General features: G+C 72.4%; 52 protein-coding genes and 1 pseudogene (2 of these 53 cut by a window edge). 23 read left to right on the forward strand and 30 right to left on the reverse strand.

Annotation, left to right across the window (positions count from 1 at the left end):
* The 6 genes from RKD23_RS07065 to RKD23_RS07090 all read right to left on the reverse strand — a co-directional run.
* A protein-coding gene (locus RKD23_RS07065) for an ABC transporter permease (RefSeq protein WP_424852860.1) crosses the window boundary here: on the reverse strand, nucleotides 1-301 show its 5' end (the start). It extends 629 nt beyond the left edge of the window; the window shows 301 of its 930 coding nt (coding positions 1-301); the start codon lies at nucleotides 299-301; its stop codon lies beyond the left edge, outside the window.
* Nucleotides 302-412: 111 nt separating this feature from the next.
* Nucleotides 413-1285 (reverse strand): glycosyltransferase family 2 protein, encoded by an 873-nt coding sequence (locus RKD23_RS07070; RefSeq protein ID WP_424858187.1) that lies wholly within the window; start codon nucleotides 1283-1285, stop codon nucleotides 413-415.
* A gap of 5 nt (nucleotides 1286-1290) precedes the next feature.
* Nucleotides 1291-2070: a CDP-alcohol phosphatidyltransferase family protein gene (locus tag RKD23_RS07075; RefSeq protein ID WP_424852861.1), complete on the reverse strand. Its 780-nt coding sequence runs from the start codon at nucleotides 2068-2070 to the stop codon at nucleotides 1291-1293.
* Entirely contained in the window at nucleotides 2048-3109 is a 1062-nt protein-coding gene (locus tag RKD23_RS07080) for an iron-containing alcohol dehydrogenase family protein (protein ID WP_404031899.1), read from the reverse strand. Before RKD23_RS07080 ends, RKD23_RS07075 begins: the two co-directional genes overlap by 23 nt.
* On the reverse strand, nucleotides 3097-3849 hold the full coding sequence (locus tag RKD23_RS07085; RefSeq protein ID WP_404031902.1) for a sugar phosphate nucleotidyltransferase: 753 nt from the start codon (nucleotides 3847-3849) through the stop codon (nucleotides 3097-3099). The genes RKD23_RS07080 and RKD23_RS07085 overlap by 13 nt, the downstream gene beginning before the upstream one ends.
* A complete protein-coding gene (locus RKD23_RS07090) occupies nucleotides 3846-5633 on the reverse strand; it encodes a DUF5941 domain-containing protein (RefSeq protein ID WP_424852862.1) in 1788 nt (595 codons plus the stop codon). Before RKD23_RS07090 ends, RKD23_RS07085 begins: the two co-directional genes overlap by 4 nt.
* 306 nt (nucleotides 5634-5939) lie before the next feature.
* On the opposite strand from RKD23_RS07090, the gene galE reads away from it, so the two are divergent.
* From galE to idi, 3 genes are all read left to right on the forward strand, one after another.
* Nucleotides 5940-6911 carry a UDP-glucose 4-epimerase GalE gene (galE, locus tag RKD23_RS07095; RefSeq protein WP_424852863.1) on the forward strand — a complete coding sequence of 324 codons (972 nt, stop codon included), beginning with the start codon at nucleotides 5940-5942 and terminating at the stop codon, nucleotides 6909-6911.
* 127 nt (nucleotides 6912-7038) lie between these two features.
* Nucleotides 7039-7980, forward strand: coding sequence for a cation diffusion facilitator family transporter (locus tag RKD23_RS07100; RefSeq protein ID WP_424852864.1), 942 nt, complete (start codon nucleotides 7039-7041; stop codon nucleotides 7978-7980).
* A 162-nt stretch (nucleotides 7981-8142) separates the two neighbouring features.
* The gene (gene idi, locus RKD23_RS07105; RefSeq protein ID WP_424852865.1) at nucleotides 8143-8736 is read left to right on the forward strand and encodes an isopentenyl-diphosphate Delta-isomerase; all 594 of its coding nucleotides are present in this window, start codon (nucleotides 8143-8145) and stop codon (nucleotides 8734-8736) included.
* A 31-nt stretch (nucleotides 8737-8767) separates the two neighbouring features.
* Here the strand turns inward: idi and RKD23_RS07110 are convergent, their stop codons facing one another.
* The gene (locus RKD23_RS07110; RefSeq protein ID WP_424858188.1) at nucleotides 8768-9277 is read right to left on the reverse strand and encodes an ATP-binding protein; all 510 of its coding nucleotides are present in this window, start codon (nucleotides 9275-9277) and stop codon (nucleotides 8768-8770) included.
* 291 nt (nucleotides 9278-9568) lie between these two features.
* Here RKD23_RS07110 and RKD23_RS07115 point away from each other — a divergent pair, with 291 nt between their 5' ends.
* On the forward strand, nucleotides 9569-10318 hold the full coding sequence (locus RKD23_RS07115) for an enoyl-CoA hydratase/isomerase family protein (protein ID WP_424852866.1): 750 nt from the start codon (nucleotides 9569-9571) through the stop codon (nucleotides 10316-10318).
* Here the strand turns inward: RKD23_RS07115 and RKD23_RS07120 are convergent.
* A complete protein-coding gene (locus RKD23_RS07120; RefSeq protein WP_424852867.1) occupies nucleotides 10305-10940 on the reverse strand; it encodes a DJ-1/PfpI family protein in 636 nt (211 codons plus the stop codon). The genes RKD23_RS07115 and RKD23_RS07120 overlap by 14 nt on opposite strands.
* Nucleotides 10941-10963: 23 nt before the next feature.
* A complete protein-coding gene (locus tag RKD23_RS07125) occupies nucleotides 10964-11923 on the reverse strand; it encodes a GlxA family transcriptional regulator (RefSeq protein ID WP_424852868.1) in 960 nt (319 codons plus the stop codon).
* Nucleotides 11924-12041: 118 nt separating this feature from the next.
* Between RKD23_RS07125 and RKD23_RS07130 the strand changes: the two genes are divergently transcribed.
* From RKD23_RS07130 to RKD23_RS07140, 3 genes are all read left to right on the forward strand, one after another.
* Nucleotides 12042-12179, forward strand: a complete 138-nt coding sequence (locus tag RKD23_RS07130) for an LPFR motif small protein (RefSeq protein ID WP_424852869.1) — start codon at nucleotides 12042-12044, stop codon at nucleotides 12177-12179.
* Between the two features lie 100 nt (nucleotides 12180-12279).
* Nucleotides 12280-14688: a Tex family protein gene (locus RKD23_RS07135; RefSeq protein ID WP_424852870.1), complete on the forward strand. Its 2409-nt coding sequence runs from the start codon at nucleotides 12280-12282 to the stop codon at nucleotides 14686-14688.
* Nucleotides 14689-15076: 388 nt separating this feature from the next.
* The gene (locus RKD23_RS07140) at nucleotides 15077-16246 is read left to right on the forward strand and encodes a serine hydrolase domain-containing protein (RefSeq protein ID WP_424852871.1); all 1170 of its coding nucleotides are present in this window, start codon (nucleotides 15077-15079) and stop codon (nucleotides 16244-16246) included.
* Between the two features lie 11 nt (nucleotides 16247-16257).
* On the opposite strand, the gene RKD23_RS07145 is transcribed toward RKD23_RS07140, so the two are convergent.
* Nucleotides 16258-17898: an ABC-F family ATP-binding cassette domain-containing protein gene (locus RKD23_RS07145; RefSeq protein WP_424852872.1), complete on the reverse strand. Its 1641-nt coding sequence runs from the start codon at nucleotides 17896-17898 to the stop codon at nucleotides 16258-16260.
* Between the two features lie 1109 nt (nucleotides 17899-19007).
* On the opposite strand from RKD23_RS07145, the gene RKD23_RS07150 reads away from it, so the two are divergent.
* Nucleotides 19008-20516 (forward strand): M1 family metallopeptidase, encoded by a 1509-nt coding sequence (locus RKD23_RS07150; protein WP_424852873.1) that lies wholly within the window; start codon nucleotides 19008-19010, stop codon nucleotides 20514-20516.
* A gap of 7 nt (nucleotides 20517-20523) precedes the next feature.
* Here RKD23_RS07150 and RKD23_RS07155 read toward each other — a convergent pair whose 3' ends face one another.
* From RKD23_RS07155 to RKD23_RS07170, 4 genes are read right to left on the reverse strand one after another with little or no spacing between them, the layout of a single operon-like run.
* Complete coding sequence (locus tag RKD23_RS07155) at nucleotides 20524-21444, reverse strand: adenosine kinase (RefSeq protein ID WP_424852874.1); 921 nt, start codon at nucleotides 21442-21444, stop codon at nucleotides 20524-20526.
* A gap of 59 nt (nucleotides 21445-21503) precedes the next feature.
* Nucleotides 21504-21992 carry a hypothetical protein gene (locus RKD23_RS07160; RefSeq protein WP_424852875.1) on the reverse strand — a complete coding sequence of 163 codons (489 nt, stop codon included), beginning with the start codon at nucleotides 21990-21992 and terminating at the stop codon, nucleotides 21504-21506.
* A gap of 18 nt (nucleotides 21993-22010) precedes the next feature.
* A complete protein-coding gene (locus tag RKD23_RS07165) occupies nucleotides 22011-22490 on the reverse strand; it encodes a macro domain-containing protein (protein ID WP_424852876.1) in 480 nt (159 codons plus the stop codon).
* A 43-nt stretch (nucleotides 22491-22533) separates the two neighbouring features.
* Nucleotides 22534-24003, reverse strand: a complete 1470-nt coding sequence (locus RKD23_RS07170) for an amino acid permease (RefSeq protein WP_404031945.1) — start codon at nucleotides 24001-24003, stop codon at nucleotides 22534-22536.
* A gap of 221 nt (nucleotides 24004-24224) precedes the next feature.
* Here RKD23_RS07170 and RKD23_RS07175 point away from each other — a divergent pair, with 221 nt between their 5' ends.
* Complete coding sequence (locus RKD23_RS07175) at nucleotides 24225-24941, forward strand: MerR family transcriptional regulator (protein WP_424852877.1); 717 nt, start codon at nucleotides 24225-24227, stop codon at nucleotides 24939-24941.
* 9 nt (nucleotides 24942-24950) lie between these two features.
* Here RKD23_RS07175 and RKD23_RS07180 read toward each other — a convergent pair whose 3' ends face one another.
* The 5 genes from RKD23_RS07180 to RKD23_RS07200 all read right to left on the reverse strand — a co-directional run bounded on the left by RKD23_RS07180 (nucleotide 24951) and on the right by RKD23_RS07200 (nucleotide 31557).
* Complete coding sequence (locus tag RKD23_RS07180) at nucleotides 24951-26264, reverse strand: glycoside hydrolase domain-containing protein (RefSeq protein WP_424852878.1); 1314 nt, start codon at nucleotides 26262-26264, stop codon at nucleotides 24951-24953.
* Between the two features lie 178 nt (nucleotides 26265-26442).
* Nucleotides 26443-28623, reverse strand: coding sequence for a 3-hydroxyacyl-CoA dehydrogenase NAD-binding domain-containing protein (locus tag RKD23_RS07185; protein WP_424852879.1), 2181 nt, complete (start codon nucleotides 28621-28623; stop codon nucleotides 26443-26445).
* A 38-nt stretch (nucleotides 28624-28661) separates the two neighbouring features.
* The gene (locus tag RKD23_RS07190; protein WP_404031956.1) at nucleotides 28662-29876 is read right to left on the reverse strand and encodes an acetyl-CoA C-acetyltransferase; all 1215 of its coding nucleotides are present in this window, start codon (nucleotides 29874-29876) and stop codon (nucleotides 28662-28664) included.
* Nucleotides 29873-31033: a CaiB/BaiF CoA transferase family protein gene (locus RKD23_RS07195; RefSeq protein ID WP_424852880.1), complete on the reverse strand. Its 1161-nt coding sequence runs from the start codon at nucleotides 31031-31033 to the stop codon at nucleotides 29873-29875. Before RKD23_RS07195 ends, RKD23_RS07190 begins: the two co-directional genes overlap by 4 nt.
* A 143-nt stretch (nucleotides 31034-31176) precedes the next feature.
* Nucleotides 31177-31557, reverse strand: coding sequence for an MmcQ/YjbR family DNA-binding protein (locus RKD23_RS07200; protein WP_424852881.1), 381 nt, complete (start codon nucleotides 31555-31557; stop codon nucleotides 31177-31179).
* A 91-nt stretch (nucleotides 31558-31648) separates the two neighbouring features.
* Between RKD23_RS07200 and RKD23_RS07205 the strand changes: the two genes are divergently transcribed.
* A complete protein-coding gene (locus tag RKD23_RS07205) occupies nucleotides 31649-32818 on the forward strand; it encodes a saccharopine dehydrogenase family protein (protein WP_424852882.1) in 1170 nt (389 codons plus the stop codon).
* 7 nt (nucleotides 32819-32825) lie between these two features.
* Here RKD23_RS07205 and mmpA read toward each other — a convergent pair whose 3' ends face one another.
* Together mmpA and RKD23_RS07215 are read right to left on the reverse strand one after the other, a co-directional pair.
* Nucleotides 32826-32972: a morphogenic membrane protein MmpA gene (gene mmpA, locus RKD23_RS07210; RefSeq protein ID WP_424852883.1), complete on the reverse strand. Its 147-nt coding sequence runs from the start codon at nucleotides 32970-32972 to the stop codon at nucleotides 32826-32828.
* Nucleotides 32973-33053: 81 nt separating this feature from the next.
* Nucleotides 33054-33767: an endonuclease V gene (locus RKD23_RS07215; RefSeq protein WP_424852884.1), complete on the reverse strand. Its 714-nt coding sequence runs from the start codon at nucleotides 33765-33767 to the stop codon at nucleotides 33054-33056.
* A gap of 42 nt (nucleotides 33768-33809) precedes the next feature.
* Here RKD23_RS07215 and RKD23_RS07220 point away from each other — a divergent pair, with 42 nt between their 5' ends.
* Complete coding sequence (locus tag RKD23_RS07220; RefSeq protein WP_424852885.1) at nucleotides 33810-34106, forward strand: YciI family protein; 297 nt, start codon at nucleotides 33810-33812, stop codon at nucleotides 34104-34106.
* A 3-nt stretch (nucleotides 34107-34109) separates the two neighbouring features.
* Here the strand turns inward: RKD23_RS07220 and RKD23_RS07225 are convergent, their stop codons facing one another.
* On the reverse strand, nucleotides 34110-34433 hold the full coding sequence (locus RKD23_RS07225) for a plasmid stabilization protein (protein WP_424852886.1): 324 nt from the start codon (nucleotides 34431-34433) through the stop codon (nucleotides 34110-34112).
* A gap of 71 nt (nucleotides 34434-34504) precedes the next feature.
* Nucleotides 34505-35605 carry a WD40/YVTN/BNR-like repeat-containing protein gene (locus tag RKD23_RS07230; RefSeq protein ID WP_424852887.1) on the reverse strand — a complete coding sequence of 367 codons (1101 nt, stop codon included), beginning with the start codon at nucleotides 35603-35605 and terminating at the stop codon, nucleotides 34505-34507.
* A 228-nt stretch (nucleotides 35606-35833) separates the two neighbouring features.
* On the opposite strand from RKD23_RS07230, the gene RKD23_RS07235 reads away from it, so the two are divergent.
* The gene (locus RKD23_RS07235) at nucleotides 35834-36250 is read left to right on the forward strand and encodes an SsgA family sporulation/cell division regulator (RefSeq protein ID WP_424852888.1); all 417 of its coding nucleotides are present in this window, start codon (nucleotides 35834-35836) and stop codon (nucleotides 36248-36250) included.
* Nucleotides 36251-36270: 20 nt separating this feature from the next.
* Here the strand turns inward: RKD23_RS07235 and RKD23_RS07240 are convergent, their stop codons facing one another.
* Nucleotides 36271-37110 carry an isocitrate lyase/PEP mutase family protein gene (locus RKD23_RS07240; protein ID WP_424852889.1) on the reverse strand — a complete coding sequence of 280 codons (840 nt, stop codon included), beginning with the start codon at nucleotides 37108-37110 and terminating at the stop codon, nucleotides 36271-36273.
* A 341-nt stretch (nucleotides 37111-37451) separates the two neighbouring features.
* Between RKD23_RS07240 and RKD23_RS07245 the strand changes: the two are divergent.
* From RKD23_RS07245 to RKD23_RS07260, 4 genes and pseudogenes are all read left to right on the forward strand, one after another.
* Nucleotides 37452-37994 (forward strand): annotated as a pseudogene (locus RKD23_RS07245) (ATP-binding cassette domain-containing protein); the annotation flags it as partial.
* 351 nt (nucleotides 37995-38345) lie between these two features.
* Complete coding sequence (locus RKD23_RS07250; protein WP_424858189.1) at nucleotides 38346-39077, forward strand: ATP-binding cassette domain-containing protein; 732 nt, start codon at nucleotides 38346-38348, stop codon at nucleotides 39075-39077.
* Between the two features lie 139 nt (nucleotides 39078-39216).
* On the forward strand, nucleotides 39217-39993 hold the full coding sequence (gene ddaH / locus RKD23_RS07255) for a dimethylargininase (RefSeq protein ID WP_424852890.1): 777 nt from the start codon (nucleotides 39217-39219) through the stop codon (nucleotides 39991-39993).
* A 217-nt stretch (nucleotides 39994-40210) separates the two neighbouring features.
* Entirely contained in the window at nucleotides 40211-41185 is a 975-nt protein-coding gene (locus RKD23_RS07260; protein ID WP_424852891.1) for an acyl-ACP desaturase, read from the forward strand.
* Between the two features lie 39 nt (nucleotides 41186-41224).
* Here the strand turns inward: RKD23_RS07260 and RKD23_RS07265 are convergent, their stop codons facing one another.
* Nucleotides 41225-41470: a WhiB family transcriptional regulator gene (locus RKD23_RS07265; protein WP_424852892.1), complete on the reverse strand. Its 246-nt coding sequence runs from the start codon at nucleotides 41468-41470 to the stop codon at nucleotides 41225-41227.
* Nucleotides 41471-41654: 184 nt separating this feature from the next.
* On the opposite strand from RKD23_RS07265, the gene RKD23_RS07270 reads away from it, so the two are divergent.
* Nucleotides 41655-42440 carry a VOC family protein gene (locus RKD23_RS07270; protein ID WP_424852893.1) on the forward strand — a complete coding sequence of 262 codons (786 nt, stop codon included), beginning with the start codon at nucleotides 41655-41657 and terminating at the stop codon, nucleotides 42438-42440.
* A gap of 40 nt (nucleotides 42441-42480) precedes the next feature.
* On the opposite strand, the gene RKD23_RS07275 is transcribed toward RKD23_RS07270, so the two are convergent.
* Together RKD23_RS07275 and ligD are read right to left on the reverse strand one after the other, a co-directional pair.
* Complete coding sequence (locus tag RKD23_RS07275) at nucleotides 42481-43515, reverse strand: LacI family DNA-binding transcriptional regulator (protein ID WP_424852894.1); 1035 nt, start codon at nucleotides 43513-43515, stop codon at nucleotides 42481-42483.
* A 45-nt stretch (nucleotides 43516-43560) separates the two neighbouring features.
* Complete coding sequence (ligD, locus tag RKD23_RS07280; protein WP_424852895.1) at nucleotides 43561-44586, reverse strand: non-homologous end-joining DNA ligase; 1026 nt, start codon at nucleotides 44584-44586, stop codon at nucleotides 43561-43563.
* Between the two features lie 104 nt (nucleotides 44587-44690).
* On the opposite strand from ligD, the gene RKD23_RS07285 reads away from it, so the two are divergent.
* A complete protein-coding gene (locus tag RKD23_RS07285; protein WP_424852896.1) occupies nucleotides 44691-44942 on the forward strand; it encodes an SCO4226 family nickel-binding protein in 252 nt (83 codons plus the stop codon).
* A 51-nt stretch (nucleotides 44943-44993) separates the two neighbouring features.
* On the forward strand, nucleotides 44994-46064 hold the full coding sequence (locus RKD23_RS07290) for an ATP-dependent DNA ligase (RefSeq protein ID WP_424852897.1): 1071 nt from the start codon (nucleotides 44994-44996) through the stop codon (nucleotides 46062-46064).
* Between the two features lies 1 nt (nucleotide 46065).
* Here RKD23_RS07290 and RKD23_RS07295 read toward each other — a convergent pair whose 3' ends face one another.
* Nucleotides 46066-47256, reverse strand: coding sequence for a zinc-dependent alcohol dehydrogenase (locus tag RKD23_RS07295; protein WP_424852898.1), 1191 nt, complete (start codon nucleotides 47254-47256; stop codon nucleotides 46066-46068).
* Between the two features lie 183 nt (nucleotides 47257-47439).
* On the opposite strand from RKD23_RS07295, the gene RKD23_RS07300 reads away from it, so the two are divergent.
* Nucleotides 47440-48444, forward strand: a complete 1005-nt coding sequence (locus RKD23_RS07300) for a DUF3048 domain-containing protein (protein WP_424852899.1) — start codon at nucleotides 47440-47442, stop codon at nucleotides 48442-48444.
* A 62-nt stretch (nucleotides 48445-48506) separates the two neighbouring features.
* Here the strand turns inward: RKD23_RS07300 and RKD23_RS07305 are convergent, their stop codons facing one another.
* A complete protein-coding gene (locus RKD23_RS07305; RefSeq protein WP_424852900.1) occupies nucleotides 48507-51176 on the reverse strand; it encodes an ATP-binding protein in 2670 nt (889 codons plus the stop codon).
* Between the two features lie 294 nt (nucleotides 51177-51470).
* On the opposite strand from RKD23_RS07305, the gene RKD23_RS07310 reads away from it, so the two are divergent.
* Nucleotides 51471-52529, forward strand: coding sequence for a DUF2510 domain-containing protein (locus RKD23_RS07310; RefSeq protein ID WP_424852901.1), 1059 nt, complete (start codon nucleotides 51471-51473; stop codon nucleotides 52527-52529).
* Between the two features lie 148 nt (nucleotides 52530-52677).
* On the opposite strand, the gene RKD23_RS07315 is transcribed toward RKD23_RS07310, so the two are convergent.
* The gene (locus tag RKD23_RS07315) at nucleotides 52678-53289 is read right to left on the reverse strand and encodes a TetR/AcrR family transcriptional regulator C-terminal ligand-binding domain-containing protein (RefSeq protein ID WP_424852902.1); all 612 of its coding nucleotides are present in this window, start codon (nucleotides 53287-53289) and stop codon (nucleotides 52678-52680) included.
* Between the two features lie 180 nt (nucleotides 53290-53469).
* Here RKD23_RS07315 and RKD23_RS07320 point away from each other — a divergent pair, with 180 nt between their 5' ends.
* On the forward strand, nucleotides 53470-54237 hold the full coding sequence (locus RKD23_RS07320; RefSeq protein ID WP_424852903.1) for a phosphatase PAP2 family protein: 768 nt from the start codon (nucleotides 53470-53472) through the stop codon (nucleotides 54235-54237).
* Nucleotides 54234-55117: the 5' portion of a hypothetical protein gene (locus RKD23_RS07325; protein ID WP_424852904.1), read on the forward strand. Its footprint extends 100 nt past the window's final position; only the first 884 of its 984 coding nucleotides appear in the window; it begins with the start codon at nucleotides 54234-54236; its stop codon lies off the right edge, out of view. The genes RKD23_RS07320 and RKD23_RS07325 overlap by 4 nt, the downstream gene beginning before the upstream one ends.

Here is a 55117-nt window from a genome sequence, read left to right on the forward strand (position 1 = left end):
GGTCGGCCTCGAGGATGACACCGAAGATGAAGAAGTAGACGGCCGCGTTCAGCAGCGGGGTGACCACCTGCCACAGCTGGCCGAGCTTGGCCTGGCTGTACTGGGCGGTCAGCTTCGCCTGGGAGAAGGCCAGGATGAAGTGCCGGCGGCCCCAGAGCCGGCGCACGTAGTCGACGAGCGAGGGCCTGGCGCCGCTGACGGTCAGGCCGTACTTCTCGGCGAGCTGGGCCGCCGTCATGGTCTCGTCGGGGGACGGGGGCGCGGTCACCGCGACTCCTCCGTCCTGGGTGGTCTCACTCACTGGTGGAAACTTTCCGTCTTCGATGTACGCAGCCGATGCGGGCGTGGCGGGACCGGCGGGCCCAGGGCCTGTCCGTGAGGCCCTGTCGCCGGTGCTCCCTGGTCGAGCTTGTCAGATCACCGGGGGCCGGCCCAGTCGGGTCAGCCGCCACACCGTACGCCACTTCATCGGCCGGCGAGGCCCGCAGGACGTGGTCCAGCCTTCCCGGAATCCGCCGAACCACGCCTTCAGCGCGGGCCGCGAGGGCCTGCGCGCCAGGGTGAGCAGCAGCCACACGCCGAGGTAGACCGGGACCAGCAGGGCGGGGAGGTTGCGGCGGGCCAGCCAGACCCGGTTGCGGGCGACCATCCGGTGGTAGACCGCGTGCCGCGAGGGCGCGGTCGTCGGGTGGTACAGGACCATGTCCGACCGGTAGTCGATCATCCAGCCCGCGTCCAGCGCCCGCCAGGCCAGGTCGGTCTCCTCATGGGCGTAGAAGAACTCGTCGGGGAGCCCGCCGACCTCGGCGAACACCTTCGTCCGGACGGCGTTGGCGCCGCCGAGGAAGGTCGTCACCCGCGAGGAGCGCATCGGGTCGGAGGCCCGCAGCCGGGGCACATGGCGGCGCTGGGTGACGCCGGTGTCCGGGTCGGCGATGCGGAAGCTGATGATGCCCAGCTTGTCGTCCGCCACGAAGGCCTGCCGGCACAGCTCGGCGGTGTCGGTGCGGGCGAGCAGGCCGTCGTCGTCGAGGAACAGCAGGATGTCGACGTCGGTGCCGCCGGGGCCGAAGGCCTCGATGCCGACGTTGCGGCCGCCCGGGATGCCGAGGTTCTCCGGCAGCTCGATCGTGCGCACGCCGTCGGGGACGTCCGGGACCGGGGAGCCGTTGCCGACCACGACGACCTCGACCGGGTCGCCGTCCTGCCCCGCGACCGAGTCGATCAGGGCCCGCAGCTCGTCGGGGCGGTTGCCCATGGTGATGATCACCGCGCCGACCTTCATGGCACTCACTTCAGCCTGCTGGAAGCGAGGATGGACACCAGGTGCAGCAGCGTCTGCAGCACCGCGACACCCGCCATCACCGCGACGCCGAGCCGCGAGAAGAACAGGTCGCCGCGCGCCTGGTCGGCGAAGGCCAGGAGCAGGATCACCAGCGAGGCCTCGATGCCGAGGATCAGGCGGTGGAACTTCAGCGCGGCAGCGGCCTTGCGGGCCAGCGCCATGCCCGAGGAGCGCATCTCGGCGGCGGCCTCCTTCACCGGGGGCAGCCCGCCCTGGTGCCGGGCGACCGCGACCAGGTCGGTCTCCGCCTTGATCAGGATCGCGCCGAGCGCGGCCAGCGTGCCGAGGAACGCCCACAGCCAGTCGATACGGCCGCTGCCCCACACGTCGGCGGCCCGCAGGCCGAACCCGACCAGGACCGCGGCGTCGGTGAGATAGGCGCCGACACGGTCGAGGTACACGCCGTTGAGGGAGTACTGCTTCTTCCAGCGCGCGACCTCGCCGTCGACGCAGTCCAGCAGCAGATACATCTGCACCGCGACCACGCCGAGGACCGCGCCCGTGACGCCCGGCACCAGCAGGGCCGGGGCGGCGAGCACGCCGAACAGGGTCATCAGGTACGTGAGCTGGTTGGGTGTGACGCGGGTGTTCACCAGGTGGCGCGTGACCCGCAGGGACACCTCACGCATGTAGAGGCGCCCCATCCAGTGCTCACCGCTGCGCCGGTCCTTGACCCCCGGGGGGTGGACGACCGGACGGAGTTCAGCTACCGATGGCCTTGACATAGTCGGCGTAGATGTCCTTGATCTGGTCGGTTTTCAGGTCGAGGTGTTCGAGGATCGTGTAGCGGCCGGGCCGGGTCTCCGGGGCGAACTCCACGACCTTGACGAACTCGTCGGTCGTGAAGCCGATCTCCTCCGGGAGCACCGGAAGCCCGTGCCGGCGCAGCACCTCGGCCATGGCGGCCGACTCCTCGTGGGCCCCGCGCAGATACATCGCGAAGGCCGCGCCCAGGCCGCACTGCTCACCGTGGGCGGCGGCGCGGCGGGGGTAGAGCAGGTCGAAGGCGTGGTTGATCTCGTGGCAGGCGCCGGAGGACGGGCGGGAGTCGCCCGACACCGACATGGCGATGCCGCTGAGCACCAGCGCCTCGGCGAGCACCTGGAGGAAGCCGGTGTCCGCGATGGTGCCGGGGTGGCGCAGCACGGCCTCGCCGGCCTGCCGGGCGATGGCGGCGGCCAGGCCGTCGATCTTCTCGCCCTTGACCCGGTGGGCCAGCTCCCAGTCGGCGATGGCCGAGATGTTGGACACCGCGTCGCCGATCCCGGCCCGCACGAAGCGCACCGGGGCCTCCCGGATGACGTCCAGGTCGATCACGACGGCGATCGGGTTCGGTACGCCGTAGGAGCCGCGGCCCGCGTCGTTGTCGAGCGTGGCGACCGGTGAGCACAGGCCGTCGTGCGCAAGGTTGGTCGGTACGGCGACCAGCGGCAGGCCGACGCGCGCGGCGGCGAACTTGGCGCAGTCGATGATCTTGCCGCCGCCGAGCCCGACGAGCGCGTCGAAGTGGCCCGCCTTGATCTCGGCGGCCAGCCGGACGGCGTCGTCGAGGGTGCCGCCGCCGACCTCGTACCAGGTGGCGCCGGGCAGGGCGGGCTGGAGCCGCTCGCGCAGCCGGGCGCCGGAGCCGCCGCTGACGGCGACGGCGAGGCGGCCGGAGTGCGAGATGCGCTCGTCGGCGAGCACACCGCCGAGGTCGTCGAGGGCGCCGGGGCGGATGTCGACGACGACGGGCGAGGGAATCAGCCGGGTCAGTAGCGGCACGCGATCTCCCGTCCCCGGGCGAGATCGTCGTGGTTGTCGATCTCGACCCAGTCGACCTCGCCGATCGGCGCGACGTCGATCCGGAAGCCGCGGTTCACGAGCTCCTGGTAGCCGTGCTCGTAGAACTGCTGCGGGTCGGTCTCCCAGACGGTCTTCAGCGCGTCGGCCAGCTCGGGGGCGGCGTCGCCCTCGATCAGGGTGACACCGATGTACTCGCCCGTCGCCTCGGCGGGGTCCATCAGCTTGGTGATCTTCTTGACACCCGTCTCCGGGTCGACGACGACCTTCATCTCCTCGTCGGCCAGGTCCTTCACCGTGTCCAGGGCGAGGATGATCCGCTTGCCCTCGCCGCGGGCGGCGAGCAGCGTCTTCTCGACGGAGACCGGGTGGACGGTGTCGCCGTTGGCGAGGATCACGCCGTCCTTGAGGGCGTCACGGCCGCACCACAGGGAGTAGGCGTTGTTCCACTCCTCGGCCTTGTCGTTGTCGATCAGGGTGAGCTTGAGGCCGTACTTGGCCTCCAGCGCCTCCTTGCGCGCGTACACGGCCTCCTTGCGGTAGCCGACGATGACCGCGACCTCGGTCAGCCCGATCTCGGCGAAGTTGCCGAGGGTGAGGTCGAGAACCGTCGGCTCGCCCTCTATGCCCGCGGGCCCCACCGGCACCAGTGCCTTGGGCAGGGTGTCGGTGTAGGGGCGCAGTCGGCGTCCGGCGCCGGCCGCCAGCACGAGGCCGATCATGCGGGTTCTCCTTCATCGTGTACGGCTGGGGCTCCCGCGGAGACCCAGAAGCGGATGCTCTCGACGAGCACCACCAGGGCGACGACCACGGCCAGCGCCGTGAGCGCGAGCGTGAACTGCGAACCGGTGAGCAGCGCGGCCAGCACGACGACGAGCAGCGTCCGCCCGTCCTGCCCCCCGATGGCGCGCACCAGCCAGGCCGGGGGCGCTCCGGCGTTCCCGCGGATGCGGTACACCGTGTCGTAGTGATGGTAGGCGACCGCCGCCACCAGGCCGAAAGCCGCAGGAAGGGCTCCGTTCACCTCGGACTTGGCGGCGAGGATCAGGACGGTGCCGTATTCGGCCGCCCGGAAGAAGGGCGGGACCAGCCAGTCGAGGGCGCCGGTGAGGGGCCGGGCGAGGGCGAGAGCGGAGAAGCAGACGTAGAAGACGGCGGCGAGGACGGACAGCCGGCTGCCGTACGGGGCGATACCGGCGGTGACCACGATCACGGCGGCACCCGTCAGAGCCGAGGCGAACGGGGTCTTCAGCGGCCACGCGACCTTGCTCAGTCCCTCGGCGAGCGGGCCGTTGTCGGCGAGGTCCGCCAGCGCCTTCGCCGCCCGCTCGGTGCGCTCGGCCCTGCGCGTCAGGGACCGCAGCACGCGGCCGGCCGTGGTGTAGGTCGCCGCGAAGGCGCAGCCGATGAGCAGGGCGTAGAAGGTGATGCGGGGCGTGGTGGCCGCGGTGAGGATCGCGATCATCGCCCAGCGCTCGCCGATCGGCAGCACGATCATCCGGCGCACCCACACCGTCCAGCCGACGCTGTCGAGCTTGTCGGAGAGGGCGGCGGTGGGGCTGGTGTTGGCGGTGGCGTCGTGGTTGGCCTCGTTGAAGGAGAAGTCGACCACGTGCCGGCAGGTCTGGAGGATCATCGCGCCCAGCGCCAGCGCCCATACGTCGTCGCCGCCCCGCGCGGCTCCCAGCGCGAGGCCCGCGTAGTAGGCGTACTCCTTGGCCCGGTCGAAGGTGGCGTCGAGCCAGGCGCCGAGCGTGGAGTACTGCAGGGAGTAGCGGGCGAGCTGGCCGTCGGTGCAGTCCAGCACGAAGGAGAAGATCAGCAGGATCCCGGCCGCGACAAAGCCGCCGCGGGTGCCGGTGGCCGCGCAGCCGGCCGCGATCAGCGCGGTGAGCAGGGAGGCGGTGGTGACCTGGTTGGGGGTCAGACCGCGGCGGGCGCACCAGCGGGCGATGTAGCGGGAGTAGGGGCTGATGAAGAAGGTGGTGAAGAAGCCGTCGCGGGCCTTCACGGCCGACTTCAGGCGTACGGCCTCGTCGTCGACGGCCGTGACGGCCTGCCGGGCCTCGTTGCGGGCCTGCGGGTCGGCCGGGACGGTGGCGACGAGGGAGCCCAGCTCGGGGCGGTGCAGGCCGGCGCCGTCGGCGTCCAGGGCGGTGATCAGCCGGTCGGCGAGGCTGTCGACGGCGACCGAGCCGGTGTCCTCGCCGCTCTCCAGGGTCAGAGCGCGCATGAGGGCCTGGCGGCCGGCCGGCTGGGCGGTGACGGCGCCGGGCACGGCGGCCATCGGGAAGCGGGGGTCGGTCAGACCGAGGCGGAGGGCGTGCACATGGCCGACGAAGCGGGGGTCCACGATCGCGACCCGCTCATCGGCCGGGGCCTGCGCCAGCAGGGCCGCGGTGTCATCGGCGCCGGAGGCCACGCGGACGTCGAAGCCGAGGGACCGCAGATCGCCCTCGATCGACGATCCGGGGACCGGCTGACCGGTGAGGATGGCGGTCGGCAACCGAACTCACTCCCTGCGTCCCGACGCGCCCGCGTCGGTCATGTACATGATGGGGACGCCCCTTGGCTGCACCAGGCGGGCGGCATGTCGGCAGAGGCTATCGGATGTTGGGAAAGCCGCGTTCACCGGCCGTTCACGGTCCGGTCGACACGGTCTGCTCGTGACCTCCGTCGCGATCATCATGGGTGATCCGGGGCCGGGCAGACAAAATTCGCGGTTCCAGAACGGACATTCGCGACGTACGGCCGTTCCGCGGGGTGCGGGCGGCCCGAGGCCCCGCCCGTGGTCCGCTTAGGGTGGCTCACCATGACATGGCTGATCACCGGCGGTGCCGGATACATCGGGGCTCATGTGGCGCGGGCCATGGCAGGGGCCGGGGAGAGCGTGGTGGCGCTGGACGACCTCTCGGCCGGCGTCCCGGCACGGCTGCCCGCGGGCGTCCCGCTGGTCCGGGGCTCCGCGCTGGACCCGGACCTGCTGCGGCGCGTGTTCGCCGAGCACCGGGTCACCGGAGTGGTGCATCTCGCGGCCCGCAAGCAGGTCGCGGAGTCGGTCGCGCGGCCGACCTGGTACTACGCGGAGAACGTGGGCGGTCTGGCCACGCTCCTGGACGCGGTCGCCGAGGCCGGGATCCGCCGCTTCGTCTTCTCCTCCTCCGCGGCCGTCTACGGCACCCCGGATGTGGACCTCATCACGGAGGACACCCCCTGTGCGCCGGTGAACCCCTACGGCGAGACCAAGCTGGCCGGCGAGTGGCTGGTGCGCGCCGCGGGCCGGGCACACGGCATCGCGACGGTGTGCCTGCGCTACTTCAACGTGGCCGGCACGGCCGCGCCGGAGCTGGCCGACACCGGGGTGTTCAACATCGTCCCGATGGTCTTCGACCGGCTGACCCGCGACGAGGCCCCGCGGATCTTCGGCGCCGACTACCCGACGCCCGACGGCACCTGCATCCGTGACTACATCCATGTCGCCGACCTGGCCGAGGCCCACCTCGCGGCCGCCCGGCGCCTGACCGCCGAGGACGCCGCGGGCGACCTCACGGTCAACATCGGCCGTGGTGTGGGTGTCTCCGTGCGCGAGCTGGTCACCCTGATCGGCGAGGTCACCGGTGACACCCGCCCGGCCCTGGTGGAGGCCCGCCGCCCCGGCGACGCCCCCCGCGCGGTCGCCTCGGCCGACCTGGCGGCGAAGGGACTGGGCTGGACCGCACGGCACGACGTCCGCGAGATGGTCGCTTCGGCGTGGGAGGGGTGGCAGCGGCTGCACGGCCGCTGAGCCGCTGACCTGCCTTTCGTTTACGCAGGTCAGGGCATATGACAACGGTGTTCAGTGCCGCGTTGCCCGATACCCCCCGCCCGTAGTTGACTGGGTGCCCCGAGCCGATCGCAGGAGGGCGCTTCTCATGGGGGCTGGCCATGACCACGGGCATGCGCACGGACACGCCGCGCCGGGCGGTACCGCGACCGCGGCCTACCGCGGACGGCTGAGGGTCGCACTCGCGATCACGCTCGGCGTGATGGTGGTCGAGATCGTCGGCGGCGTCGTCGCCGACTCCCTCGCCCTGATCGCGGACGCGGCGCACATGGCGACCGACGCCCTCGGCCTCGGCATGGCGCTGCTGGCGATCCACTTCGCGAACCTCCCGGCGAGCGCCAACCGCACCTTCGGCTACGCCCGCGCCGAGATCCTCGCCGCGCTCGCCAACTGTCTGCTGCTGCTCGGCGTCGGCGGATACGTCCTGTACGAGGCGATCCAGCGGTTCATCACGCCCGCGGGCACCGAGGGCGGGCCGGTGGTCGTCTTCGCGCTGGTCGGTCTCGCCGCGAACCTCGTGTCGCTGACGCTGCTGATGCGCGGCAGCAAGGACAGCCTGAACGTGCGGGGCGCCTTCCTGGAGGTCGCGGCGGACGCGCTGGGCTCGGTCGCGGTGCTGATCTCGGCCGCGGTGATCCTGACCACCGGCTGGCAGCCGGCCGACCCGATCGCCTCGCTGGTCATCGGCCTGATGATCGTCCCGCGCACCCTGCGGCTGCTGCGCGAGACCCTCGACGTGCTGCTGGAGTCGGCCCCCAAGGGCGTCGACATGGCGGAGGTGCGCTCGCACATCCTGGCGCTGGACGGGGTGGAGGACGTGCACGACCTGCACGCCTGGACGATCACCTCGGGGATGCCGGTGGTGTCGGCGCACGTGGTCGTCAGCGGCGACGTCCTGAACGCGATCGGCCACGAGAAGATGCTGCACGAGCTCCAGGGCTGCCTGGGCGGCCACTTCGACGTCGAGCACTGCACCTTCCAGCTGGAGCCGGGCGGGCACGCCGAGCACGAGGCGCACCTTTGCCACTGACCCTCGGGACCTCCCGCGGCCCGATCGGGTGACTCCGGCGGCGGCGCCCCGGGCGGGGTTCGCCCATCGGGCCCCTCTTATGGCGTACCACGAGCGGGAAGTGCGGGGAGCGCCGGTTCTGTACGGCAGACTGGGGCGCGAGGACCGAGGCGAAGGATGGGTATGCCGATCACACCTGCCACCGCGACGCCGAACGCGTCGAAGGGCACCGCGGAAGCGATCTTGCTGGAACTCGTCGACGAGGACGGCGTGACGATCGGCACCGCGGAGAAACTCGCCGCCCATCAGCCGCCGGGGCAGCTGCACCGGGCGTTCTCGGTGTTCCTCTTCGACGCCCGTGGCCGGCTGCTGCTCCAGCAGCGCGCGCTGGGCAAGTACCACTCCCCCGGTGTGTGGTCCAACACCTGCTGCGGCCACCCCTACCCGGGCGAGGCGCCCTTCGCGGCGGCGGCCCGGCGGACGTACGAGGAGCTGGGGGTCTCCCCGTCGCTGCTGGCCGAGGCGGGCACGGTCCGCTACAACCACCCGGACCCGGACTCGGGGCTGGTGGAGCAGGAGTACAACCACCTCTTCGTGGGCCTCGTGCAGTCCCCGCTGCGGCCGGACCCGGAGGAGGTCGGCGACACGGCCTTCGTGACACCCTCGGAGCTCGCGGAGCGGCATGCCAAGGACGTGTTCTCCGCCTGGTTCATGACCGTCCTGGACGCCGCGCGCCCGGCGGTCCGCGAGCTGACGGGCGACGCGTCCGGCTGGTGAGTGTCAGGGCCGCGACGGGCCCGAGCGTGTGTCAGGGCTGTACGGCGGGCTTGAGCGGCAGGGCGGCCCAGATCACCTTGCCGCCGCTCGCCGTGTGCTCCACGTCGCACACGCCGCCCGCCTCACGGGTGATCTCCCGCACCAGCAGCAGCCCCCGGCCGCCGGTCTGGCCGTGGTCGGCCTCCAGGGCGGTCGGGCGGTAGGGGTGGTTGTCCTCGACGGACACCCGCACCCACTCCGCGCCGACGGCGACCTCCACGGCCAGCATCGGCGACAGCAGGGCCGCGTGCCGTACGGCGTTGGTCACCAGCTCCGAGACGATCAGCAGCAGCCCCTGCACCAGATCGTCCGAGACGGGCACGCCCTGCCGGTACAGCAGGTCCCGCACGGCATGCCGTGCCTGCGGGACGGAGGCGTCCACGGCGGGGGCGGTGAACCGCCAGACGCCTTCGTACGGCAGCGGGTCCGGCGGACCCGTCTGAAGGGGCGCGTCCGCGCCGCCTGCTGGGTGTGGGGCGGGCCCGCACCCGTGGGTCTCCATCGTCCGGTCGCCACCCTCGCGCTCGATTGTCACCACACGTCGAGTGTTGGTAATGAGTCGCTCCGCTCCGGATGACTGACCACAACTCACCGACTATCGAGCGTTTGTGACCACCTGCGTATGACAGGGTCAGTTGTGGGACTGCTCCTGCCCCCCTCATGCCGACTTCGCGAACTTTTCGGGTTGTACGGGTTTGCGGGCGGCCTCGCCCTTTTTGCCGGGGGTTCTTACCGGGCCCGGGTGATCCGTCGCACAGCGGCGCGGACCGGGGTGCGGGTTAGCATCCGGCCCATGGAGCCGCAGCTGCTGCACAGCGTCACCGAGTCCGTGGCCACGGTCGTGATCCACCACCCGGCCAAGCGCAACGCCATGACGGCCGCCATGTGGGCCGCGCTGCCGCCGCTGCTGGACCGGCTCGCCGCCGACACGGCCGTACGGGCGCTGGTGCTGACCGGGGAGGGCGGCACCTTCTGCGCCGGGGCGGACATCTCCACGCTCCAGGGCTCGCCGCAGCGGGCGCAGTCGCTCGCGGGGGACGCCGAGGAGGCGCTGGCCGCCTTCCCGAAGCCGACCCTCGCGGCGATCCGGGGGCACTGCGTGGGCGGCGGGGCCCAGCTGGCGGCGGCCTGCGATCTGCGGTTCGCCGAGGAGGGCGCGCTGTTCGGGGTGACACCGGCCAAGCTGGGGATCGTCTACCCGGCCTCCTCCACCCGCCGGCTGGTGTCCCTGGTGGGTCCGGCCACCGCCAAGTACCTATTGTTCTCGGGCGAGTTGATCGACGCGCAGCGGGCGCTGCGCACCGGTCTGGTGGACGAGGTGCTGCCGGAGGGCGAACTCGCCAAGCGCGTCGGGGAGTTCACCCGTATCCTCGTCTCCCGCTCCCAGCTCACCCAGGCCGCCGCCAAGGAGTTCGCGAACGGGCGCACCGACCGCGACGCGCACTGGTCCGAGCAGGCGCGCGGCAGCGGCGACACCGCGGAGGGCGTCGCCGCGTTCCTGGAGCGCAGACCGCCGCGCTTCACCTGGACTACGTCAGGATGAAGCGGCTCTTGCCGCGGAACTCCTCCACCAGGTGCGCGGGCGCCTTCGCCGGCGAGCCCGCGTCGTAGGGCGGCTGCGGATCGTACTCGGTGAGCAGCTGGACGGCCTGGGCGTGCTCGTCGCCGGCGATCCTGCCGACCAGGGCCAGACCCATGTCGATGCCGGAGGAGACGCCGGCGGCGGTGACGTACTTGCCGTCGAAGACGACGCGTTCGCCGGTGGACTCCACGCCGAGGCCCGCCAGGAAGTCCAGGGCCAGCCAGTGCGAGGTCGCCCGGCGGCCCTTGAGCAGCCCGGCCCGGGCCAGCAGCAGGGAGCCGGTGCACACGGACGTCGTCCAGGTGCTGGTGGCGTCCACGGCGCGCAGCCAGTCGAGCAGGACCTCGTTCTCCATCTGCGAGGTCTGTCCGGGGCCGCCGGGCACGACCACGAGGTCCGGGTGCGGGACCTCGGCGAGGGTGCGGTCGGCGACCATCGCCAGCGCGCCGGTGTCGGTGCGGACGGGGCCGGACTCCTCCGCGACGAAGACGAGTTCGGCGTCGGGGAGGCGGACCAGGGTCTCGTAGGGTCCGATGGCGTCGAGGGCGGTGAAGCGGTCGTAGAGCAGGATCGCGATCTGCATGGGTTTCCCTTCGTCGGGTGACGTCATTCGGCACTCGCGGGACGGAAGCGGCGCCGGTACTCGGCCGGGGCGGTCCCGAGGGCGCGCACGAACGCGCGGCGCATGGCCTCGGGCGTGCCGTAGCCGCTCGCGCGGGAGATCTCCTCCACCCCGTCGCCGGTGTCCTCCAGCAGACGGCGGGCGTGTTCCAGGCGCACCCGGTCCACGTACCGGCCGGGGGTGAGCCCCGTCTCGGTGCGGAAGGCGCGGGCGAAGTGGCGCGGGGAGAGCCGGGCGCGGGCGGCGAGCGCCTCGACGGACAGATCGTCGCCGGGGTGCTCGGTGATCCACTGCTGGACGTCGCGCAGCGGTTCGCGCGACGCGGTCTGGGCGGCGAGCTGCGCGCTGAACTGGGCCTGGTTGCCCGGCCGGCGCAGGAACACCACCAGATGCCGGGCGACCGTGAGCGCCACGTCCCGGCCGAGGTCCTCCTCCACCAGGGCGAGGGCCAGATCGATGCCCGCGGTGACACCGGCGGAGGTGCACACGTGCTCGTCCCGTACGAAGATCGGGTCGGCGTCGACGTCGATCTCCGGGTGGTCGCGGGCCAGCTTCTCGCAGTACGCCCAGTGCGTCGTGGCGCGTCGGCCGTCCAGCAGCCCGGCCTCGGCCAGCAGGATCGCGCCGGTGCACACGGACACCAGCCGCCGGGCGCGCGGGCCGCCCCGCCGCAGCCAGTCCACGAGCCGCGGGTCCGCGCGGCGGGTGCCCCGGCCGCCCGGCACCACCAGCAGATCAGGCCCGGCCTCGTCCGTCAGCGCCCCGTCCGGTACGAGCGTCAGCCCGCTGGAGGTGCGCACGGGGCCGCCGTCCAGGGAGGCCGTACGGATCTCGTACGACCCCGGCGTGCAGGTGTCCGCCCCCGCGAAGACCTCCACGGGGCCGGTGACATCGAGGCTCTGGACGTCGTCGAAGAGGACCACGAGCACGGTTCGCTGCGCCATGCCTCGATTCTTCGGAGCCCCGCCGACGGCCGCAATGACGAGCACCCCACCTTTCCTGCCATGTGTGCGCGGTGACGCGCGCGGTACCCGGCGGACACGGCAACGAGAGGAGTTCGACGTGTTCCGAGCCATAGCGGATGTTCTGCGCCAGATCGGCGGGGCCATCGCGACAGTCGTGACGCTGCCCTTCCGGGCGGTCGCCCGGCTGTTCGGGGGTGCCTCGTCCAGCGGCCGACGCGGTGCGCGCCGCGTATGAGGGGCCGCCTGCCACGCCCGTCCGCCTGCCCTGATCCCGTGCTGTCGGTGTCACCTGCCACAATTGCCGCGCAACCCGAAGTAGAAGGCGGTACGGGATCGTGACGACACCCGGGTCCCTCGGAGCAGGGTCCATCGAGAGCAGGATCGCCGAGGAGCTCGGCGTAAGGGAGCGGCAGGTCAAGGCCGCCGTCGAGCTGCTCGACGGCGGTTCGACGGTGCCTTTCATCGCCCGCTACCGCAAGGAAGCGACCGAGATGCTCGACGATGCGCAACTGCGCACGCTCGAGGAGCGGCTGCGCTATCTGCGGGAGCTGGAGGAGCGCCGGACGGCGATCCTGGAGTCGGTGCGCGAGCAGGGCAAGCTCACCGAGGAGCTTCAGGCGCAGATCCTGGGCGCGGAGACCAAGGCGCGCCTGGAGGACATCTATCTGCCGTACAAGCCCAAGCGGCGCACCAAGGCGCAGATCGCCCGCGAGGCGGGTCTGGAGCCGCTGGCCGAGGGGCTGCTGAACGACCCGGGCGTGGAACCGCTCGCGGCCGCGGCGGCGTTCGTCGACGCCGACAAGGGAGTCGCCGACCCGCAGGCCGCGCTGGACGGCGCCCGGGCGATCCTCACCGAGCGGTTCTCGGAGGACGCCGACCTGATCGGCGAGCTGCGCGAGCGCATGTGGGTGCGCGGGCGCCTCGCGGCGAAGGTGCGCGAGGGCAAGGAGGAGGCGGGCGCGAAGTTCGCCGACTACTTCGACTTCGCCGAGCCGTTCACCGAGCTGCCCTCGCACCGCATCCTGGCGATGCTGCGCGGCGAGAAGGAGGAGGTCCTCGACCTCGTCCTGGAGCCGGAGGAGCCCACGGAGGGTCCTTCCTCCTACGAGGGGCTGGTGGCGAACAGGTTCGGCATCGCCGACCGCGGCCGCCCCGGCGACAAGTGGCTGACCGACACCGTCCGTTGGGCCTGGCGCACCCGCATCCTCGTCCACCTCGGCATCGACCTGCGGCTGCGGCTGCGCACGGCCGCCGAGGACGAGGCGGTGCGGGTGTTCGCCGCCAACCTGCGCGATCTGCTGCTCGCCGCCCCGGCGGGCACGCGCGCGACGCTCGGCCTGGACCCCGGCTTCCGTACGGGTGTGAAGGTCGCCGTCGTCGACGCGACCGGCAAGGTCGTCGCCACGGACGTCATCCACCCGCACGTCCCGGCCAACCGGTGGGACGAGGCGATCGCCAAGCTGGCGCGGCTGGCGCAGGAGCACGCGGTCGAGCTGGTCGCGATCGGCAACGGCACCGCGTCCCGCGAGACCGACAAGCTCGCCGGTGAACTCATCGCCAAGCACCCGGAGTTGAAGCTCACCAAGGTGATGGTGTCCGAGGCGGGCGCCTCGGTGTACTCCGCGTCCGCGTTCGCCTCGCAGGAGCTGCCGGACATGGACGTGTCGCTGCGCGGCGCGGTGTCCATCGCGCGGCGGCTGCAGGACCCGCTGGCCGAGCTGGTGAAGATCGACCCGAAGTCCATCGGTGTCGGCCAGTACCAGCACGACCTGTCCGAGGTGAAGCTGTCGCGCTCGCTGGACGCGGTGGTCGAGGACTGTGTGAACGGCGTCGGCGTGGACGTCAACACCGCCTCCGCGCCGCTGCTCGCGCGCGTGTCCGGCATCTCCTCCGGCCTCGCCGAGAACATCGTGGCGCACCGCGACGCCAACGGGCCCTTCACGTCCCGCTCCGCGCTGAAGAAGGTGGCGCGGCTCGGCCCGAAGGCGTACGAGCAGTGCGCGGGCTTCCTGCGCATCCGCGGCGGCGACGACCCGCTGGACTCCTCCAGCGTGCACCCCGAGGCGTACCCGGTGGTGCGGCGGATGGTGAAGACCGCGGGGCAGGAGGTGGCCTCGCTGATCGGCAACACCGCGGTGCTGCGCTCGCTCAGGCCGACCGACTTCGTCGACGAGACCTTCGGTCTGCCGACCGTCACCGACATCCTCAGGGAGCTGGAGAAGCCGGGGCGCGACCCGCGGCCCGCCTTCAAGACGGCCACCTTCAAGGAGGGCGTGGAGAAGATCTCCGACCTGGCCTCCGGGATGGTCCTGGAGGGCGTCGTCACCAACGTGGCCGCGTTCGGGGCGTTCGTCGACATCGGCGTCCACCAGGACGGGCTCGTGCATGTCTCGGCCATGTCGAAGACCTTCGTGAAGGACCCGCGGGACGTCGTCAAGCCGGGTGACATCGTCAAGGTGAAGGTCCTCGAGGTGGACATCCCGCGCAAGCGGATCTCGCTGACGCTGCGCCTGGACGACGAGGCGCAGGCCTCCGGCGGTGAGCGGCGCCAGCAGCGGGGCGGCGGGCGCCCTCCGCAGCAGCGGCAGGGGCGTGGGAGCGGGGGCGGCAACGGCGGTGGCCGTGGCGGTGGTGGCGGCAATGGCGGTGGCGGTGGCTCCCGTCAGGCTCCGGCACCGGCGAACAGCGCCATGGCCGACGCTCTGCGCAAGGCGGGTCTGCTGAACCCGAAGAACGGCCGCTGACGCCTTTCGGAGCGTGGAGTGGTGGGTGACCTGTGACGCCGGCCCGGGGTGAGCTCCGGGCCGGCGTGGCGTGTCCTTGGGGCTGGTCCGGCCATCGGCGCCGGACCGTGCGAGCTCCGTCGCGGCTGGTCCGGCCATCGGCGCCGGACCGTGCGAGCTCCGTCGCGGCTGGTCCGGCCATCGGCGCCGGACCGCGCGGGCTCCGTCGCGGCTGGTCCGGCCATCGGCGCCGGACCGTGCGGGCTCCGTTGGGGCTGGTCCGGCCGTCGGAGCCGGGCCGTGCGGCTCCGTTGGGCCGAGTGCAGCAGTTGCGGAGGGCGTCGTGGGCGGGACGGGGTGAGGCTGGATTCCCCGTCGTCGCCGTACTGTCGCCGTTCAGGAGTGATCGATGCCCCCTCGTCCTGCCCCGACTGCTGCCGCGTCCCTGATCGCGCTCTGTCTCGCTCTGCTGTCCCCCGGCCCGGCGACGGCGGCCGGGCATCCCGAACCGCCGCGCGACGGCGCCGGGTTGCAGCGGCGGCTGGAGGAGCTGGTGCGGACTCCGGGAGGCCCGCCCGGGGCGATCGCGGTGCTCCAGGACGAGAAGCACAGCCGGGTCGTCCGGGCCGGGGTCGCGGATGTGGAGACGGGCCGGACACCCCGCCCGCACGACCACATGCGCATCGCCAGCACGGCGAAGGCGTTCAGCGGCGCCGTCGCCCTGTCCCTCGTCCAGTCGGGCGACCTGCACCTCGGCGACACCATCGGCGAGCGGCTCCCGAGGCTGCCGGAGGCGTGGCACGCGGTGACGCTGCGGCAGCTGCTCAACCACACCAGCGGGCTGCCCGACTACTCACGCAGCCCCGAGTTCATCGCGATCCTGCGGGCCGACCCGCACCACGACTTCGACTCGCGCCGGCTGCTGGACTTCGCCGGGCAGACCCTGCTGTTCCCGCCGGGCAGCCGCTACCAGTACTCCAACTCCGACAACATCGCCGTCGCCCTGATGGCCGAGGCCGTCACCGGAACACCGTACGAGCGGCTGCTGGAGGAGCTGGTGTACCGCCCGCTGGCCCTGCGGCAGACCAGCCTGCCGCAGGGGTACGAGATGCCGGAGCCGTATCTGCACGGCTATGCGGTGAGCCCGACCGAGCCCCCGGAGGACGTCAGCGAGCTCATCGGCATGTCCGGCGTGTGGGCCTCCGGCGGGATCGTGTCCACGCCCACCGACATGACCCGCTTCGTACGGGGCTATGTGGGCGGCAGGCTGTACGGGCCCGACGTCGTCCGCGAGCAGCGGCGCTGGATCCCGGGCGGCGCGTCCGAGCCCGCCGGGCCGGGGCGCAACGACGCCGGCCTGGCGCTGTTCCGCTACACGACCCGCTGTGGGGTCGTGCTGGGGCACACCGGCAACACGGCGGGCTACACCCAGCTGATCGCGGCCACGCCCGACGGACGCCGCTCCCTGACCTTCTCCGTCACCAGCCAGATCAACCAGGCGCAGACGCCCGAGCTGCTGCAGCGGTTGCGCGCGGTCCAGGAGGACTTCGTGTGTGCGCTGCTGAAGGGCAAGGCCTGAGTTCGCGGGGCCTAGCGTTCGGTCACCTTGCCGTCGGCGACCTCCAGGCGGCGGGTGACGTGCACGGCGTCGAGCATGCGGCGGTCGTGGGTGACCAGCAGGAGCGTGCCCTCGTAGGCGTCGAGGGCCGACTCCAGTTGTTCGATGGCCGGCAGGTCGAGGTGGTTCGTCGGCTCGTCGAGGACGAGGAGGTTGACGCCCTTGCCCTGGAGCAGGGCGAGAGCGGCCCGGGTGCGTTCGCCCGGTGACAGGGTGGCGGCCGGGCGCAGGACGTGGTCCGACTTCAGGCCGAACTTGGCCAGCAGGGTGCGGACCTCGACGGGCTCGGTGTCGGGGACCGCGGCGCAGAACGCGTCCAGCAGGGCCTCGGTGCCGTGGAACAGCTTGCGGGCCTGGTCGACCTCGCCGACGAGGACGCCGGAGCCGAGGGCGGCGTGCCCGGCGTCGAGGGGGACACGGCCGAGCAGCGCGCCGAGCAGGGTGGACTTGCCCGCGCCGTTCGCGCCGGTCACCGCGACCCGGTCGGCCCAGTCGATCTGCAGGGAGACCGGGCCGAAGGTGAAGTCGCCGCGGCGGACCTCCGCGTCCCGCAGGGTCGCGACTACCGCGCCCGAGCGGGGGGCCGACGCGATCTCCATGCGCAGCTCCCACTCCTTGCGGGGCTCCTCGACCGTCTCCAGGCGTTCGATCATGCGCTGGGTCTGGCGGGCCTTCGCGGCCTGCTTCTCGCTGGCCTCGCTGCGGAACTTGCGGCCGATCTTGTCGTTGTCGCCCGCCGCCTTGCGCCGGGCGTTCTTGACGCCCTTGTCCATCCAGGAGCGCTGCATCTGCGCCCGGTCCTGGAGGGCGGCCCTTTTGTCGGCGTACTCCTCGTAGTCCTCGCGGGCGTGCCGGCGGGCGGTGTCCCGCTCCTCCAGGTAGGCCTCGTAGCCACCGCCGTAGAGGGTGATCTGCTGCTGGGCGAGGTCGAGTTCGAGGACCTTGGTGACCGTGCGGGTGAGGAACTCGCGGTCGTGGCTGACGACGACGGTGCCGGCGCGCAGGCCGCCGACGAAGCGCTCCAGGCGCTCCAGGCCGTCCAGGTCGAGGTCGTTGGTGGGCTCGTCCAGCAGGAAGACGTCGTAGCGGGACAGCAGGAGCGAGGCGAGGCCGGCCCGTGCCGCCTGGCCGCCCGACAGGGACGTCATCGGCTGCTCCAGGTCGACGGCGAGGCCCAGGGAGTCCGCGACCTCCTCGGCACGTTCGTCCAGGTCGGCACCGCCGAGGCCGAGCCAGCGGTCCAGACTCACCGCGTAGGCGTCATCGGCCCCGGGCGTGCCGTCGACGAGCCCCTGGGTGGCCTCGTCCATGACCCGCTGAGCCTCCGCCACACCTGTGCGGCGGGCCAGGAACGCCCGGACCGTCTCCCCGGCCCTGCGCTCCGGCTCCTGCGGGAGGTGGCCGACGGTGGCGGTGGGCGGAGAGAGCCGGATCTCCCCCTGCTCGGGTACGGCGAGCCCGGCGAGCAGCCGCAGCAGAGTGGACTTCCCGGCGCCGTTCGCCCCGACCAGACCGATCACGTCGCCGGGAGCGACGACCAGGTCGAGGCCGCTGAACAGCGAGCGGTCACCGTGTCCGGCGGCAAGATTCTTCGCGACGAGAGTGGCAGTCATCAGGACGCCGATCCTAGTCGGCACGAGGGGGCCCGCCGACGGGCGCATCCTGGTTGACACTCCCGCCTCGGCGACGGGCCGCTGCTGGTCGGGAGCCGGCCTTGGTCGGGGCTCCGGCCCCCGTCGGCGGACCGATACCGGTCGGCGTACCCGCCTCGTCGACAGACCGACGGCGTCGGCGGGCGGCCCTGGTGAGCGCTCCGGCCCTCGCGGCGGGCCGATGCCAGTCGGCGCACCCGCCTCGCCCACAGACCGACGGCGGTCGGCAGGCCGGCCATGGTGGGCGTTCCGGCCCCCGTCAGTGCTCCGGCCCCCGTCGGCGGGCGGGCCCCTCGGCGGGCCGATGCTGATCGGCACTCGGCCGCCGTCGGCGGACCGATCCTGGTCGGCACCCGGGCCCCGGTCCGGCGAACCGCCCCTGGTCGACACCCCGGTCCCCATCGGCGATCCCGCCACGTCGACAGGCCGACGGCGGTCGGCCGACCAGCCATGGTCGGCGCTCCGGCCACCGACTGCGGGCTGGCCCCTCGGCGGGCCGATGCCGGTCGGCGGGCGGATGCTGGTCGGCCCTTCGGCCCCGTCGGCGGACCGGCCTCGGTCGACACTCCCGTCAACATCGACGACCCCAACCCCGTCGGCGCTCCCAAAACCCCGTCAGCGGACCCGATCCTGGTCGGCGCTCCGACCCCGTCGGCGGACCGATCCTCGTCGGCACTCGGCCCCCGTCGGCGAACCGGCCCGGACGACAGCACCGTCTGCATCGACCACCCCAACCCGTCGGCGAACGCAACCCCGTCGGCGAGCCCGATCCTGGTCGGCGCTCAGGGCCTCATCAGCGGACCGGCCCAGGTCAGCACCCAGCCCGCACCAATGGACCGCTCCAGGTCGACACTCCCGCCCACGTAAGACATCCGCAGCCCCCACACCCCAGGTGACGGCCCCCCGGCAAGGGCACCTCCAGGTCACAGTCCTGGAAAACCCGCGGCGCGACCGGTGGCCTGTTTCGAGTGCATGGCGTTCGTGTGACAGCAGGGGTCATGGACACGCTCGGGGGCAGCGGGACTGAATAGGGTCGAACGGACTTCGGGCCCCTACGACTTGGAGCTTTCGTGCACCGCAGAATCATCGCGCCGGGCGCACTGGCGGCGGCCACCGTACTGCTGGCGATCCCGGCATCGGCCGCGGGCTTCTCCCCCGGCGCACCGGGCATCGGCGACCCCTACTACCCGGCCTACGGCAACGGCGGATACGACGTCTCCCACTACGACCTGCGGCTGAAGTACCAGCCGGCGACGGACGAGCTGGAGGGGACCGCGACCCTGCTGGCGCGCACCACGCAGGACCTGTCGCGGTTCGATCTGGACTTTCTGCTGGACGTCGGCGAAGTGCGGGTCAACGGCAGCAAGGCGTCCTTCAGGACCTCGGGCGAGCACGAGCTGGAGATCACGCCGCGGACGCCGCTGCCCAAAGGCACGGACGTCACCGTGGTGGTCCGCTACCACGGCGTGCCCTCGCAGAAGCAGGCGTACGGCTTCACCAGCTGGCACCGCACCCCGGACGGCGGTGTCGGGGCGAACGAGCCCGAGGCCGCCTGGTGGTGGTTCCCGAGCAACGACCACCCGCTGGACAAGGCCACCTACGACGTGTCGGTGCTGGTGCCGGACGGCACCCAGGCCATCTCCAACGGCCGCCTGCAGTCGACGAGTTCGCGGCTCGGCTGGACCCGCTGGAACTGGCGCTCCAACAAGCCGCAGGCCACCTATCTGGCCACGCTCGCGGTCGGGAAGTTCGACATCACCACGGGCACGACCGACAGCGGCATCCCCGTCGTCAACGCCTACAGCAAGGACCTCGGCGACAACTACGGGGCCGCGCGGGCGAGCGTGGAGCGGTCGGGCGAGATCGCCGACTGGCTGACCGAGTACTTCGGTCCGTACCCCTACAACGCGCTCGGCGGGTACGTGCCGAACACCAACACCGGCTACGCGCTGGAGACGCAGACCCGGCCCTTCTACAGCCCGCGGCAGTTCGCGAACGGCTCGAACACTTCCGTGGTGGTGCACGAGCTGGCCCACCAGTGGTACGGCGACCTGGTGTCGGTCGCCGGCTGGAAGGACATCTGGATCAACGAGGGCTTCGCGCGGTACGCGCAGTGGCTGTGGTCCGAGCACGAGGGCGAGGGCACGGCGCAGGAGATCGCCGACTACGTGTACGCCTCGCGCGGCGCGGACGACCCGTTCTGGACGGTGAAGCCGGGCGATCCGGGGCCGGAGAACCAGTTCCACATCGCCGTCTACGACCGGGGCGCGCTGGCTCTGCAGGCGCTGCGCAACGAGATCGGCGACGAGGCGTTCTTCGCGATCCTCAAGGGCTGGCCGCAGCGGTACGCGTACGGCAACGCGACCGTCGCGGACTTCGTGGCGTACGCCGAGCAGGTGTCCGGGCAGCAGCTCGACGCGCTGTTCGACACCTGGCTGTTCCAGCCGGAGAAGCCCGCGGCCCCCGCGGCGCGCACCGCGTCCATCGCGCCGGCACTTCCGTCGGCCGGTGTGCCCGTACAGCCGAAGTCGTGGAAGAAGATCGCCTCGACGAACGACGTGCACGAGCACCAGCACTGAGCGGGTCCTAGCCCAGAGGCAGGGACTCCAGCTCGCCGACGCGGGCGAGGAGTTCCGCCTCCGGGATCGCGGCCGCCCGGGTCGCCGGCACCGTACAGGCGTACGCCCCCGCGACCGCGCCGTACAGCGCGCAGCGGTGCGGGGGTTCGCCGGTGAGGCGGCCGTAGAGGAAGGCGGCGGCGTAGGCGTCTCCCGCGCCGTTGGAGTCCACCACCGGTGCGGGCGGCGGCACCGCGGGGACGTGGGTCAGTTCGCCGCCGGCCAGCAGGTAGGAGCCGTCCGCGCCGTCCGTGGCGACGACCACCTCGGCGCGGCCGCGCTCGGCGATGCCGCGCATGACGGCCTCGGGGTCGGTGAGGGCGGTGGCGGAGAGGAAGACGACGTCCGCGGCGTGCGCGAAGGGCTCGTGGTACCGGTTCTCGCCGTCCCAGTTGTGCAGATCGGTGGAGATCGTCGCGCCGGACTCGCGCAGCAGTGGCAGGGTGTGCGCGCACGGCTGGGTGATGGACACGTGCACATGGCGGCTGGCCTCGGCCAGGGGGCGCAGGACGTCCTCGGGGATCCGGTCGTCGGCGTGGCCGCGGCTGCTGTCGTACAGGGACAGTCGGCGGCCGTCGGGTCCGACGAGGTTCACCGCGCGTTTGGTGCCGGCGGGCTGCGGTACGGCGGTCAGTGCGATGCCCTTGTCCCGGTGCAGGGCGCGCACGAGGTCGCCCTCGGGGTCGTCGCCGAGCATGTCGAGGTGGTGGGTGCGCAGGCCGAGGCTGCTCAGCCCCAGGGCGACGAAGTCGCCGGTCTGTCCGGCGCGGGCCCTGATGCCGTCCTCGATCATGTAGCTGTCGGCGTACGGGAGCGGCAGCTGCGGCACGTGGATGATCGTGTCGACGCCCGCCCCGCCGAGTACGAGGACGTCGATGCTGCGGTTCATGTCCGGCCCCTCCTGGTGATCTGCGACCCCGTCGGCAGCGTAACGGCTCGCTCGTGGGGTCAGCGTGTCTCCGCCGCTGCCGTGCGGGGCGCCGGCGCGAGGGGTTCGCCGAGGACACGGGTCGCCAGTTCCTCCGCCAACGCCGAGGCATACGGGCGCAGTTCGGCCTTCGCCGTGGCGCGGTCGGTCTCGATGCGGGCCGCGGACTCGGCCAGCAGGGCGTCGCGTTCGCGTATGCCCTCGGCGCGGGCGTCGGCGATGAGGGCCGCGCCCTCCTCCCGGGCCTGCTGACGGATCCGGGCGGCGTCGTGCCGGGCCTCGGCGATCATGGCGAGGGCGCTGTCGCGGACGGCCTCGGCCGCCTCGTACGCCTCCCGGGCCTGGCGGTCGACGCCGTCCATGGCCTGCTCGCGGATGTCGAGCACATCGTTCATCCGGCGCAGCAGCCGGGCCAGGACCGCGTAGCAGCCGGCGAACAGCACCAGGGCGACCGCCATCTCCAGCACCTGGGGATTGAGCGGACCGATCTCCAGGGGAATCAGTTCCATGCTTCACCCGCCTCCCGGTCAGCCTTCATGGTCGTACACCGTGACCGCGATCCCCCGCCGCACCAGCCGCTCCTCGATCAGCGGCTCGACGCGGGACCACTTGCCTCCGGCGAGGCCGCAGCCTATGCGCGGCATGTGCACGGAGGCGCCGAGCTCGCTCGCCGGCCCGGCCAGCCGGTCCAGGGCGGCGTCGATGGCCTCGTAGCGGACGGGTACGCCTTTGCTGCCGGTCCGTATGCCGCGCTGCCCGATCATGTTGGCCACCCAGACGTGGGGCCCGACCTGGACGAGCTGGACCGCGCCGAGCCCGAAGTCGTTCCTCGCGCGCTCGCGGTGCCAGGCGCGGTACGCGGCCTCCGGCTGCGGCCAGCGGCGCGACAGCGCGAGGACGAATCCCTTGCCCCAGCCCCCGATGTCGTTGCAGACATGGGCGATGACCTTCGCGCCTTTCACCGACGGAACGGTGGCGTCACCTCGGACGTAAACGATCTCCGACATGACGCCACCGTAGGCGATGCCACTGACAGTGGCCGCTGAGCTGCTACTTCGTGAGCTCCGTCAGCTCCTGGGCCTCCGTCTTGGCGGCGCGGCGGCGAATGGCGTACCAGCCGGCGACCAGCATGGCGGCGATGACGGGGATGGCGAAGAGGGTCTTGCGGCCGACCTCGGGGTCGTTCCACATCATGCCGAGGCAGACGAGGAGGAAGGCGACGGTCGCGATCTCGGTGACCGGGCTGCCGGGGAGGCGGAAGTGGGGCCGGGTGACCTCGCCGGCCTTGGCGCGGCGGACGAAGATCAGGTGGCAGATCATGATGATCACCCAGGTGCTGATGATGCCGAGGGAGGCGAGGTTCAGCACGATCTCGAAGGCCTGGCTCGGCATGAGGAAGTTCAGGCCGACGCCGAGGACGCACACCGCGCAGGTGAGCAGGATGCCGCCGTAGGGGACCTGGCTGCGGTTCATGCGGGCGGTGAACTTCGGGGCGGAGCCCGCCATCGCCATCGAGCGCAGGATGCGGCCGGTGGAGTAGAGGCCGGAGTTCAGGGACGACATGGCGGCCGTGAGGACCACCAGGTTCATCACGTCGCCCGCACCCTCCACGCCGATCTTCGACAGAACCGTCACGAACGGGCTCTGGTCGGCCGAGTAGACCGAGCCGGGCAGCAGCAGGGCCAGCAGGACGACCGAGCCGACGTAGAACACGCCCACGCGCCACATGATCGAGTTCACCGCGCGCGGGACGACCTTCTCCGGCTCGGCGGTCTCGCCGGCGGCGACGCCGACCAGCTCCAGGGCGGCGTACGCGAAGATCACGCCCTGCATGACGAGGACGACGGGCATGAGGCCGTGCGGGAAGACGCCGCCGTTGTCGGTGATCACGTGCAGGCCGGGCGTCTGGCCGCCGACCTCGTGCTGCGTGGCCAGCAGGAAGATGCCGACGAGCATGAAGGCCACGAGGGTGGCGACCTTGACGATCGCGAACCAGAACTCCATCTCGCCGAAGATCTTCACCGAGATGAGGTTGATCGCGAGGACCACCGCCAGCGCGATCAGGGCCAGCACCCACTGCGGGATGCTGGTGAACGCGCTCCAGTAGTGGGTGTACAGCGCGATCGCGGTGATGTCGGCGATACCGGTCGTCGACCAGTTCAGGAAGTACATCCAGCCGGCGACGTACGCGCCCTTCTCGCCGAGGAACTCGCGCGCGTACGACACGAAGGAGCCGGACGACGGCCGGTACAGGACCAGCTCACCCAGCGCCCGGACCACGAAGAAGGCGAAGACGCCGCACACGAGGTAGGCGAGCGCGAGCGCCGGGCCCGCGTTGTGCAGCCGGCCGCCGGCGCCGAGGAAGAGACCGGTGCCGATGGCGCCACCGATCGCGATCATGTTGACGTGGCGGTGCTTGAGACCCTTGCTGTAACCGGCGTCGCCCGCGTCGGCGGGCGCCTGAGACGTCGCCTGGGGGTGGGCGGCGACCTGTGCCGTGTCCACGGCGTCCTTGCTCACGGGTGTTTCCACTCTCTGGTGCGCCCAGGCGGGTTACGCCGAGCGGCCTTGCATGACATGGCCCGCACCATGGATTCACGGCACAGACCAAGGCAGCACCTTCCCACAGCCTTCGCATCGCATACGGTGAGCCACGTCACAGAGCGTTACATCTCACAGGCGGAGACGGGAATGACAGCCATGGGTGTCACACCACTGGTGTCACAGCGATACTGCTGAGCATGACGACGGACACGGAGACGGGCACCGGGGAGCCGAGCCTCACGGTCGACGAGCTGGCCGCCCGTGCGGGCGTCACGGTCCGCACCGTGCGCTTCTACGGCACCAAGGGCCTGCTGCCGCCCCCGGTGATCGGCGCGCGCCGCGTCGGCCACTACGGCCCGGAGCACCTGGCCCGGCTGGCTCTCATCGAGGAGCTTCAGCGGCAGGGCATGACGCTGGCGGCCATCGAGCGTCATCTGCGCGCGCTGCCGCCCGGGCTCAGCGCGCACGACCTCGCCATCCACCGGGCCGTCGTGGCGTCCTGGGCACCGGAGGCCGTGGAGTCGGTGACGCGCGAGGAGCTGGCGCGGCTGGCCGGGCGGCCGCTCGCCGACGAGGACGTGGAGCGGCTGGCGGCGATGGATGTGATCGCCCGCGAGGACGACGGCCGCTTCCGGGTGGACACCGGCCTGCTGCGGCTCGGGGTCGAGCTGCTCGACGTACCGCTGTCGCAGGAGACGCTGCTCGCCGCCCGCACGGCTCTCATCGAGCACTCGCGGGCGGCGGCGGCCGACCTGTCGCGGCTGCTGCGGGAGGCGGTGGCCGAACGCGCCCCGCAGGAGGTGAAGTCGCTCTCCGCGCACATGCATCCGCTGGTCGTCGAGGCGCTGCTGACGACGTTTCAGCGTTCCCTGCGGGAAGAGCTGCGCGCGTGGCTCACGGACCCTTGCGCGTGAACCCTGCTGTCAGCAGCGCGGGATGGGCCTGCTGTACGAGGTGGAGCTGGGCGTGGCCACGTACCGGTCGCTGACGTAGTGGCCGTTGTCGAGGCGGTTCCACACCGCGGTCGTGCCGACCGTGGTGCCGGGGCGCTGGCAAGTGATCCAGGCCAGGCCCCCGTTGGGGAGTGTGCCGACGGCCGCGTATCCGTTGCCGGGGCCGCTGCGCTCGGTGAGTCCGCCGGCGGCGGTCGCCTGGTAGGGGTAGGTGCAGCGGGGCAGCGGGGCGCTGTAGCCGGTGCTGGACGGGGTGCTGACGTAGTGGTCGGTGACGTACCGGCCGTTGCTGAGCTTGTTCCACACCGAGGTGGTGCCGACCTTGGTGCCGGGGGTCTGGCAGACGACCCTGAGGGTGGCGCCGGGGGCGTAGGTCGAGGCGACGGGGTAGCCGGTGCCGGGTCCGGTGCGGGCGTTGAGCGGGGTCGTGCTGGTCACCTTGTAGGAGTACGCCACCGTGGCGACGGGCGCGTCGAGCCGGTCGTTGTCGATGTTGAGCTTCACCCCGCCGTACGTCTCGTCGTGGCTGCCCCGGTACTGCTTGACGCGCTGGTGCCGGGCCCATTTGGAGTCGGCGATGTTCGCCCAGCCCTTGAGCGAGTCGAGCCCGTCGTAGCGGGCGATCCACAGGGCGTCGGGGCGGGCGTAGGTGGTGGAGGTGTAGGCGTCGGAGAGCTGCTTGGCGCCGAGGTTGAGGTTCATGTAGACGCCGGAGACCCAGCCGACGTGGTGCAACTCCTTGGTCCAGGCGGAGAGGTAGGTCAGGACGGCGTTGCGGCAGCCGGTGTCGGTCTGGTCGTAGTGCTCGATGTCGTTGTAGAGCGCGCTGCCGGGCAGCATGCCGAGGGCCTTGGCGGCGCTGATCGCCTGGGTGGCGGCGGCGGTGCCCTGGGAGCGTGCGGTCGACAGGGTTCTGCTGATCTTGGCGTCGGAGGGGCGGGCGCCGCAGGGCGGCTGGAGGCCCTTGTGGATGGGCAGCAGGCGCCACCTCAGCTGGGACACCGACGCCACCCAGGAGGCGGTCAACTCGGGCTGCGAGCAGGTGCGGTTGACGCCGGAGACATAGACGCCGACGGCGCGGTACGGCGAGGCGTTCCAGGCGCGGATCGAGCTGAGCGGCGGGGCCGTGCAGGTGTCGAAGGCGAGTCCGGAGTGGCGGGTCGCGGTCGCGCCCGCCGGGTAGGTGACGGGAGTTGTCGGTTCGGCGGAGGCGGTGGGGGCGGCCGCCAGCACGGCGGCCGGGCCCAGGACGCAGGAGGCGGAGACGGCGAGAAGTCTTCGCATGGCAGGGCGCTGGTACGACATGACGGCCCCCCTGGGCGCGCAATGGAGTGTGGCCCAAGAGTTGAGCCTCGCCCGGTTCGCGGCAAGAGGGCGTACCGTCCTGTTCCAGCCCTATTACGCAGTTGATGCACAACGGCCCCGGCGGGAGTGCCGGGGCCGCGGTGGATCAACGGGCGTGTCAGCGTGCGTCGGTGAAGGTCTCTCCGTTCTCGGCCTTCTCGATCAGCAGCGCCGGCGGGTCGAACCGGTCGCCGTAGCGCTCGGCGAGTTCACGCGCGCGGGCCACGAAGCCGGGCAGGCCTCCTTCGTAGCCGTTGATGTACTGGAGCACACCGCCCGTCCAGCCGGGGAAGCCGATGCCGAAGATCGAGCCGATGTTGGCGTCGGCGACCGAGGTCAGCACGCCCTCCTCGATCAACCGGACGGTGTCCAGGGCCTCGGAGAACAGCATGCGTTCCTGCATGTCCTCGAAGGGGATCCGTGCGCCCTCGCGCGTGAAGTGCTCGCGCAGGCCCGGCCACAGGCCCGCGCGCTTGCCGGTCTCGTCGTAGTCGTAGAAGCCGGCGCCGCCGCTGCGGCCGGTGCGGCCGAACTCGTCGACCATGCGGTCGATGACCGCCTCGGCCGGGTGCTCCTGCCAGGTGCCGCCCGCCTCCTCGACAGCGCGCCGCGTCTCGTTGCGGATCTTGCGCGGGAGCGTGAGCGTCAACTCGTCCATGAGGGAGAGGACCTTGGCCGGATATCCCGCCTGCGCGGCCGCCTGCTCCACGGAGGCGGGCTCGATGCCCTCGCCGACCATGGCGACACCTTCGTTGATGAAGTGGCCGATGACACGGGAGGTGAAGAAGCCGCGCGAGTCGTTGACGACGATCGGCGTCTTGTTGATCTGCCGGACCAGGTCGAAGGCGCGGGCGAGGGCCTCGTCGCCGGTCCGCTCGCCCTTGATGATCTCGACCAGCGGCATCTTGTCGACCGGCGAGAAGAAGTGCAGTCCGATGAAGTCGGCCTGGCGCTCGACGCCCTCGGCGAGGGCGGTGATGGGCAGGGTGGAGGTGTTGGAGCACAGCAGCGCGTCGGGGGCGACGACGTGCTGGATCTCCTGGAACACCTTGTGCTTGAGGGAGGTGTCCTCGAAGACGGCCTCGATGACGGCGTCGCAGCCGGCGAGGTCGGCGGCCTCGGCGGTGGGCGTGATGCGGGCGAGCAGGGCGTCCGCCTTCTCCTGGGTGGTGCGGCCCCGGGAGACGGCCTTGGCGCACAGGTTCTCCGAGTAGCCCTTGCCCTTGACGGCGGCTTCGAGGGAGACGTCCTTCAGGACGACGTCGATGCCCGCGCGGGCGCACGAGTAGGCGATGCCCGCACCCATCATGCCGGCGCCGAGGACGGCGACCTTGCGGACCTGGCGCAGCGCGATGCCCTGGGGGCGGTTGGCGCCGGAGTTGACGGCCTGGAGGTCGAAGAAGAACGCCTGGATCATGTTCTTCGAGGTCTGACCGGCGGCCAGCTCCACGAAGTAGCGGGCCTCGATCACCTGGGCGGTCTCGAAGTCGACCTGGGCACCCTCGACGGCCGCAGCGAGGATGTTGCGCGGGGCCGGGTAGGGGGCGCCGTTCGTCTGCTTGCGCAGGTTGGCCGGGAAGGCGGGCAGGTTGGCGGCGAACTTCGGGTGGGCCGGGGTGCCGCCGGGGATGCGGTAGCCGGGGACGTCCCAGGGCTGCTGCGACTCCGGGTTGGCCTCGATGAACGCGCGCGCCTTGGCGAGGAGCTCCTCCTGCGTCTCGGCGACCTCGTGGACCAGGCCGTTCTCCTGGGCGCGCCGGGCGTTGTACTGCTGCCCCTGGAGGAGCACCTTCAGCAGGGCGTCCGTGATGCCCAGCAGCCGTACGGTACGGGCGACACCGCCGCCTCCGGGCAGCAGGCCGAGCGTGACCTCGGGGCAGCCGATCTTGGTGCCGGGGGTGTCCAGGGCGATGCGGTGGTGGCAGGCGAGGGCGAGCTCGTAACCGCCGCCCAGCGCGGCGCCGTTGATCGCGGCGACGACCGGCTTGCCGAGGGTCTCGATGCGGCGCAGGTGCCGCTTGATCTCCAGGCCGCCCTCGAACAGCTCCTGGGCGGTCTCGGGGGTGACCCGGATGAGGTCGCGCAGGTCGCCGCCCGCGAAGAAGGTCTTCTTGGCGGAGGTGAGGATGATGCCGCGAATGGTGTCCTTCTCGGCCTCCAGGCGGTCGGTGACCGTCGCGAGGGAGGCGCGGAAGGCGGCGTTCATCGTGTTCGCGGACTGGTCCGGGTCGTCGAGGACGAGGGTGACGACGCCGCTGCGGTCCTGCTCCCAGCGGATGGTGGTGGGCTGAGTGCTCATGGGGAGGTTGCTCCGTGGTGATCCGTCGGGAAGGGGGGTCAGACGCGCTCGACGATCGTGGCGATGCCCATGCCGCCGCCGACGCACAGCGTGGCGAGGCCGTAGCGCTTGTCCTGGCGCTCGAGTTCGTCGATCAGCGAGCCGAGGATCATCGCGCCGGTGGCGCCCAGCGGATGACCGAGGGCGATGGCGCCGCCGTTGACGTTGACCTTGTCCAGCGTGAGGCCCATGTCCTTCACGAAGCGCAGGACGACCGCGGCGAACGCCTCGTTGATCTCGACCAGGTCGATGTCGTCGATGGTCAGGCCCGCCTTGGCGAGCGCCTTGCGGGTCGCGGGCGCCGGGCCGGTGAGCATGATGGTGGGCTCGGAGCCGGAGACGGCCGCGGAGACGATCCGCGCGCGCGGGGTGAGGCCGTAGCGCTCGCCGACCTCGCGCGAGCCGATGGCGACGAGGGAGGCGCCGTCGACGATGCCGGAGGAGTTGCCCGCGTGGTGGACGTGGTCGATCTTCTCCACCCAGTGGTACTTCTGCAGCGCGACCGCGTCGAACCCGCCCAGCTCGCCGATGTCCGCGAAGGACGGCTTGAGCTTGGCCAGGGAGTCGGCGGTGGTGCCCGGGCGCATGTGCTCGTCGTGGTCGAGGACGAGCAGGCCGCTGCGGTCCTTCACCGGCACGACCGAGCGCTCGAAGCGGCCGTCCTTCCAGGCGGTGGCGGCGCGCTCCTGCGACAGGGCCGCGTACTCGTCGACGTCCCGGCGGGTGAAGCCCTCGATGGTGGCGATGAGGTCGGCACCGATGCCCTGCGGCACGAAGTTGGTGGCGAGGTTGGTCATCGGGTCGTTGAACCAGGCGCCGCCGTCGGAGGCCATCGGCACCCGCGACATGGACTCCACGCCGCCCGCGAGGACCAGGTCCTCCCAGCCCGAACGGACCTTCGCCGCGGCGAGGTTGACCGCCTCAAGGCCGGAGGCACAGAAGCGGTTCTCCTGCACGCCCGCGACCGTGTCCGGCAGTCCGGCCGCGATCGCCGCGATCCGGGCGATGTCGGAGCCCTGGTCGCCGACCGGGCCGACCACGCCGAGCACGACGTCGTCGATCGCGGCCGGGTCGAGGCCGGGGAAGCGGGCACGGATCTCATGGATGAGCCCGACGACCAGGTCGACCGGCTTGGTCCCGTGCAGGGAGCCGTTCGCCTTGCCGCGCCCGCGCGGGGTGCGGATCGCGTCGTACACATACGCTTCGGTGCTCACGGAAGAGGCCTTTCGACGAGGGTTTCGGGGGTGTCGAGGAGTCGCGGTACGTCCCAGTCGCGGGCCACGTCGTCGGTGTCGGCGCCGGGCAGGGCGGGGCCGCCGCGGACGGCGGTGGGGGTGGCGGAGAAGCGGGGCGCGGGGGCCGGCTGGGTGAGGCCGCCGTGGTCGGTGAAGGTGCCGCGGGCGGCCAGGTGCGGGTGGTGCGGGGCCTCGCGCAGCGACAGCACCGGCGCCACGCACGCGTCGGAGCCCTCGAAGACGGCCGTCCACTCGTCCCTCGTACGGGTGCGGAAGCGGGCCGCGATCGCCTCGCGCAGTTCGCCCCAGCGGGTGAAGTCGGCTCGGGCCGGGGCGAGTTCGGGGATGCCGAGCAGGTGCAGGAACTCGTCGTAGAACTGCCCCTCCAGGGCGCCGACGGCCATGTACCGGCCGTCGGAGGTCTCGTACGTGCCGTAGTACGGGCAGCCGCCGTCCAGCAGGTTGGCGCCGCGCCGGTCCTGCCAGCCGCCGGCGGCGAGCATGCCGTGGATCATCGAGGCGAGGTGGGCGGCGCCGTCGACGATGGCCGCGTCGACGACCTGGCCGGCGCCGGTGGCGCGGGCGTGGTGCAGGGCGGCGAGGACACCGACCACCAGGTAGAGGGAGCCGCCCGCGTAGTCGCCGACGAGGTTGGCGGGGACGGCCGGGGGCCCGTCGGGGGCGCCGATCATGCCGAGGGTGCCGGTGACGGCGATGTAGCCGATGTCGTGGCCGGCGCGCTGGGCGAGGGGGCCCTCCTGGCCCCAGCCGGTCATCCGGCCGTAGACGAGGGCGGGGTTGCGGGCGTGGCAGTCAGCCGGGCCGACCCCGAGGCGTTCGGCGACACCGGGGCGGTAGCCCTCGATCAGCACGTCGGCGCGCGCGACGAGGTCGAGCACGCGCGCGGGCCCGTCGGCGGACTTCAGGTCGACGACCACCGAGCGCTTGTTGCGGTTGGTGATGTCGTAGGCCGGGTCGATGCCGAGCCCCGGGCCGCCGGGCCGGTCCACGCGCACCACGTCCGCGCCGAGGTCGGCCAGCAGCATCGCGGCGAAAGGACCCGGGCCGATCCCGGCCAGCTCCACCACGCGCACACCTGTCAGCGGGCCCTGCCCTGACGTCCTCGCCGTCGCCATCCCGGCCCCCAGCCGCTTGTGACACTTCTGATGTAACACCAGTGATGCTAAGAACGCGTTCCACTTCCGGCAAGAGGTGGAAGAGCAAGCGCTTAGACAATCTACGGCGACGGGGGCGGACCCGACAGCGACCGGGGCGCCGTTCAGCGGGCGTCGAGCTCGGCCGTCAGCCGCTTGGGCGCCACCGCGCGGTAGCTGTCCTCCACCCAGTCGCACAGCAGGTCCGCGCTCGGGGAGCCGGTCCCCTCCAGCGGGACAGTGACCCAGCCCGCTCTGCCGAGGCCGTACCCGGCGGGCTCGGCGCCCGGGGCGCTGAGGGCGTGCGCGTGCGCGGTCTCACCCTTGAGCTTCACGGTGACGCCCAGCGGGTGACTGCCGTCGGTGACCCCGAGGAAGACGAACACCTTCTTGTTCACCTTGACGACGGTCTCGCCCCACGGGAAGTCCTCCGCCGCGTCGGGCAGCCCGAGGGCGAACTGGCGCACTTTCTCCCACTTCTTCAGGGCACTTCGGGCCACCGCCACCGCACACCTCCGGGCTCGTCGTCGGGCTCCGCACTCCTCACGCTAGCCTCAGCCACCGACAACGGCGCGGGCCGCGGGATCGAGGGGTGTCATGAGCAGGCTGAACGGAACCGACCGTCCGTACGACATCGTGCTCTTCGGAGCCACCGGCTTCGTCGGCAGGCTCACCGCCGAGTACCTGGCGGCCCACGCGCCCGAGGGGCTGCGCTGGGCGATCGCCGGCCGCGACGAGGCGAAGCTGGACCGGCTGCGGCAGAGCCTGCCCGGGGTGGGGGTGCTGCGCGCCGACGTGGCCGACCCGGACTCCGTGCGCGATCTCGCCCGGCACGCGCGCGTGGTGGCCTCGACCGTGGGCCCGTACGTGCGCTACGGCGAGGAACTGGTCGCCGCCTGCGCCGACGCGGGCACGGACTATCTGGACCTCACCGGTGAGCCGGAGTTCGTCGACCTGATGTACGTCCGGCACGACGCCCGCGCGCGGGAGACGGGCGCCCGTCTGGTGCACGCCTGCGGCTTCGACTCCGTACCGCACGACCTGGGCGCGTACTTCACCGTCCGGCAACTGCCGGAGGGCGTGCCGCTCACCGTGGACGGCTATGTCACCGCCGACGCGACCTTCTCGGGCGGCACCTTCGCCTCCGCGCTGGGGCAGTTCGCGCGCGGACGGCAGATGATCGCGGCCGCCCGGGACCGGCGGCGGCACGAGCCGCGGCTGATGGGCCGCCGGGCGACGACGCCCACCGGCGCGCCCCGCTACGCCGCCGAGGTCGGCGCGTGGGCCCTGCCCCTGCCGACCATCGACCCGCAGATCGTGGGCCGTTCGGCCAAGGCGCTGGAGCGCTACGGCCCCGACTTCCGCTACCGCCACTACGCGGCCGTACGGCATCTGCCGGTCGCGCTGGGCGGGGTCGCGGCGGTCGGCGCGCTGTTCGCGGCCGCCCAGGTCCCGGCCGCGCGCCACTGGCTGTCCGGCCGGCTCCAGCCCGGCGAGGGGCCGAGCGCCGAGAAGCGGGCCAGGAGCTGGTTCTCCGTACGGTTCGTCGGCGAGGGCGGCGGGCGGCGCGTGTACACCGAGGTCGCCGGCGGCGACCCCGGCTACGGCGAGACGGCCAAGATGTTCGCCGAGGCGGCACTCTCCCTGGCCCTCGACGATCTGCCCCCGACGGCCGGACAGGTCACGACCGCCGTGGCGATGGGCGACGCGCTCATCGACCGGCTGACCCGCGCGGGCATCACCTTCCGGGTGGCGGCACGCCGCTGAGGCGCGTCTAGAGGGGCCACTGCGCGAGCGTGTAGATCATCCCGCCGATCCAGGCGAGGGCCGCGAGCGCGGCGAGGACCAGTGCGGCCGTCACGGCCCGCTCGACGGGCTGGGTCGCAGTGGCCACGGGCTTGGAGGCACGGTGCGTAGGCATGCGGCCAGCCTCCCGGGCGAGAGAGGCAGCCGGATATCCGTACGCGTACTCAGGCCGGGGGGTGGGATACCTACGTAGGTGTCACTCCCCCGGCGGAGGATCACCCCCCGCTGCCCCCCGCAGCGCCTGTCGGCACAGCGCGTCCGCGTGGCGGGTCGTCTCCGGGAGGCGGTAGCGCGGGGTGAGGTGCAGGACGTGGGCGCAGGCGTTGTCGAGGGAGACGCGGTGGCCCACGGAGACGTACACCGGCTTGACCCCGTCGCGGGTGCGCAGCGCGCGGCCGACCTCCTCGTCGCCGGCCAGGAGGGCCGCGGTGGAGCCGCGCGGATCGGCGAGGTCGTCGTGGGTGAAGGTGAACGGGTTCTTCGCGACGCCGATCGTCGGGAGGCCGGTCAGCACGCCCAGGTGGCTGGCCAGGCCGAAGCGGCGGGGGTGGGCGAGACCGTAGCCGTCGCAGACGACGACGCCGGGCGGGCACGGCAGGGCGTCGAGGGCGGCGCGGACGGTGGGGATCTCGCGGAAGGCGAGCAGGCCGGGGACGTAGGGGAAGGAGACGCGGCCCACGGCCGTCGCCTCGGCCACCACGTCCAGGCTCGCCGCGTCCAGGACGACCGCAGCCGCCGCGACGAGGTCGTGCTCGTCGTCGTAGGCCACGTCGACCCCGGTGACACGGCCCGTGCCGGGCGGTGGGCCCGGCTCGTCCAGGACCACTCGCCCGCGCAGTTCGTCCTGCACCGCGCGGGCCTGTTCCTCGGTCGCGGGCCAGCCCGCGGGGATGCGTACGGTCGTCGTCATGATGGGCACGAGCGTACGGTCACCCGGGATAGGCTCGCGATCATGTTTGTCCTCGAACTGACCTACATCGTGCCGCTGGAGGCCGTGGACGCCGTCCTGCCGGCGCACGTGGCCTGGCTCGACGAGCAGTACGCACAGGGGCGGTTCCTGGCGTCGGGGCGCAAGGACCCTCGTGACGGCGGGGTGATCATCGCTGTCGCCGAGGACCGGACAGAGATCGAACGGGTCGTCGCGAGCGACCCGTTCGTGATCGCCGGGGTGAGCGACTACCGCGTCACGGAGTTCGTCGCCACGAAGACGGCACCCGGTCTGGAGCGGTACCGCGAGACACCCCGCTGAGGTTCACTTGCCCAGCGCGCGCTGCAGCTGCGCCTTGTTCATGTCCGAACGGCCATGGATGTTGCGGCGCTTGGCCTCCTCGTACAGCTGGTCGTAGGTGGGTCCCTGGGAACCCTTGCCGGAGCGCCGGCCGCCCCGCTTGCCCGACGACATGTCCTGGGTCGAGGTGCGGCTCGCGGTCTTCGACTCGCCGGAGCGGGCGCGTTCCTTGTTCACGGTGCGCGCGGCGATCTCCTTGGCGCGGGATGTGCTCTCTCCCCGTTCCTCCGCGCTCTCCTTGATGTGCTCGTACTGGCGTTCCCGCTTGGGGCTGGAACCGCGTGGCATGTGCACTCACTCCTTTCACGTGCCGTCACCGGGTACCCGCGTTTCGCGGTGACGGCACGCGGCGGGAGCGGTCAGTCCTCCAGACGGGCCACGCGCCCCTTCTCGCCGGACGCCCAGCAGGCGTGGTCGGGGGTGCAGTCGACCGTGTCGTACGAACCGGTGTCGACGGTCCGCCAGGTGCGGCCTGCGTCGGTGGTCAGGTCGGTGCCGGTGGGGCCGACCGCGAGGGCGGCGGTGCGGCTGTGCGGGAGCCAGGCGACGCCGGAGCGATAGGCGGCCGGGGGCCGCGCGGCCGGCTGCCAGGTGCGCCCGCCGTCGCGGGTGCGGGCCGCGGCCTGCGGGGAGGCCTGGTCGGGGCGGTAGTCGCCGCCGACCGCCAGTCCGTGCGTACGGTCACGGAAGGCCAGGCCGAAGACACCGCGGGCGGGGTCACCGGCCGGGATCGGCGCGTCGGTGGCGGTCCAGGTCAGGCCGCGGTCCGCGGAGTGCAGCACGCGCGCGTGCGCGGCGCCGCCGGTGGCCAGCCACACGTCCTTGGGGCCGGAGGCGACCAGGCACTGGCCGCTCGCCGCGAAGCCGGCCTCCCCCTCCAGCGCCGCGGGCATGCCGTCGTCCGGCAGGACCTGCCAGGTGCGGCCGCCGTCGCCGGTGGCCAGGATGCGGAACCTGCCCTCGACCGGGTCGCTCATGGCGAGGCCGTGGCGGTGGTCGAAGAAGGTGAGGCAGTCGTAGAAGGCCCGCGCGTCGGTGTTGCGGAAGGACTCCGTCCAGGTCGCCCCGCCGTCCTCGGTGCGGTACACCCGGGAGGACTCGCCCTCACCGATGGCCAGCACCACCGCCCTCCGGGCGTCGAAGGCCTCTATGTCCCGGAACTGCAGCTCGGCCGCGCCGGGAGGTGAGACGTTCCGCCAGCTCGCGCCGCCGTCGGTGGTGCGCAGGACCGTTCCGGCGCTGCCGGACACCCAGGCGACCTGGCGGCTGACGGCGGCCAGGCCCCGGAAGCGCACCTCGGGGGTGCCGGTGTCCTTCAGCGCCCAGTGCGGCGCCCGCTCATGCTGTTTCGCCTGCGCCGGTACGGCGGTCAGCGCGGCCAGCGCCGCCCCGCAGGCCAGCGCCGCCGCCACCGCCTTCGCTGTGCGCCTCGTTCGTCCCGTCCCTCGCGTGCTCCCCATACGCCTCATGGCGCGCGAAGCTAGCCGACCGCCCGGGCCCCGTCCAGAGGGCCGCGGCCCGTCCGGCATGCCGGGCAGAACGCAGGACTGAGTCGCCGCAGTGATGGAACACGGTGACAGAGGTCACTGGAGATACCTGTGCACGCCGCGGCCGGTTCCTACGTCTCTTCCTGTGACCGGCCTCATCCACCCGGAAGCCCGTCCCCGCCGTCGCAAGGGAGCAAGGCCTTGTCCACCGTGATAGAGCAGCCCGTCGAGGCCCGTCTCGTGGCCGCGGCGCCGCGGATGCAGCACATCCCCGCGACGCTGCACTACGACCGCCGCGACCCGTTCGCCGTCCATATGACCTTCCCGGCCCAGGCCACCCTGGAGGGGGTGGAGGTGTGCTGGACCTTCGCCCGCGAGCTGCTGGCGGCGGGCCTGGAGGGCGCCGAGGGGCACGGCGACGTCCGCGTGCGGCCGTACGGCTACGACCGCACCGAACTGGAGTTCCGCGCCCCGGAGGGCACCGCCGTGGTGCATCTGCACTCGGCCGAGGTGCGGCGCTTCCTGGCCGCGACCGACGAGCTGGTGCCGGCGGGCAACGAGCACCTCGTGGTCGACCTGGACCGCGACCTGGCGGAGCTGATGCGCGACGCCTGCTGACCGACGGCCGGCCCGGACCTTCAACGCTCCTTGGTGAACAGGGCGTTGAGCTCCCCGTAGTCGGCCCCGTCGGTCAGTGCCTCGTACGTCCCGTCGGCCAGCAGCTCCCGCGCGGCCCGGCGGGTCAGCGCGTGGACGGCGAGGGCGAGGCCCGCGCCGACGCTGACGCGCGCGACACCGAGCGCGGCGAGTTCGGCGACCGACGGCGCGCCGGGCCCTGCCATGACGTTCAGCGGCGCGTCGATGCCGTCGGCGAGCAGCTTGACGGTTCCCGGGTCGACGGCCCCGGGGACGAAGATCCCGTCGGCGCCCGCGGCCACGAACGCGGCGGCCCGCTCCAGGGTGAGGTCCACTTCCCCGGCACCGCGCAGGAAGGTGTCGATCCGGGCGTTCACGAACAGCGGCACCCCTTCGGCGTCGGCGGCTTCCCTCGCGGCGGCGATCCGCTCGGCCTGCTCGGCGACCGGCCGCAGCGGGCCGGCCCCGGGCTCGTACAGGGCGTCCTCGATGTTGACGCCGACCGCGCCGGCGGCGATCACCGCGCGGACGGTGTCGCCGACCCCGGCCGCGTCGTTCGCGTAGCCGCTCTCGATGTCCGCGGTCACCGGCACCCGCACGGCCGCCGCGATCCCGGCGACGGCCCCGAGCGCGCGGTCCCGCTCCAGCCGGTCGCCGTCGGCGGTGCCGAGGGCCCAGGCGAGGCCGGCGCTGGTGGTGGCCACCGCGGCGGCGCCCGCGTCCTCCACCAGGCGGGCACTGGCCAGGTCCCAGGCGTTGGGCAGGACCAGGGGGCGGCCGGGGACGTGCAGGGCGCGGAAGGCATGAGCGAGGCCGTGGAGCGGGTGCGGGTTCGTCGTCATGCGGATCACTCAACCAGCCCCGGGCGTACGGGGTCTGGCAGGAATCCGACATCGCCGTGCGGGCGGAGCCCGCCGGTAATCCGTTGACAGGCACAGGGGTCGCCCGTACGGTGTAGAAGGTCCTGTTGTCGTCGATCGGAGAAGGACGTTGCTCTACTGAGGTCCTGAGACACCGCGTCACACCTCTTGAGGTGTGTTCCGCCGCGTGCGACCTCGGTATGCGAGCTGTCCCCCGACGAACAGGGCTTTTTCCATGCCCCGGGCCGTCTCGTCCTTCCGTGGTCGCGGTGTCTCGACACGCGTTTGCCCTTGATCACTGCGAGCAACCGCGGAGGCGCCTTATGTCTACTTCCATCACCTGTACCTCCCTGTCCTTCTCCTGGGCCGACGGCACCACCGTGCTCGACGGCCTCGACGTCTCCTTCGGGCCCGGCCGCACCGGGCTGGTCGGCGTCAACGGGGCGGGGAAATCAACGCTGTTGAAGCTCATCGCCGGTGAACTCGAGCCCGGCGACGGCACCGTGCGCGTCGCGGGCGAGGTCGGCCATCTCCCGCAGAACGTCACGCTCGACACCGGCCTGAAGGTCGACGAGGCCCTCGGGATCGCCGAGCAGCGTGCCGCGCTGCACGCCATCGAGGCGGGCGACGTGTCCGAGGCGCACTTCGAGACGGTCGGCGACGACTGGGACGTCGAGGAGCGCGCCCTCGCCACGCTCGGCGAACTGGGGCTCGGGCACATCGAGTTGGACCGCACGATCGGCGAGCTGTCGGGCGGCGAGTCGGTGCTGCTGCGCCTGGCCGCACTGCTGCTGCGGCGCCCGGACGTGCTGCTGCTGGACGAGCCGACCAACAACCTCGACCTGTACGCCCGTCGACGGCTGTACGAGGCCGTGCGGACCTGGCCGGGCATCATGGTCGTGGTCAGCCACGACCGTGAACTGCTCGACCTGGTCGACCAGATCGCCGATCTGCGCGCCGGCGGGGTCACCTGGTACGGCGGAAACTACTCCGCCTACGAGGAGGCCCTCGCCACCGAACAGGAGGCCGCCGAGCGGATGGTCCGCGTGGCCGAGGCCGACCTGAAGAAGCAGAAGCGCGAGCTGGTCGACGCCACTGTGAAGCTGGCCCGCCGCAAGCGGTACGGCCAGAAGATGTACGAGCAGAAACGCGAGCCCAAGATCGTCATGGGGGCGCGCAAGCGGGCGGCCCAGGTGTCCGCCGGCAAGCACCGCATCATGCACGAGGAGAAGCTCGCCGAGGCCAGGGACCGGCTCGACGAGGCGGCGGAGGCCGTACGGGACGACGACGAGATCCGTGTCGACCTGCCGTACACCGCCGTACCGCCGGGCCGGACCGTGCTCACGCTCCGGGACCTGGAGCCGGCGTACGGCGGCCGGGTCAAGGGCGGGCTCGATCTGCACGGGCCGGAGCGGGTGGCGCTGATCGGGCGCAACGGCGCGGGCAAGACGACGCTGCTGCGCACCATCGCCGGGGAACTGGCGCCGGTGTCGGGCGAGGTGACGGCCCATGTGCCGCACCGGTTCCTGCCCCAGCGGCTGGACGTCCTCGACGACGACCTGACGGTCGCCGAGAACGTGGCCCGGTTCGCGCCGGGCGCCACCAACAACAGGATCCGGGCGCGTCTCGCGCGCTTCCTGTTCCGGGGCGCCCGCGCCGACCAGCAGGCGTCCACGCTGTCCGGCGGCGAACGCTTCCGGGCCGCGCTGGCCGCGCTGATGCTGGCCGAGCCGGCCCCGCAGCTGCTGATGCTGGACGAGCCGACGAACAACCTGGACATGGCGAGCGTACGGCAGCTCACCTCGGCCCTGGAGTCCTACGAGGGGGCGCTGATCGTGGCCAGTCACGACCTGCCGTTCCTGGAGTCGATCGGCATCACGCGCTGGCTGCTGGTGGAGGAGGGAGAACTGAAGGAGATCACACCGGAGGACGTCGCACATCCGGCCTAGGGGCCGGTTACCGCGGAGTATCTCAGGAGGGCCACATCCTGACCCCGGGGGTTTTGTCCGGACCGGACCGCATTGCATGATGGCCAACCGGCGCAGCGACAACGCGCCGGTGAAGCCCCACCGATACGGAGACACCCTCGTGCCCAGCAAGAAGGCCCTCATCCGCCGCCCCGGACCCCGTCTCGCCGACGGCCTCGTCACGCACATCGAGCGCGCCGAGGTCGACGCCGAGCTCGCGGTGGAGCAGTGGGAGGCGTACGGCGAGGCGCTGCGCGAGCACGGCTGGGAGACCATCGAGGTGGACCCCGCGGACGACTGCCCGGACGCGGTGTTCGTCGAGGACACGGTCGTGATGTACAAGAACGTCGCGCTGATCTCGCGCCCCGGCGCGGAGTCCCGGCGGGCGGAGACCGCCGCGGTCGAGGAGGCCGTGGCGAGTCTCGGCTGCTCGGTGAACTGGATCTGGGAGCCGGGCACGCTGGACGGCGGCGATGTGCTGAAGATCGGCGACATGATCTACGTCGGGCGGGGCGGGCGCACCAACGCGGCCGGGGTGCAGCAGTTGCGGGCGGCCTTCGAGCCGCTGGGCGCGCGGGTGGTGTCGGTGCCGGTGACGAAGGTGCTGCATCTGAAGACGGCGGTGACCGCGCTGCCGGACGGGACGGTCGTGGGGCACATCCCGATGATGGACACGCCGTCGCTGTTCGGGCGTTTCCTTCCGGTTCCGGAGGAGTCGGGGGCGCACGTGGTGCTCCTCGGCGGCAACAAGCTGCTGATGGCCGCGAGCGCGCCGAAGACCGCCGAACTGTACGCCTCGCTCGGGTACGAGCCGGTCGTGGTGGACATCTCCGAGTTCGAGAAGCTGGAGGGCTGTGTGACATGTCTCTCGGTGCGGCTGCGTGAGCTGTACACCTGATCGGGTGAGCCGACCCACCGGACAGCCCCGGGACCTGCGGGTCCCGGGGCTGTCTGCATCTCCGCCGCAGGCCGCTGACCAGCGATCTTGACAGGGTTCTTTACTGCGGCCTTAACCTACGGCTTCGTAACCTACGGATTCGTAGCCTACGATCCCGTAGGTTCCGGCGCTTCGCGCCGGTGCGTTCCGCTTGACCCCGTGGCCTCCTGGAGTACCTGTGACGATCACTTCCCCCCATCTCGGCAGCCCCGCCGTCTGGACCGACGCCCGGCTGCTGTACGCACTGGAGGAAGTCGTCGAGACCGAGCTGAACCGGCACCTGAAGGTCGCCAAGGACTGGATGCCGCACGAGTACGTGCCGTGGAGCGACGGCCGTAACTTCCCGGGCCTCTTCGAGGACGGCGAGGCCTGGGAAAAGGGTCAGTCGAAGGTCACCGAGATCGGCCGGATCGCACTGGTCGTCAACCTGCTGACCGAGGACAACCTGCCCAGCTACCACCACGAGATCGCCACGCTGTTCGGCCGGGAGGGCGCCTGGGGCACCTGGGTGCACCGCTGGACCGCGGAGGAGGGCCGGCACGGCATCGTCATGCGGGACTACCTGCTGGCGTCCCGCGCGGTGGACCCTGACCAGCTGGAACGTTTCCGCATGGCTCATATGAGCGAGGGCTTCGAGTCGGACAACCGGCACTCGATGCTGCACTCGATCGCGTACGTCGCCTTCCAGGAGCTGGCGACCCGCATCTCGCACCGCAACACCGGCTTCCAGTCCGGCGACCCGGTGTGCGACCGGATGCTGGCGCGCATCGCGACCGACGAGAACCTGCACATGGTCTTCTACCGCAACCTGCTCAAGTCCGCCTTCGAGCTCGCGCCGGACCTCACCATGCAGGCCGTGCGGGACGTCGTGGTCAACTTCCGGATGCCCGGCCACGGGATGCCCGGCTTCGAGCGGGCCGCCGCGCAGATGGCCATCGGCGAGGTCTACAACCTCCGCATCCACCACGACGACGTCCTCCAGCCCGTCCTGCGCTTCCTCAAGGTGCTGGAGATCGACGGCCTCGGCCCCGAGGGCCTGCAGGCCCAGGAGGAGCTGGGCCTCTTCATGGGCGGCCTCGACGCGGAGGCCGCCAAGTTCGACGAGAAGCTGGCGGCCCGCAAGGCCCGTATGGCCGCGCGCGCGGCCGGCTGAGCCGACCCCGGCCGCCCGGCCGCCCGGCGGCGCAGGGCGTCAGCGGGAGGTGCGGCGCAGGGTCAGGCGTTCCTTCTCGGAGAGGCCGCCCCAGACGCCGAAGCGTTCGTCGTGTTCGAGGGCGTACTCCAGGCAGGCCGGGCGCATGTCGCACATGGCGCAGATGCGCTTGGCCTCGCGGACCGAGCTGCCGGGCTCGGGGAAGAAGAAGTCGGCCCCGGTCTCGGCGCACAGGGCCTGGGCCTGCCAGGCGGGGGCGGCCGGGGTGAGGGTGTCGTTGGGCATGCACGAGATCGTGCCGGGCGGCGAAAAACGTTCGATCAACGCGGGATCAACGGACGTCCCGCAGGGCCCCCGGCCGGTCGATGATGCCCGTCCCGGACGCGCCGCGCACGGCGGCGCGCGGTTGTCAGTGGGCGGTGCGAGACTCGGCAGTGCGGACAGCGGACCCCTGCCGAGGAGGGCGACGATGCTCACCACCCGTTTCGTCCATGGCGCGCCGAACTGGATCGACGTCGGTACGCCGGACATCGACGGCGCGGCCGCCTTCTACGGCGACCTGTTCGGCTGGCGGTTCGTCCCGGGCGGACCCGAGGTCGGCGGGTACGGCCTGTTCCAGCTCGACGGCCGGACCGTCGCCGGGGGCATGCAGACCACGCCCGAACAGGGCCCGCCGTCCTGGACGGTGTACTTCCACACCCCCGACGCCGACGCCACGGCCGAGGCCGTACGGGCGGCGCACGGCTCGGTCGTGTTCGAGCCGATGGACGTGACGGACCAGGGCCGCATGGCGATCCTCGGCGACCGGGCGGGCGTGCCGTTCGGCGTCTGGCAGCCCGGTCTGAACAAGGGCGTGGACCTGGTGCAGGAGCCCGGCTCCCTGCGCTGGCTGGAGCTGTACACACCGGACATCGCCGCGGCCGCCGGTTTCTATCACAAGGTGCTCGGCTGGGAGACCTCCTCGGTCATCTTCCCCGGCGGCTCCTACACCTGCGTCAACCCCTCCGGGCAGGGCGAGGACGCCATGTTCGGCGGCCTGGTCCCGCTCGACGACGACTCCGGCGAAACGGGCGACCCGTACTGGCTGGTCTACGTCGAGGTGACGGACACCGACGCGACCGCCGCCCGGGCCCGCGAACTGGGCGGCACGGTCCGCACACCCCCCACCGACATCCCTGACGTCGGCCGCGTCGCCAGACTGGCCGACCCGTACGGGGCCCGCTTCGCGGTCATGACCAGCGCGGCGCGCGGCTAGGGCCGACTGCAGCCGACCTGATCCGAAAGACAGCCCCTGGCTAGGCGCTCGCCCGGCGGACCAGTGTCGTCGGCAGGATGGTGGCGCCGGGGTGGGGTGCGGTGCCGTCGGTGATGTGGTCGAGGAGCAGGCGGGCCATGCGGCGGCCCATCTCCTCTATGTCCTGGCGGACCGTGGTCAGGGGCGGGTCGGTCTGCTCGGCGACCGGGAGCAGGTCGTCGAAGCCGATCAGGGCGACGTCCTCGGGCACCCGCCGCCCGTGCTCGCGCAGCACGCGCAGGGCGCCCGCGGCGGACAGGTCGTTGGTGGCGAAGACCGCGTCCAGGTCGGGGCATCGCTGAAGCAGTTCGCGCATCGCCCGCTCCCCGCCGGCCGGCGTGAAGTCGCCCTGCGCGATCAGCCGGGGGTCGGCCTCGCCCACCACGTCGCGGTAGCCGTCGAGCCGGTCCACGGCGGACGTCTGGTCCAGCGGCCCCGCTATGTGCGCGATCCGCGTGCGGCCGAGCCCTGCCAGGTGCCGTACGGCGTCCCGCGCGCCGCCCCTGTTGTCGCAGTCCACGTACACCGTCGGCGCGGCGTCCCCGTCCGCCTCGTCGGCCCAGCCGGGGCGTCCGCCGAACACGGCCGGGACCCCGGCCCGCCGGATCAGGCCGGGCAGTGGGTCGTCGAGGTGCAGCGAGAACACCAGCGCGCCGTCGACATGTCCGGCGGCGAGATAGCGGCCCACCCGGGCGTGGTCCTCGCGGCCCTCGGTGAGCAGCAGGACGAGCTGGTTGTCGTGGGCGGTCAGCTCCTTGCCGATGCCGCGCAGATGGAGGGCGAAGAACGGGTCGGCGAAGACCCGTGTCTCGGGTTCGGCGACGACGACCGCGACGGCGTCGTGCCGCCGCGTCACCAGGCTGCGCGCCGCCTGGTTGGGGACGTATCCCAGTTCCTCGACGGCTCGCAGGACCCTCTCCACGAGGGGTCCGCGCACTCCGTCGCCGCCTCTGACCACGCGGGAGGCGGTGGCTCGTGACACCCCGGCCCGCGCGGCCACGGCCTCCAGGGTGGGGCGCGGCGCGGTCTCGGTCACGGCTCAACTCCTCATCGGCGGCTCGCCGATCAGGATAGCCAGACATCAGGAGGGTTCCGGCCCCGGCTTCCTCGCCCGGCTCGGCTGCACCCGCTTCGGCTCGCCCGGCATCTTCGGGTACTCCGGCGGATAGGGCAGGTCGCCGAGGCCGTGGTCGTGTTCGTCCTTGGTGGCCAGCTCCAGCAGGGCGTCCAGGGAGTAGGCGTGCTCGTCCATGCCGGCGTGGACGTCGCCGAGCTCGGCGAACCGCGCGGGCATGGTCGTGATGTCGAAGTCGCCGGGCTGGGCCTCCCCGACCTCCTCCCAGCGCAGCGGCGCGGAGACAGGGGCGTGCGGGCGGGGGCGTACGGAGTAGGCGGAGGCGATGGTGCGGTCGCGGGCGGTCTGGTTGTAGTCGATGAAGATGCGTTCGCCGCGCTCCTCCTTCCACCACTTGATGGTCACCTGCTCCGGCATCCGGCGCTCCAGCTCCCGGCCGACCGCGATGGCGGCGCGGCGGGCCTGGGTGAAGGTCCAGCGCGGTTCGATCGGCACGAAGACATGCAGTCCGCGTCCGCCGGAGGTCTTGGGCCAGCCGCGCAGTCCGCCGAACTCGTCCAGCACGGCGCGCAGTTCATGGGCGGCGCGGACGGCGTCGGCGTAGTCGGTGCCGGGCTGCGGATCGAGGTCGATGCGCAGTTCGTCGGGCCGGTCCACGTCGGTGCGGCGCACCGGCCAGGGGTGGAAGGTGAGGGTGCCGTACTGGGCGGCCCAGAGCACGGCGGCCTCCTCGGTGGGGCACATCTCGTCGGCGCTGCGTCCGCTGGGGAAGGTGATGTGGGCGGTGGGGATCCAGTCGGGCATGTTCTTCGGCGCCCGCTTCTGGTAGAACCACTCGCCGGTCACCCCGTCGGGATAGCGCTCCAGGGTGGTGGGGCGGTCGCGCAGGGCGCGCAGGATGCCGGGGGCGACCGCCTGGTAGTAGCGAGCGAGGTCCAGCTTGGTGTAGCCGCGCTCGGGGAAGAAGACCTTGTCCGGGTTGGACAGCCGTACGATCCGGCCGCCCACCTCCAGCTCCACCGCGTCACCCATGCGAGTCACGGTAGGCGTACGCCCCAAACCTCGCATATCGGACCTCCGCGGACGCAGGATGGAAGGAGCAGGAACCGGCGCGTACGGAGAAGAGGTGCGGGGTCATGACGATGTTCATGGACGTCCATCACGGGGGGATGCCCGGCGTCACGGCGGACCAGCTGCGCCAGGGCCATGACGCGGCCGTAGCGATGGAGAAGGAGATGGGTGTGCACATCGAGCACACCTGGGCGGACCCGGAGTCGGGGACGGTCTTCTGCCTGACGGAGGCACCGTCGGCCGAGGCCGTGACCCGGGTCCACGAGCGCCTCGGCGGCGCCCCCGACGAGATCCACCCGGTGCCGCTGTCGGTCTAGCCGCCGTATCCACCAGGGGCAGGCCCGGCGGTCGGCTCTTAGAGTCGATTTATGGACCTGCCCGTCATGCCGCCCGTGAAGCCGATGCTCGCCAAGTCGGTGGCGAAGATCCCGCCCGGGATGCAGTACGAGGCGAAGTGGGACGGCTTCCGGGCGATCGTGTTCCGCGACGGCACCGAGGTCGAGCTGGGCAGCCGTACCGGCAAGCCGCTGACCAGGTACTTCCCGGAACTGGTGGGGGCGCTGCGGGAGCGGGTGCCGAAGCGGTGCGTGCTGGACGGGGAGATCGTGATCGCGCGTGAGGGGCGGCTGGACTTCGATGCGCTGACCGAGCGCATCCACCCCGCCGACTCCCGGGTGCGCACCCTGGCCGAGCGGACGCCGGCGTCGTTCGTGGCGTTCGATCTGCTGGCCCTGGACGACGAGTCGCTCCTCGACGTCCCGCTGACCGATCGCCGGGCCCTGCTCACCAGGGCTCTTCAGGACGTGACCCCGCCGGTGCACCTGGCTCCCGCGACGACGGACCTCGAGACCGCGCAGAGCTGGTTCGAGCAGTACGAGGGGGCGGGTCTCGACGGTGTGATCGCCAAGCCGCTGACCGTGCGCTACCTCCAGGACGAGCGGGCCATGTTCAAGGTCAAGCACGAGCGCACCGCGGACGTCGTCGTGGCGGGCTACCGCTTCCACAAGAGCGGCCCCGTGGTCGGCTCGCTGCTGCTCGGCCTCTACGACGACAGGGGCACCCTCCAGCACGTCGGTGTCTCGGCGGCCTTCACGATGCAGAAGCGCGCCGAGCTGGTGCAGGAGCTGGAGCCGCTGCGGATGGACGAGGTCGCGGGGCATCCGTGGGCGGCCTGGTCGGACGAGGCCGCGCACGAGACGGCCCGGCTGCCGGGGGCGCCGAGCCGCTGGTCGGGCAAGAAGGACCTGTCCTGGGTGCCGCTGCGCCCGGAGCGGGTGGCGGAGGTCGCCTACGACCACATGGAGAACGGCGCGCGCTTCCGCCACACGGCCCGCTTCCGCCGCTGGCGCCCGGACCGTACGGCGGACAGCTGCACCTACGCGCAACTGGAGGAGCCGGTGCGCTACGACCTCGCGGAGATCCTCGGCGAGCGTTCCTGAGTCAGGGCTGCATCAGCACCTTCACCGCGCCCTCCTGCTTGCGCTGGAACATCTCGTACGCGTGCGGCGCGTCGCTCAGCGGCAGCCGGTGGGTGGCGAAGTCGTCGACGCCGAGGGGGTCCTCGTCGGTGAGGTAGGGCAGGATCTCGTCGCTCCAGCGGCGTACGTTGGCCTGGCCCATGCGGATCTGGAGCTGCTTGTCGAACAGGGTGAGCATGGGCAGCGGGTCGGCCATGCCGCCGTAGACGCCGACGAGGGACAGCGTGCCGCCGCGGCGGACCAGCTCGATCGCGGTGTGGAGGGCGGCGAGCCGGTCCACGCTGAACCGCTCGGCGAGGGGCCCGCCGATCTTCCGGGGCAGCAGTGAGGCCGCCTGCTGGGCGAGGCGGGCGGCGGCGCTGCCGTGCGCCTCGGTGCCGACCGCGTCGATCACGGCGTCCGGGCCCCGCCCGTCGGTCTGGTCGCGGATCGCCGTGACCAGCTCCTTCTCGTCGTCGAAGGCCCTCAGGTCGTACGTCTCGACGCCCCGCGCCCGTGCCCGCTCCAGCCGCTCCGGCACCAGGTCCACCCCGAACACCCGCCCCGCGCCGCGGACCTGGGCGACCCGGCAGGCCATGTCGCCGATGGGGCCGAGGCCGAGGACGGCGATGCTGCCGCCCTCGGGGACATCCGCGTAGGCGACGGCCTGCCAGGCGGTGGGCAGGACGTCGGAGAGGTAGAGGAACCGGTCGTCGGGCGGGCCCTCGGGCACCTTGATGGGCCCGAACTGGGCCTGCGGCACGCGCAGATACTCGGCCTGGCCGCCGGGCACGGAGCCGTAGAGCCGGGTGTAGCCGAACAGGGCGGCGCCCATGTGCTCGCCGGTGACCTGGGTGGTCTCGCACTGGGTGGGCAGCGCGTTCAGGCACATCCAGCAGTTGCCGCAGGCGATCTGGAAGGGCACCACGACCCGGTCCCCCGCCGCGAGGTCGGGCACTCCTGCGCCGACCTCCTCGACGATGCCCATCGGCTCGTGGCCGAGGATGTCGCCGGGCGTCATGAACGCGGTGAGCACCTCGTACAGATGCAGGTCCGAGCCGCACAGCCCGGTGGAGGTGACCCGGATGACGGCGTCCGTCGGCTCCTCGATCCGCGGGTCGGGCACGTCCTCCACGCGTACGTCCCGCTTGCCCTGCCAGGTCACAGCCTTCATCACGCGATCCCCTCTGCTCGTCCCTGTGCTCGTCCCGGGCCGGCCGCCGCCCGGGTACCCGGGCCGGCCGCGGTGAACCGGGCGTGGGCCGATCGGGCCGATTCCGGGCGGCCAATGGGGGATGTGCGGCCCGGCGCCCGCAGGAGGGGGTATGGCCTGCAATGACCTGACAAGCGCACAATCATGGCAGAGAACGGGCGGGTGGCGACGGTGGGTACGGCACACAGAGCGCGAGCATGGCGCGGCAGAACGACGGCGGCGCTGCTGGCCGCCGCGCTGGCGGCCTCCCTGGCCGCGGGCTGCACCTCGGGGAACGGCGGCTCCAAGGACGACGGGAGCAGCCCGGACCAGAAGCCCGGGCACAGCCGGGCGGCCGCCGGGTCCGTCCTCGCGGTGAAGATCGACAACTCCCGCCACGCCCGCCCGCACACCGGCCTGAACAGCGCGGACGTCGTCTACGCCGAGCAGGTCGAGGGCGGCATGAGCCGGCTGATGGCGGTCTACGCGAGCGAGCTGCCGGCGGCGGTCGGGCCGGTGCGCAGCGCCCGGGAGACCGATCTGGAGCTGCTGCGCCAGTTCGAACAGCCGACGCTCGCCTACTCGGGGGCGCAGAGCAAGCTGATGCCGCTGATCGACCGGGCGCCGCTGCGGGCGGAGCCGCCGGGGCGGACGTCGGGCGCGTTCTACCGGGGTCCTGACCGGCCGGCCCCGCACAACCTCTATCTGCGGCCCGCCGCGCTGCTGCCCGAGGCGCCCGGCGCCGCCGCGCTGACCACCGGCTTCTCCTACGGCGCCGCGCCCGAGGGCGGGACGCCCGACGCCTACGAGACGGTGAAGTACCCCGCGGCCCGGTTCACCTTCATCTGGTCGGCGAGCCAGGGCGGCTGGCTGGTCTCGATGGACGGAGTGGGCGCGACGACCACCGACGGGGGCCGGCTCGCTCCGGCGACGGTCGTGGTGCAGTACGTGAAGCTGCGCAAGTCCGACTACTACGACTCGCTGGGCAACAACACGCCGTTCACCGAGACGGTCGGCACGGGCCGGGCGAAGGTGCTGCGCGACGGCAAGGCCTACGACGTGACCTGGTCGCGGCCGACGGCCGACGACGGCACGCGGTTCGCGACAAAGGACGGCGAGCCGGTCAACTTCGCCCAGGGCCAGGTGTGGGTGGTGTTCGCCAAGGCCTGAGCCAGAGCCTGAGCCGAGGGCCGAGCCGAGCCCAACGCGGGCCTGGCGCGAGCCCTGATGGACTAGCTCAGTCCCTGTCCCCTCTCCAGCGCCTCGCGCGCCTGGGCGACCAGGCCGTCCGCGCCGCAGGAGCGGGCCAGGGACAGGCCGCGGTTGAGCTCGGCCACCGAGCGGGCCGCGAGGCCGTGCTCGATCCGGGCGGCCGCGTGCTCGTACTGGCAGGGCGAGGCCTCCAGGAAGGCGACGGCCTTGGCGGCGAGGCGCACCTTCTCCTGTCCCGTCTCCAGGGCGGCCGCGCAGCGCAGGGCCTCGCCGATCGCGGTGTCGGTGCCGAACCGCTCGGCCTGGCGCCGGGCGTCGGCGGCCAGTTGGGCGGCCCGGGCCGGGTCCTCCGCGGCGAGCGCGCGGGCGAGGTCGACGGTCCAGGGCGCGAGGACGGGGTTGTGTCCGCCGCGGGCGGCGGCCGCCTTCTCCGCCTCGCCCAGTTCGTTGATGCCCTCCTTGGTGCGGCCGACGGCCAGCAGCAGCCGGCCGCGCACGGAGCGGGTGTCCGGCAGCACGATGGTGGACGGGTAGGGCGGGGCGAAGCCGTACTGCTCGGCGATCGCCCAGGCGTCCTCGACATGGCCGCGGGCCAGCAGGGTGTCGACGAGCCCGCAGGTCGCCGACCAGTACAGGGGCAGGCCCCGGCCGACGCGCTCGGCCAGGCGCAGCGACTCGCGCAGGACCTTCTCGGCGTCGCGCAGTTGGCCCTGTCTGCGGTAGGCGAGGCCCAGGAAGGCGTTGGCCAGGGAGAGGTGGCCGCCGCTCCAGCCGGCCGTGGTGTAGGCGCGCAGGGCCTCGGAGAACAGGCTCTCGGCGCGGTCGAGCCGGTCGGCGTAGGCGTAGGAGCTGCCGAGCATCATCAGCAGCTCGATGCCCCACTCGGTGTCGGTCCAGCCGAGGCCGGGTGCGAGGCGGCCGTTGACGAGGGCGCGGTCGCACAGCTCGACGACTTCCTCGGCGTTCTCGCCGTGGGTCATGGCGTCGAAGCCGCGCAGGATGAGCAGGGCGCGCTCGGAGTTGTCGCGGCCGGTGCAGGTGGCGGCGAGCCGGGCGAGCCGCTCGGAGCGGCCGGGGGACGTGGCCTCGCCGGCGTAGATGCCCTCCCACATGTACTGCACGGCCTGCAGGCGCAGCCTCGCGGGCCCGTCCTCGTGCCGGGCGGCCTCCGCCTCGACGGTGCGGACGGCCTGTTCCAGCTGGTCGTTGTGGAGGAGCGCCTGGGAGAGGCGGAAGACGGCGTCCACGCGCTCGTCGCCGTCCAGGCCGGGCATGGACAGGGCGGTGCGCAGATGGCCGATGGTGGTGGCGGGCGCGGTGAGCAGGGTGGCGCAGCCCAGTTCGTAGAGCACCTGGGCGTGCACCTCGGGCCGGGGCGGTTCCTCCAGGGCGCGTTCCAGGCAGCGGCGGGCGGCGTCCGGGGCGCCGACGGCGAGGTGTTCGGCGGCGGCCTCGCGCAGTTGACCGACGAGTTCGGCGTCGTCGTCCGGGTGGACCTGGAGCAGATGGCGGGAGGCGGCCGCGGCGCCGAGGCCGGAGTCGGTGACGACCTTGGCGGCGATGCCGTGCATGGCGGTGCGCAGCGCCTCGGGGATGGAGTTGTAGACGGCGCTGGCGATCAGCGGGTGCACGAACTCCAGCTCGCCGCTCTCGGGTTGGTCGGGCGTGGTGAGGATGCGGGCGCCCTGGAGCAGTTCTGCGCAGCGCGCGGCCTCGTCGCGGGGCATGGTGGCGAGCTTGGCGACGAGGTCGACGGAGATGCCGGTGCCGAGGATGGCGGCGGCCCAGGCGAACCGGGTGGCCTCGATGCCGAGTCCCTCCAGCCGGGCGACCAGTCCGCCGCCGCGTGCCGAGCGGTTCAGGGCGCGCAGTTCACCGGCCGAGGTCTCGGTCGGTTCCAGTTCGCTGTCCTGGACCTTGGCGAGGAGTTCGACGGTCTCGTAGGGGTTGCCGCCGGTGACGGCCCAGACCTCGCGGCAGAACGGGGCGTCGGCGTGGGCGCCGAGGGTGGCGCGGGTCAGCCCGGCGGTGGCGTCGGGGGTGAGGGCGCTGAGGTTGGTGACGGTCCGGCCCGAGGCGGCGATCTCCTCGAGGTAGCGGGCGCTCTCCCCGGCCGTCTCGCCGGGCCTGCGGGCGACCAGCACGAGCACGGGCAGGTCGTCGATGCGCTCGGCGAACGCGGCGAGCCAGCGCAGGGTCTCCTGGTCGGCCCAGTGGGCGTCGTCGATCAGCAGCACCAGCGGGTACTCGCGCCGGGCGAGGCGGCGTACGGCGGCGACGAGGCCGTCGCACACGCCCTGCGGGTCGGCCTGACGCTCCGTCGGCTCGACTATGCCGAGGGCCGGCCCTGCGATGTCGTACCAGTCGTCGAGGTAGTCACGGGCCTCCTCCGGCAGCATCGAGACGAGGGCGGGCTGCAGCAGTTGGCGTACGACGTGGAAGGGGACGGACCGCAGGGCCTCGCCGCCCCGGGCGGACCAGACGGTGCAGCCGCGTTCCTCGGCGATACGGCGGGCCTCGTGCAGCAGGGCGGTCTTGCCGAGGCCGGCTTCGCCGCGGTACAGCAGCAGGCTGCCCGCGGACGCGCGGTCGGCGCACAGAATGTCGACCGCCCGTGCGATGGCGGCGACTTCCTCGTCACGCTCCCACAGGGAAGCCGAGGCGGCCGCCGTGGGCCGTACCTCCGTCATCCCGCTACCTCCCCAAGTCGCCCGGACGACGTACAGAGGTCGAGCGTAGCCGTCCGGCGGGCCCGGCGGTGGCGGGTCGGCGCACCTGTTGCCGTCACGGGTGACGGAGAGTGCGCGCGGGCGACGCGCGGGGCCGGTGAGCTGCCACGGAGCGACGCCATCGGGGGCGGCCGCGGGGGGAGTTGACACCCTTTCGGTGCCTTACGGCCTCATCTGCCCGGGTTCCGCCGCTTCCCGTGGGCGCGGAGGCCGCCCTCTCATCGCGCTTTCACGGTTGCCTCATACGGTGGGGGTATGACGCAGGTGACTCCCCCCGGGTGGTACCCCGACCCCGGGCAGAAAAGTGACGGCCCCGCCACCGAGCGCTGGTGGGACGGCGGGGCATGGACGGAGCGGATCCGTCCCGCGGGCTCGGCCGCACCCTGGGGGCCGCCGCCGGCACAGCCGGGCTACCAGGGCCCGCCGGCCCAGCCCGGCCGGCCCGGTTTCGCGGCGATGCCGACGCAGGCCGCGTTTCCCGCCTACCCCGGCTATCCGGGTCAGCCCGGCGCGGCTCCGGCCGGGCAGCGGCGTGGGCTGCGTACGGGGATAGCGGTCGCGGTGGCGGCGGCGGTGCTCGCGAGCATCGGGGTCGGTGTGTACGCGCTGACCAAGGACGACGGCGGCTCGGACCGGGCCGGCACCCAGCAGGACCGGGGCGCGCCGGACGGCCGGGACGGCGGGCAGGGCGGCCCGTTCGGTGACGGCGGCGGGTCCGGCGGGCCCTCGCCGGACCCCGAGAAGAGCCCCGAGGAGAGCCCCGGCGGCGGCCGGGCGCCCGAGGTCGAGGGCGGCGGCACGCTCCAGGACTCCGTCAACGCGATCAGCATGCCGGTGCCCGAGGGCTGGTCGGGCCAGGCGATGACGGTGGGCGCGCAGATGACGTCCGAGACCACCTACAAGTGCCCGGCCGACCCCTCCCAGCAGTGCACCAAGGGCGGCGCGTACTCGGCTCCGGCCGAGCTCCTGGGCACCAAGGGCACCACGCCGGAGGCGGTGGCGAAGGCGGACATCGCCGCGAACGCCAAGGAGTCCTACGGCGGCAGCTACGGGGAGATCACCTCGCACCAGGTGCTGGCCTCGAAAGCGGTCACCGTGGCCGGGCAGAAGGGCTATGTGGTGCGCTGGAAGGCGATCACCAGCAAGGGCTCGGACGGCTACGTCCAGTCGCTGGTGTTCCCCTCGCCCGCCGACAAGGGCCGGCTGGTGGTGGTCCGCTTCGGACTGGACGTGGACCAGCCGCTGTCGATCCTCGACGACGTCACCGAGGGCATCGAGGCGTCCTCCGGCGGCGGCGACGGGCAGGACGTCTGAGGCGTCGCAGGGCATACGACGGCCGGGTGGGGTGCCTCTCCGCTCCAGAGGCACTCCACCCGGCCGGGGGGTGCGCGCCGCCCCCGTCCCCACGGTGCGGCGCGGTCAGGTCGCCGTCCAGTCATCCCGTGGACGGCGACCTGAGTCTTCAGGTGAGGCCGAGCACGGGCAGCACCGCGGCCTCGACGAACCGGACCAGGTAGTCCGAGTCGGCGTACTCGCCCTCGATGACGGGGCGTGCGCGCAGCACGCCGTACATCTGGGCGGGGATGTACTCCAGCGCGGGATGGTCCGCCGGGACCTCGCCGCGCTCCACACCGCGCCGCAGGATGTCGCGCAGCGCGTTGATCTCGGGGTCGACGAGGGCCTCGCGCAGGGCCTGCTGGAGTTCGCGGTCCTGCATGACGGCGTGGCCGAGGGCCTGGAGCAGCCCCTGGTCCTTGTCGGAGGTGCCGCCGGCGGCCCGGGCGGCCTCGCGCAGGTCCTCGGCGAGCGAGCCGGTGTCGATGCCGGCGAAGCGCGGGCAGCGGTTGGAGCGCAGCGCCGCCGCCACGAACTGGGGCTTGGTCTTCCACTGCCGGTAGAGCGTGGACTTGCTGCAGCGCGTGCTGGCGGCGACGCCGTCCATGGTGACGGCGTCGTAGCCGCACTCGCGGATCTGGTCGAGTACGGCGTCGAAGAACTCCTGCTCCCGTTCCCGGGTGAGCTTGGAGCGGCGCGAGGCGACCTGTTCCGGTCGGTCCGCGGCCTGCGACGTCATCGGCACTTCCTCTCTGTCACTGCTCCAGTGTGACGCACCTTTCCGATACGCCAGTGTACCGGTACTTAACCGTATCGGTACACTGGCGTATCGGTACAGTCCAGTATCGGTACTTCCCCGTATCGGTACGCCGACGGACCGCACACACCACACCGTCTGTCGTCAGTGAAGGGGCCGGGGATGAAGGCACGGACCGAGCGGCCACCGCTGCTGCGCGAGCTGCTGCTCGTCGCGGGGCTCTTCCTCGTGTACAAGTTCGGCCGGCAGCTCGCCACGGGGCACACCGAGGCGGCCTTCCGCAACGCCCGCCATGTGTGGGACCTGGAGCGGACCGTGCTGCTGCCCGACGAGGGCTCGGTGCAGTCGCTGCTGCTGCACGGCGACTCGCTGGTGCACACCGCCAACGTGTACTACGCCACCGTGCACTTCCCGGCCACCGCCGCCTTCCTGGTCTGGCTCTATCTGCGGCGCCCCGCGCACTATGTGTGGGCCCGGCGGGTGCTCGCCGCGGTCACCGCCGCCGCGCTGGTGCTGCATCTGGCGTTCCCGCTCGCCCCGCCGCGGATGCTCGCGACGACCGGCCTGGTGGACACGGGCCGGGTGTACGGGCCCTCGGTGTACGGCCCGCCGCAGACCGACCATCTCTCCAACCAGTTCGCGGCGATGCCGTCGCTGCACTTCGGCTGGGCGCTGATGGTGGCGATCGGCCTGATCGTCGCCACCCGCTCACGCTGGCGGTGGCTGTGGCTCACGCATCCGCTGCTGACGCTGCTGGTCATCGTGGGGACCGCGAACCACTACTGGCTGGACGCGATCGTCGCGACCGCGCTGCTCGGGCTCGCCCTGGCGGCGGTGCACGCGCCGCGCCGCACGGTCAGCACCGCGGGCCGCGGCTCCGCGCAGCTCGCCCCGGCCGAGGACGGCGTGCTGGTGGGGGCGGGCCGATGAACGCCGCGTTCTCCCTCGCCGTCGTCCTCTCCCTGTTCTCCGCCGTCGCCTACGCCGCCGCCGCGGTGGCTCAGGAACGGCTCGCCTCCCGCTCCCCGGGCGCGGGCCTGCTGCGGACGCTGGGCAGCGGGGCCTGGTGGTGGGCGGTGCTGCTCAACGCGTCCGCCGCGCTGCTGCACGTGGTGGCCCTGAAGTACGGGCCGCTGACCGTGGTGCAGCCGCTGGGCGCGCTCACCCTGGTCGCCGCGGTGCCGCTCGGCGCACGGGTGGCCGGCCGGCGGGTGAGCGCGGCCGAGTGGCGGGGTACGGCGCTCACGCTGGCGGGCCTCGCCACGCTGCTCGCCACGGCCTCGGGGCCCGCGCCGGACGACGTGCTGAGTCCCGCCGAGGCGCTCACGGTCGCGGGCACCGCCGCGCTGCTCATCGGCCTGCTGTCCCGGCCCGGCGCCCGGCCGGGGCTGCGGCACGCGACCGCCTCGGGCCTCGCCTCCGGGGTCGCCTCCGCGCTCACCCAGACGGTGACGGTGGCCGCCACCGACCGCAGCGGACCTCTGCTCAGCGTCCAGGTGATCGGCGTCGCGGTCCTGGTCGCCGCCTTCGCGACGGGCGGGCTGCTGCTGTCGCAGACCGCGTACAAGGGAGGCCTGGGCGGACCGCTCGCCATGGTCACCCTCGCCAACCCCGTCGCGGCCGCGCTGATCGGCCTCTCCCTGCTCGGCGAGCACCTCCAGGGCGGGGCGACCGGCATCCTGACGGCCCTGGCGGGAGCGGCGCTGGCGGCGTGGGGTGTGGTGCTGCTGTCACGCGGCGCACCGGAACCATCCGGGGAGCCGCACGGACAGCCGGAGCCTTCCGGGAAGGCGCACGGACAGCCGGAGCC

The sequence above is a fragment of the Streptomyces sp. SAI-170 genome, assembly GCF_049739565.1.
GTDB lineage: Bacteria > Actinomycetota > Actinomycetes > Streptomycetales > Streptomycetaceae > Streptomyces.

Bases quoted from the DNA above. Each gene is read 5' to 3' on its own strand.
- RKD23_RS07230 (WP_424852887.1), bottom strand. From the start codon at position 35,605: ATGGGGAGCACGCGAGGGACGGGACGAACGAGGCGCACAGCGAAGGCG.
- RKD23_RS07295 (WP_424852898.1), bottom strand. From the start codon at position 47,256: ATGAAGGCTGTGACCTGGCAGGGCAAGCGGGACGTACGCGTGGAGGAC.
- RKD23_RS07320 (WP_424852903.1), top strand. From the start codon at position 53,470: ATGAAGGCACGGACCGAGCGGCCACCGCTGCTGCGCGAGCTGCTGCTC.
- RKD23_RS07305 (WP_424852900.1), bottom strand. From the start codon at position 51,176: ATGACGGAGGTACGGCCCACGGCGGCCGCCTCGGCTTCCCTGTGGGAG.
- RKD23_RS07195 (WP_424852880.1), bottom strand. From the start codon at position 31,033: ATGGCGACGGCGAGGACGTCAGGGCAGGGCCCGCTGACAGGTGTGCGC.
- RKD23_RS07240 (WP_424852889.1), bottom strand. From the start codon at position 37,110: ATGACGACGAACCCGCACCCGCTCCACGGCCTCGCTCATGCCTTCCGC.
- RKD23_RS07215 (WP_424852884.1), bottom strand. From the start codon at position 33,767: ATGACGACGACCGTACGCATCCCCGCGGGCTGGCCCGCGACCGAGGAA.
- RKD23_RS07265 (WP_424852892.1), bottom strand. From the start codon at position 41,470: ATGCCCAACGACACCCTCACCCCGGCCGCCCCCGCCTGGCAGGCCCAG.
- RKD23_RS07270 (WP_424852893.1), top strand. From the start codon at position 41,655: ATGCTCACCACCCGTTTCGTCCATGGCGCGCCGAACTGGATCGACGTC.
- RKD23_RS07075 (WP_424852861.1), bottom strand. From the start codon at position 2,070: ATGTCAAGGCCATCGGTAGCTGAACTCCGTCCGGTCGTCCACCCCCCG.
- RKD23_RS07125 (WP_424852868.1), bottom strand. From the start codon at position 11,923: ATGGCGCAGCGAACCGTGCTCGTGGTCCTCTTCGACGACGTCCAGAGC.
- RKD23_RS07285 (WP_424852896.1), top strand. From the start codon at position 44,691: ATGACGATGTTCATGGACGTCCATCACGGGGGGATGCCCGGCGTCACG.
- RKD23_RS07205 (WP_424852882.1), top strand. From the start codon at position 31,649: ATGAGCAGGCTGAACGGAACCGACCGTCCGTACGACATCGTGCTCTTC.
- RKD23_RS07185 (WP_424852879.1), bottom strand. From the start codon at position 28,623: ATGAGCACTCAGCCCACCACCATCCGCTGGGAGCAGGACCGCAGCGGC.
- RKD23_RS07120 (WP_424852867.1), bottom strand. From the start codon at position 10,940: ATGCAGATCGCGATCCTGCTCTACGACCGCTTCACCGCCCTCGACGCC.
- mmpA (WP_424852883.1), bottom strand. From the start codon at position 32,972: ATGCCTACGCACCGTGCCTCCAAGCCCGTGGCCACTGCGACCCAGCCC.
- RKD23_RS07175 (WP_424852877.1), top strand. From the start codon at position 24,225: ATGACGACGGACACGGAGACGGGCACCGGGGAGCCGAGCCTCACGGTC.
- RKD23_RS07315 (WP_424852902.1), bottom strand. From the start codon at position 53,289: ATGACGTCGCAGGCCGCGGACCGACCGGAACAGGTCGCCTCGCGCCGC.
- RKD23_RS07115 (WP_424852866.1), top strand. From the start codon at position 9,569: ATGGAGCCGCAGCTGCTGCACAGCGTCACCGAGTCCGTGGCCACGGTC.
- RKD23_RS07085 (WP_404031902.1), bottom strand. From the start codon at position 3,849: ATGATCGGCCTCGTGCTGGCGGCCGGCGCCGGACGCCGACTGCGCCCC.
- RKD23_RS07155 (WP_424852874.1), bottom strand. From the start codon at position 21,444: ATGAACCGCAGCATCGACGTCCTCGTACTCGGCGGGGCGGGCGTCGAC.
- RKD23_RS07145 (WP_424852872.1), bottom strand. From the start codon at position 17,898: ATGACTGCCACTCTCGTCGCGAAGAATCTTGCCGCCGGACACGGTGAC.
- RKD23_RS07110 (WP_424858188.1), bottom strand. From the start codon at position 9,277: ATGGAGACCCACGGGTGCGGGCCCGCCCCACACCCAGCAGGCGGCGCG.
- RKD23_RS07310 (WP_424852901.1), top strand. From the start codon at position 51,471: ATGACGCAGGTGACTCCCCCCGGGTGGTACCCCGACCCCGGGCAGAAA.
- RKD23_RS07220 (WP_424852885.1), top strand. From the start codon at position 33,810: ATGTTTGTCCTCGAACTGACCTACATCGTGCCGCTGGAGGCCGTGGAC.
- idi (WP_424852865.1), top strand. From the start codon at position 8,143: ATGCCGATCACACCTGCCACCGCGACGCCGAACGCGTCGAAGGGCACC.
- RKD23_RS07300 (WP_424852899.1), top strand. From the start codon at position 47,440: ATGGCAGAGAACGGGCGGGTGGCGACGGTGGGTACGGCACACAGAGCG.
- RKD23_RS07290 (WP_424852897.1), top strand. From the start codon at position 44,994: ATGGACCTGCCCGTCATGCCGCCCGTGAAGCCGATGCTCGCCAAGTCG.
- RKD23_RS07100 (WP_424852864.1), top strand. From the start codon at position 7,039: ATGGGGGCTGGCCATGACCACGGGCATGCGCACGGACACGCCGCGCCG.
- RKD23_RS07165 (WP_424852876.1), bottom strand. From the start codon at position 22,490: ATGTCGGAGATCGTTTACGTCCGAGGTGACGCCACCGTTCCGTCGGTG.
- RKD23_RS07140 (WP_424852871.1), top strand. From the start codon at position 15,077: ATGCCCCCTCGTCCTGCCCCGACTGCTGCCGCGTCCCTGATCGCGCTC.
- galE (WP_424852863.1), top strand. From the start codon at position 5,940: ATGACATGGCTGATCACCGGCGGTGCCGGATACATCGGGGCTCATGTG.
- RKD23_RS07070 (WP_424858187.1), bottom strand. From the start codon at position 1,285: ATGAAGGTCGGCGCGGTGATCATCACCATGGGCAACCGCCCCGACGAG.
- RKD23_RS07250 (WP_424858189.1), top strand. From the start codon at position 38,346: ATGCACGAGGAGAAGCTCGCCGAGGCCAGGGACCGGCTCGACGAGGCG.
- ligD (WP_424852895.1), bottom strand. From the start codon at position 44,586: ATGGGTGACGCGGTGGAGCTGGAGGTGGGCGGCCGGATCGTACGGCTG.
- RKD23_RS07160 (WP_424852875.1), bottom strand. From the start codon at position 21,992: ATGGAACTGATTCCCCTGGAGATCGGTCCGCTCAATCCCCAGGTGCTG.
- RKD23_RS07225 (WP_424852886.1), bottom strand. From the start codon at position 34,433: ATGCCACGCGGTTCCAGCCCCAAGCGGGAACGCCAGTACGAGCACATC.
- RKD23_RS07180 (WP_424852878.1), bottom strand. From the start codon at position 26,264: ATGCGAAGACTTCTCGCCGTCTCCGCCTCCTGCGTCCTGGGCCCGGCC.